Below are 53,392 nucleotides of genomic sequence, written 5' to 3'. Positions count from 1 at the left end.
TATTTGTTATTCAGGCGACGTTTGGATTCTGCACGACGCGATCGCCGACGCGGTTTCCAAGATCCGCGCCGGGTGCGAATAGGAGCGGAGGAGACGATGGACAGCGTAAAATTCAGGGTGGCGCTTTCCGGTGATTTCCGCAAGCCGGACGGCTCGCCGACCTACCCAGATTTCGATCTGGTGCCACTGCGCAATGCGACGGGCGTCGAGATGGTGTTCCTGGAGTCAAACAGTCCGCTTCGCGCCGACCAACTTGAGGATTTCGATGCGCTGATCCTCCTCGCCCATCGCTTCGATGCCACGAGTGTCCCCAGGAGCGGACGCCTGGCCGTCGTTGCCCGCTTCGGGGTCGGCTACGACACTGTCGACGTTGAGGCCTGCACCGCAGCCGGCATTGCCTTGGTCATCACGCCCGATGGCGTGCGACGCCCCGTCGCCGTATCCGTCATCACCTTCATGCTGGCACTGACCGGCAAACTGCTGACAAAGGACGCGCTCACCCGCAAAGGGTCTGTTGGTTTCGAGAAGCGCTCCGATCACATGGGGGTCGGCCTCGTCGGGCGTTCGCTTGGGTCACTGGGCATCGGCAACATCGGTGCCGAGGTCTTCCGCTTGGCGAAGCCCTTTGACATGCAATTCATTGCCCATGACCCGTTTGCCGACAAGAGGGTTGCTGCCGACCTGGGCGTCGAGCTGGTCGGGCTGGAGGATCTGTTTCGCCGCGCCGACGTGCTGTCGGTCAGTTGCCCCCTGTCGCCTCAGACCCACCACATAGTCAACGCTGAGCGGATCGCCCTGATGAAGCCGACAGCTTACCTGATCAACACCGCGCGCGGCCCGATCGTCGACCAGAAAGCGCTGACGCAAGCGCTGCAGGAGCGCCGCATCGCCGGCGCCGGTCTCGACGTGCTGGAACAAGAGCCTCCCGACGCAGACGATGCGATCCTCAAACTCGACAATGTGATCCTGGCGCCGCACGCACTTTGCTGGACCGACCAGTGCTTTGCCGGCAACGGTGCCGCCGACGTCAAAGCGGTAATGGAGGTGCAGCGCGGTCGGGAGCCGCGCGGCGTGGTCAATCGCGAGGTTCTTTCGAGCGAGCTGTGGAAGACCAGGCTGTCGGGGCTCGCCGCCCGCTTCGGAACCTAGGAGGACACTGATTTTTGGGCGCGCCGCCGCGGCCCCTTTGCGGCGACCTTACGGGAGGAAATGCTTGACCGCAGCGCCGGCGGACGAGTGAAGCAAATGGAAATGGGAGGACCAAGCACTATGAACGATCGTGAAAAACGTGACTTTCAGGCAGGTCTCGAAGCAGAGGTCGACGCCTTCATGAGCGGCGAAACCACCCGCCGAACTTTCATCACCCGCTTCGGTCAGATGACCGGCATGTTGGCCGTGTCCGGCCCGATGCTGGGGATGATGACGGATTGGGCGATGGCGCAGCAGACGCTGGAACTGGCGGACGCCACCTCGCCGCTCGGCCAAGCGCAGGCCGCAGCCCTAAAAGCATCGAAGGAAGGGCCGGCGGACGGTTCCGCCTTTCGCGCGGCGGAGGCGGCCAAGGCGCATTCGGGCGTCACCCTCAACATGACCTACGAGGCTGGCCTGCAGGCACTCGATCCGCGCAATTTCAGTGGGCCGATGTGGGAGCAGCTTACCGGGATGAAGTCGAATGTCGTCGAACTGTCGAACCCTGACCAGTACTCCAAGGCAGTCGCCGAGCACATCGCCGGCTCGGGTGCCTATGACGTTCTCGACATCTCGCCGGCCTGGACACCGTCGCTTGCCGATGGCGGCGTCATTGCCCCTCTAGACGACTACATCGCCAAATACATGAACCCGGCAGACCTCGAGGACTATCATCCCCTGTACAAGGCGCTGCCGACCTACAAGGGAAAGATCTGGGGGTTCTTCGACGACGGCGACATGTTCGCTCTCTACTACCGCAAGGACATCTTCGAGGATCCGAAAATGGTGGAGGCTTACCAGGCGAAGTTCAACGCCAAGCTTGGACCGCCGAAGACCTGGGAAGAATATGCCCAGATCGCCCAGTTCATTACCGACCAGATGGCGCCAAAGGTTTATGGCGCGGGACATTTCCGCAAGGCGGGCAGCCCTGGCAATCAGTTCGACTTTCTGCAGCAGTACCGCGCCAACGGCGGAAAACTGTTCGGAGACGACATGAAGGCCGGCTTGGTGTCGGATGCCGGCGTCAAGACGCTGACAAACATGCTCGCCGCAAACAAGGCCTCGATCCCCGGCAACAACGAGCTCGACGCCGTTTCCTTGTGGGCGGCTTTCCTGACCGGCAAAGTCGCGATGATCTATTCCTGGCCTCCTAGCGGCCGTATGGCGGCGAACTATTCGCAGTCCGCCACGGCAATCAACTTCATTCCGCAGTCGCAGATCGCTGGCAAGGTCGGCTATGCCGTCGTTCCGGGAAATCCGGAACATGCGACCGGCTACAACAAGGCACTGTCCGCGGATTCGCCCAACCCAGAGGCGGCGTATCTGTTCATGCAATGGGTATGCTCGCCACCCGTCTCGCTGGCACGTTGCATGCTGCCCTATGCGCTACGCGACCCATACCGCATCTCGCACTTCAAGTCCGAGCTCTACGGCGCGCTCTTCCCCAGTGCCAAGGAGTACCTTGCCAACCTCAACAACTCGGCAAATGTCGGTCTGCTCGATCCGATCATGCCAGGCGCGCAGGACTACTTCTTGAGCATCGACCGCATGTGCACCGCGGTGTGGGCTGGGGCGGATGCGAAGGCGTCGCTTGAAACGGCCGCCGCCGAGTGGAACGAGACGACCGACCGACTGGGTGTGGATTCGCAGAAAGGCTTCTACACCGAGTTCTTGAAACTGCCTGGCGCCACTGCCGACAACACGGTGGAAAAACTTGGCCTGGCGGTCACCCTCTGAGGGGAGGCATGCTGTCTGGAGCAATTGGTGTTGCGGGCGCTTGGCTCGCAACACCTCCCCGCTAAGCGGCGATTTTTGGATACGCCTATGCAGCCCACCGCCACGATCCGTCGCTTGAAGGCCGCCGGCGCACCGCCCCGGCTGTCTGCCTTTGCCCAATGGGCAGACCGTCACTTCAAGTGGCTGCTGGTGGCGCCCGCGGTGCTGCTGATATTGGCGCTCTCGATCTATCCGCTTCTGTTCTCGCTGGTGGTATCTTTCATCAACTACGACTTCCAGGTGCCGGGCCACGCCTTTGTCGGATTGAAGAACTTTGAGCGGGTCGTGTTCGATCCAGTAGCACGTTGGTCGCTGTTGCTGACAGCATGGCTGTCGGGCATCAGCGTCGCTATCGAATTCGTGCTCGGTCTCCTGGTGGCGCTGACAATGGTGCGCAGCTTTCCGGGCCGCGGTGTGATCATGTCGATCCTGATCGTGCCGCTGTTCATCAGCCCGGTCATCGTCGGCCAGGCCTGGACGCTGCTTTTACAGCGGCCTTTCGGACCGACCAACTATATCCTGACGCAACTATTGGGGCAGGAGGTTACGATAGGATGGATGACGGAGCGCCCGTGGCTCTATATCTCGCTGATCATCGCCGATGTCTGGCAGTGGACGCCGTTCATGTTCGTCATCCTGCTCGCTGGGCTGACCGCAATCCCACCCAATCTCTATGAGGCGGCAGAACTTGACGGCGTCAACGCCTGGCAGGCTTTTTGGGCGATCACGCTCCCGCATCTCGGGCCGATGATGCTGCTGGCCCTGACCTTCCGTCTGCTCGACGCAATCCGTATGTTCGATACCATTTTCATCATGACAGGCGGTGGCCCGGGAACACAAACTTACACGGCCTCCTATTATCTCTATACCGTCGGCTTCACGCAGTTTCATCTATCGCAAGCAACAGCAGGAAGTTGGCTGTTCCTGATCTTTACGGCGCTCATCGTGACGTTGCTGGTGCGTCGGCTCTTGAAGGTAGAACCGGTCTAATGGCCGCCGTCGCGCCCGCCCGCCGCAGGAAACGCCGGTCGTTGCCGATCGGCCGAATTCTGCTGCTGGGGTTCTTCCTGGTGTTTGTGCTGTGGCCGCTCTACTGGATGTTCAACACCTCCATCAAGCCCAGCGACGACTACCTCACCGTACCGCCTGTCTGGTTCCCTGCCGCACCGACGCTTGTCCACTACGAAGCTGCGCTGTTCACCTATCGCGGTCTCGACGGGCTTATCAACAGCCTGATTATTTCGCTTTCGGCGACGGTGCTTTCGGCACTGATCGGCACGCTGATGGCTTATAGTCTGGCGCGCTACAACACGGGCGGCCGGCATCTGTCCTTCTGGGTCCTGTCGCAGCGCTTCCTGCCACCGATAGGCATCGTCCTGCCGGTATTCCTTATCTATCGTGGCGTCGGGCTGTACGACACCCATATCGGGCTGATCCTAGCTTACACGGTCTTCACGCTACCGGTGTCGGTTTGGATGATGTTTGCCTATTTCCGCGGCATGCCGAAGTCGATGGAGGAGGCGGCCCTCGTCGATGGCTGCACGAGATGGGAGGCGTTCTGGCGCGTTGCCGTGCCGCTCGCAGCACCAGGCATCGTCGCGGCGGCTGTCTTCGCCTTCATTGCCTGCTGGACGGAGTTCTTCTTCGCTCTGATTTTGACCAGCCGAACTGCCTTTACGCTGCCAACGGTCTTCCGAGCCTTCATCGGCTTCCAGGGCGCACAATATGGTGAAGCCGCAGCCCTTGCCATTGTCTCCCTTGTGCCATCGATCGCCCTTGGAGTGCTTGCTCAACGACATCTCGTGCGCGGGCTGACGCTCGGCGCCGTTCGCGGATAGGAAGGGAAGGCATGGCCGAAGTCAGAATCACCGGCTTGCACAAGCGCTACGGCGCCTTCCATGCGGTGCGCGGCATTGACCTCCACATCCCCGACGGCGAGTTCACTGTCCTGGTTGGACCCTCCGGATGCGGCAAGAGCACTCTGCTGAGGACCATCGCAGGACTGGAGGAGAGCTCACAAGGCACGATCGAGATTGGCGGCGAAGTGGTCAATGATTTCCGGCCGCGCGATCGCGACGTGGCAATGGTGTTTCAAGATTATGCGCTCTATCCGCATATGAGCGTGGCCAAGAACATTGGCTTCGGCCTCAAGGCTCGCAAGATGCCGAAGCCAGAGGTCGAGGTGCGCGTGGCCGAGGCGGCACGCATGCTTGGCATCACTCCCTTGCTGGGGCGTTTTCCGCGTCAGCTGTCCGGTGGCCAGCGCCAGCGCGTCGCCATCGGCCGCGCCATAGTCCGCAATCCCCGCATCTTTTTGTTCGACGAGCCACTGTCCAATCTCGACGCACAGCTTCGCGACGAAATGCGCGGCGAAATCAAACGCCTTCACCAGGACATTGCCACAACGATGATCTACGTCACCCATGACCAGATCGAAGCGATGACGTTGGCTGACCGCATCGTGCTGATGCGCGACGGGTTGATAGAGCAGCAGGGCGCGCCACTCGAGTTGTTCGAGCAGCCGGCCTCAACCTTCGTCGCTGGGTTCCTGGGTTCGCCGCGGATGAGCTTCCTGCCAGGCATCCTTGCCTTGGACGGACGCGCCGCCGCCATCCGGCTCGCGGACGCGCTGCTGCCCTTAGCGCCGGGCAGGGGGCTGAAGGGCGTCGCAGACGGACAGCAGGTGCTGCTCGGGTTGAGGCCAGAACATCTCACTCGGGCGCACACTGCCACGCCGGAGCAGGGCACGTTTCGCTATGAGGCAACGATCGACCTGCTGCAGCCGACCGGCTCGCGCAGCTACGCGACGTTCCGACTGGCCGGCGCGCCGGTGATGGCTGAGCTGCAGGCGCACGATGTCAGCCGTCCGGGCGAGAAGCTTGCGATCGACATCAACATGAACCGGGCCTCGATCTTCGACGCCACGACGGAGCGAGCAATTTGACCTCGACAGCTTCTCTGGCAGTCCGCTTATGTGGCACCGAACAGCACGAGGCACCGCTGCGCACACTGCGCGCCGGCCCCTTGTCGGTCGCGTTCGACAATGGGGCGTTGCGTTACATCCGCATCGGGACGATCGAGATCTTGCGCGGAATCTCGTTTCTTGTACGGGACGAAAACTGGGGAACATGTACCCCCGTTCTCGATGATCTGCGGATCGACGAGAGGCCGGATGCGTTCGCCATTGAATACCGTGCAACATGTGCCGCAACATCCGGCCGCCTGGTTTACCGGGCACGCGTTTCGGGCAGTAGCGATGGTGCGCTGTCGTTTGTGACAGAAGCAGAGCCTGAGACCGACCTTTTGACCAACCGGACCGGCTTTGTCGTGCTGCATCCCATAGCAGATTTGGCCGGCAAGCCGGTGCGGGTCCTGCATCAAGATGGTCTCGAAAGGCTTTCGCATTTTCCGGACTTTATTGATCCGGAATGTCCGTTCACCGACGTGCGCGCGTTGTCACATGAGATCGCGCCTGGGATCTGGGCCACCTGCACCATGGATGGTGATGCCTTTGAGATGGAGGATCAACGCAATTGGTCTGACGCATCCTATAAAACCTATGTTCGTCCCTTGCGTCGCCCGTGGCCCTACAGACTGCCCAAGGGCCAGAAATTCACCCAGGCCGTCCGGCTGCATATGTCGGGGACGCTTCTTGCGCCGATGTCTGAAAATCCTGACCCGCCGATCAAAGTGACGATTGGCGGACCGGCCGGCCGAGTGCCTCGCATTGACAAAAGGAAACTTGTTGGGGCAGCACCCGTCCCCAAATGGCCTGCCTCTCCAGGAGCCCGCTGCCGAAAGGTGGCGGGCTTTTTCGCGCGTATAACCAGTCACTTTTCGGAGGGGTGAAAAGGCTCCAAACCTGCCCGCTGGCCTCGCCGATTGTTCTATGTCCGGGCTGCGGTCTCCGCATACAAGCTTTTGCGGGTCCGTTGCAGCAAGTGGTGCATGTCCGCCAAAAGTTGCGTGGCGTCCGCCGTCGGACTGCCTTCGTGATCCAGCAAACCCACGATGATATCTTGCTTGGAAACGATATTTTCGGTGTGAGCAAGCTGGCTCATCAAATACGCGAGCCGGATCTGTGCCGGTGTTGACATCGGCTTTCTCCCTGGTCGGGCGAAAGCCTGATGATCGCTCCCAAACGCCTCATGCCTGTTTGTTCTTGCTTTTGAAGCGACCGATTGAGTTTGCGCCCATTGGGAGAGCATGGCAACCCGCATCTCGTCCGACGTGCCGGCTCACCTCTGATGGAACATCATGTAATGCTAATAGTTATGGCTTGGCAGGGACCGCCCTCCCGGCACGTCCTCTTTTGGACACGCCCGCTGCCGCCGTGAATGGGGCAGCGGGTTCTACTCTACCAGCGACAATAGCGGCTTGTGCTTTGGCTGTTCGTGCCAAATGACTTGGCGAAGGTCACGCATGTCGACCTGCTGACCGCAACTCGGACAGGTATAGAAGTTGTCGTCCTCGTCGGCAGGCTCGCCGCCGTGCTGCTTGCCGGGGATAGGTGGTCCAAGGTCCGATAGATTGGTCATTTACTACCCAGAGCTTTTGCTTCTCGCTCCAGCGTCTCCCGATCATGGCCGTGTTTTTCGATGAGTTCCCGCACTTCGGGGATCGTAAGCTGAAACCTGCTGGCGAGATAACCGACCTCATATTCTTCGTCGCCTGATACCCGGTCCCGGTCGCGGAAATCACGCTTGCTCTTGTCGTCGGCCATTGGTGTTCCTCCTAGGGGTTGTTGATCCGCAACGCGCACCGGTCCGCATTGTTCATCCTTTCTGGAACTATTTTAGCTAAAGCTGATTGAATCGCCGGTGTGGGTCGGTTCATGCATTTGAAGTTCATCAAGCCGATGGAGCCGGAGCTTGTCGATAACCCGCCAGAGGGTGACGACTGGATTCACGAAATAAAGTTCGACGGGTACCGCACGCAGATCATCAAGGACGAAGACGGCATCCGAGTGCTGACCAGGAGAGGGTACGACTGGACTGCACGGTACAAGGTTCTTGCCGACCAAGCTGCGGCGATCGAAGCCGACGACTTCATCATTGAGGGTGAAGCCATCGTGGTTGATGAGGCTGGACGCTCCGATTTCCATTCGCTGCAGTCGGCGGTCAGCAGCCGCGAGACCTATCAGGACTATTATCTCGTCGCCTTCGATTTGCTGCACCTAAAGGGACACGACCTGCGCAGCATGCCGCTCGATGACCGGCGCGAGATCCTGCAGGGAATGATCGAGGGCGGCGGCCGCATTCAATTCAGCGAGGCCATGCCCGGCACGGGCGACGCGGTCTACTACCTTGCCGACCAGACCGGACAGGAAGGTATCGTCTCAAAGCGCCGGGACAGTCTCTATCGCAGCGGCCCGACGATGAACTGGCGCAAGATCAAGTGCTATGATGAAAAGGAGATGGACATCATCGGCGTCCAGCGTGACCCGGGGCAAGCGGCAAGGGTGCTAATGGCGGACAACGGCCGCTATCTCGGCACCGCCAATGTCAATTTCAAATTCGACAAACGCAAGCGCCTCTGGGAGCGCGTGCAGGGAAAGGTGGGCGGCCCTGTGCCGAAAGGCCTGAAGAGGGACAAGGCGGAATGGCTGAAGCCGGGTCTTGTCGGCCGCGTGAAGTTCCTGAAAGGTGAGGAGCAACTACGCCACGCGAAGCTGCTCGATTACCGTGAGGAGGAATAATGGCGGTTGCCAAGAAAGACCAGGAGCGCATCACCTATGCCTGGATGTATGGCGCCCAAGCGCGCAAGGACGGTAAGGAGCGCTCAGTACCGGAGTATTGGGGAGAACAGGCCGACGCTTGGCTGCAGGGTTTTGATGACCTTCCTTTGGCCGACGCCGGCAAGGTCAAGCCTGTCAGTGATCAGATGGAAGCGGAAGTTGATGAGGCCGGCGTCAGCGAGCGTTAGAGCGGCTTGCCGGCGCGCAACATGGCCCGCGCAATTGCGAGTTGCGTCTCCAACTTGGCGTTCTCCTTCTGGGTCATGTTGTCGGCGGCGATGAGCCGCTTCAGCGACCTCAGAACCTCGCCGCGTGTCCAACCGACCTCAATCATGCAGTCGACAATGGCCTGAAAGCCGGGCTCCATTGCCTCTTGGCAGTCGATGGCCCGGTCCTGATATTCGTCCTGTCTTTTGGGCGGATTGATCATGAGCTGCGTTCTCAGTTGGCGGGGCCTTTGGGCTTCGTCTCGGATGTAGATCCGTCGAGAAGATCGAGAAACGAATGGATCGCCTTCACCATCATCCGCGCGCCGTTTTCGCTCAGAGTGAAGGAACGCTTCCCCTCGGCGGTCAACAGCCCGACCAGGCAGACCTTGGGATTGTCGCGGTCATCGATGTCGATTGTGACACCCGATACCGCTGGCAGCATCACGTCCTTTGGCTTCTTCGGCATAACTACGACAGCCTTGACTCGTTCTCACTCCGTTCCCATTTTGGGCGGGCCTCGATCCTTGTCAATGAGACGACCCTAAAATGTGTGGACGCGTTTTCGTAAAATCGACAATCCCGGACATGGTGCGGCGCTTCGAGTTCGCGCACCCTGGCGACATCGAGCGCTTGGGCAATGGGTTTCCGATCTGGAACGGTGCGCCCAGCCTGACCTATCCAATCATTATCCGCGAAGAGCTTTCCACGAGCATGGCCGGTTTCGTTTCTGCGAAGTGGGGACTTGTTCCCGGCTGGGCGCGCGATGGCGGCGGCCGTCCGCCGCCTGTCAATGCGCGCTGCGAGACCATTGCCAGCAACGGCCTGTTCCGGAAGGCATATGCCGCGCGCCGGTGCCTGGTGCCTGTCGACGGCTATTTCGAATGGCAAAAGCTCGACCCTTCGGGCAAGAAAAAACAGCCTTACGCTATCGCGATGAAGGATGACGATCCTTTTGCCATGGCTGGAATCTGGGAAGAATATGCCGACAAGGCGACCGGCGAGTTGATCCGGACCTTCGCTGTCGTCACCTGCGAGCCAAATACGTTGATGGCGACGATCCATGACCGTATGCCGGTTATTCTGGCGCCGGCTGATTACATGCGCTGGCTCGGGCCGGAAACAGATCCTCGCGACCTCATGAGGCCCTATCCATCCGACCTAATGAAGATGTGGCCGATCGACAGCAAAGTCGGGAAACCAAGCAACAACACGCCCGACATCATCGACGAGATCGGTTTGGGGCCGACGGATTTGTTCGACGTCTAGAGATACTGATCGCCGTCGCCGCGGTGCTCATAGCAGAACCAATGTGATTCCCTGCGCGGCCGGGCAAATCCCCAGCCGGCGACCTTGCCACAGCCGTCACGCTCGCACGTATGGCCAAGCACCTTCACGCGGTCGCGCTGTGCCGGCGTCATGCCTTCGGCTAGTCTCGCTGCTTCGTCGCTCATGGCAGAAAGATTCCACAGTCATACTTGACGGGCAAGGAAAATGTTCCTTTTCTGTTCTCATGGCACACGAACCGATCGACACGCTCGGCAAAGCTACCCGGCACAATATGCTCGTGAAAGCGGAATGCAGCTGCGGCAATGTCCGCTACTGCCGATCGGCCGACCTGATGATGGTCTACGGCGGCGGCGTCGATCCGCAGACGCTGAAGTTCGATTGCAGCCGGTGCAAACCTCAGATCAAGATCACGCTGCTGGAGGTGCATCCAGAGCATTTGCCAAAGCGCCTGGTGATCCACAAGCCCATGAGGATAGATGGCAAGATCCACTGGCACACCGAACGCTTCCGGGGGTGACAAAGACACTCGCCGATACCTTGGCGGCCCGCGAAACCGTCTATGTGAATTGCGGTCACGCCATGTGCTGCAAATCAACAAGGCTCGACATCCGGGCGCTGATAGAGAGGCTTGGTCCTGGCCACGGCTCGATGCATTGGGATCTTGTCGGACTCTTCGCATGCTCGGATTGCAAGGCAGCAGGGCGCGACCGACGACCGGTGTTCTTCACATGCATTCCTGACTATGCAGGCCAGCAGCGGGAGCGAAATCGCGACTGGAAACCGACATTCGATCGGGACAAGCCGGCTTGAAGGAACATTAGCCACTTCTAACTATTTATGCTCGCGGCAAGCGATGCTCACCCCATCACTGCCGAAGATCGGGACCTTCACCGGCCTCCCGATCGGCCCGCGCCTCCCGCAAGTGGCGCGGGCTTCCGCCTAGCAAGGCGAGGGCGCCTGGCCGCAGTTGCAGCAGGGTGCCACGTTATGGGCTGTGCAGGGCTCATGGAGGTGGCTTGTCGCCGCTTCGCCGACGTGCGCGCGCGGGGTGTGTTCGCGGTCACGGCTTCTGCATCCTTACCCCGACTCCGCCGCCATTCTCTGGGATTAACTCCACGCCAGCTGTCTCGAATGCGCGCTGAAGCACGTCAAGCGTGGCATTTTGTGGCGTTGATCGACCGGCCTCGAAATTGCGGATTGTCGCGTTGCCAATCTTCGCTGCCTCGGCGGTATCCTGCTGGGACCAATTGAGAAGGGCACGAGCAGCGCGGCATTGAGCGGGGGTCATCATTCTTCTCCAATAGTCCATATGAGCGATAAACGCCAGCCATATCGAATAACGCTTGCGCCTTGGTTAATAGCGTTTATAGTTACCAATAGCGAAAATCGCTAACACCCGATGGAGGAAATCATGCCGAACTCACATTCGGGCAGGCGCCGAAGGCAAGCCCATTTATCCCCGCAATCCACACCGCTTCGACTTTGTACGTAAGGTGCTGATGTTCTGGCATGCGCGTGCGGGTCGAGAGCCCGTTGTCTCGAATTCTGTACCGGAGAGTTTCATGAACCAGCATGTCGATCGTCGCGCCCTTCTCGCGTCATCAGCAATCGCCACGGCTGCTATAGCTGTCGCCGGCCAAGAGGCCAGGGCAGGGCACGCATCGGCCCCTATGGTGTCTCGTGAGCTGCAAGGCCTCATCGAGGCAAAGCACGCTGCCTACGCTCGCTTCATTGCCGCGATCGATGCGACCAACGGCCTGGAAGATGCATATCTGCCGAAGACCGCCGAACTCTACGTCCCCTTGTCCATTGGCGGCGGCCAGTCGCGCAGTCTTCGCTACAGCGAACTGGAGAGCATCGAGGCCGATCTGAGGGATGACATCAAGCGCCGGTACGCCGAGCAGCAACAGAAGCTGACGACGCTCGCCAAGGTGGCGCCGGATCTCGGCAAGCAGTCGACCGTTGCACTTCGCAAGGCCGAACAGGCCGATCTGCGAACGTTGAAGAGGCTGATCAAGGAAGAGCGCGCACGGCGGAGCGCTGTGGGGCTTGAACAGGCGATCAACGAACGCAACGAGTCTTGCGACGCCGAACGCTATGCGATCAATGCCGTATGCGCCTACCGTTGCACCACAATGGAAGAACACCGGTTCAAGGCCGAGTTCTTGAAGGAATTCGCCACCGGCAAATTCGGAGACCTCCAGCCCGAGGACGTTGATGCGCTGCTCTGGTCGTTCCTGCCGGAAGAGGCATTGGAAGACGCGGTCAAGGCCTCGGAAAGCGGCGCAGCCTGATACGCGCTGTCGTATTAGCCCGCTGCCTCACGGTGGCGGGCTGCTTTTTTCTCGGCCAGAGCCCATCATTGGCGAATCACATTTTGGGCGAGGCATTGCGAAATGGTTCAGTGCTGCGTGGATATTGCATCACAGTCACCGTGCCGGGTCTGCGAGACGGCTGTGCCTCTTCTAAGCGCCGAATGTCCAAAGTGCTCGACGCCCACTTATCGCCTCACGTTCACAGACTTCTTCGGGGAGCTGGAGGCTATGCGCATTACTGATGCGCGTCTCGGTGGGCTCGTCGTGGGTCGACATGGAACAAACGACGATATTCCGATGTACGTTCATGTTGGGGGAGGCGTCTTTGAATTGAGCGGTTTGATGCACGGCGGTGAGTTCATAGTTTCGCACGAAGCAGCTACAAAACACCAAGAGGCAATCGAGAAAATCAATGCTGAGAAAGGTGCGGCGGGAGAAATGCCCCTGCGCTACTCCAGCAAGACATCAGTCATCAACACAAACCTAATGCCACCGGGGGGCGGCCTTTGGATCAACCATGGCCAGTTCATCGTTAATTGGTTTGCCACCGCGAAGCACCTTGAAACGCTCGAACAGCTGAACGCAGATGGCAATCCCGATAGCTTCCTGTCGATCGGCCTGCCCTTGTAACGTGAATACGCACGTCAGCTATGGGACGGGTTCATCGTTTGCGAACGCTAGGAACTGAGTTAGGAACTAATATCGGACAGATCAGAAAGCACAGTTGAATCAATACGATAGCCGATTTTATGGCGGAGGAAGTGGGATTCGAACCCACGGTGAGCTTGCACCCACGCCGGTTTTCAAGACCGGTGCCTTAAACCGCTCGGCCATTCCTCCATCGTGATTTTCCAACCACTTGGTTACGCGGGCCAACCCGTTTGGCCTGTTGGCACCGGATTGGCACCGAAGGCGCTCCCGGCTGGTTCACGCCTCATTCCTGTAAAGCGGCATTGAGGGCTGCGTCAACCACCGCTGCGTCGCTTCTGCTGTCCTGGGCAGACTCTGAGCTTGTCGGGATCGAGCACCGGGACCATCGCGGTCCAATGGTGCATGAAGAAGAAGCCCGCCGCGGGCGTTGCCCGAGATTGTGAGGCGCTGCAGTGCTTCCATGCAGCGCCCCAGGCAAGGGCGCAGTCCAGCTATCGCCAGAACCATCCTTGCAACCGGGCGGGGCGGGTTAATCCCTATAGGTCAACCTCTTGGGAGAGCTGCGGCATTTCCCCAAAAAATTCAGTTCGCCAAGGGAACAGCTGCTCGTGAGGAAGGCCGAAGCTGCAAATCGGCTCCGGCCTGCGTGTTCCTCAGTCTTTGCAGCTTTCGTCCGCCTTTGCCGCCGCGGCCTTATCACCATGCTGCTGCGCCTCAATGTCCTGCTGCGAGGTTGCAAGATTCTTGTCGCCGCCGCCTTCGGCGCCCGCCAACGGCATCGTGGCGCCATCCTTGGCGGCTGGCTTGCCCGTGCTGTCCGACGCTTTTGGGGTCTCTAAAGGCGCATGAGTTCCATCTTTCGAAATACCGGCGGTCTGTTCGGAATCCGTCCCTGCGTTGGAAGCCGACTTGTCCGGGCATGCGGCGATCGCAGACCCGGCAGAAAGTGACATTGCGATCGCGATTGTCAATGAAGCCATTTTCATCATGCTCGTCCTTCTGTTCGAGTGCCCTGCGGAAGAAACTAGCGGCGCATTTCTTTGTTCCGACGGTCGGTCCGCTGCCCGTCAAAGCTTGGTCAACGGCAGGCATGGGCGGCAGGAGCGAAGCCAGGCTCTTTGTGGCAGAGGGCATCACATCTCTCGCGTGGAAGCACGAAAACCGTTACTTTTCAGAAGGCTTTCACGGTGGAGACGCCACAATCTTGCCCGGTTGCAGCCACAATCGGTTAATACCGTGATAAGCAATTCCTGCGCACAAAGGATCGGGGTTCAAAGGCGTCGTTGTATTGGTCGGGTGAGTGTTTCGGCTTCTTCGACGGTTGGACACGACGTCTAGGTCAAGACTGAAGGGGACATCAGGAAAATGCAGGCTGTGACGCAACCGCGTCTTCGTCGCGCTGCTGCAGTCGCGTTGTTCGCCATGTCGGCCGCCTTGCTGGCGGCTTGTGCGTCGCAGCCCGAGCCGAAAGCGATGGTCTACAAGAAGACCCGCTCCAAAGAATATTTCGCCGAATCCGAATATGGCGTGAAGGCAAGCCCGCGTGTGATCTCCCAGAATGGGCGCATCCAACGTGGCGGCGGCAGGGATCAGCTCGGCAAACCCTATCAGGTCCGCGGCAAGTGGTATTACCCCCGGGAAGACAAGCGCTACGCCAAGGTCGGCCTGGCCTCCTGGTATGGCGACGCCTTCCATGGCCGGCTTACCGCCAATGGCGAAGTCTACGACATGACCCATCTAACGGCGGCGCACCCGACCATGCCGCTGCCGAGCTATGCCCGCGTCACCAATCTCAAGACCGGCAGTTCGGTCATCGTTCGCGTCAACGATCGCGGCCCATATCACGAAGGCCGCATCATCGATGTCTCGGAGCGCGCTGCCCAGATGCTTGACTATGCCAACACCGGCACCGCTCAGGTGAAGGTCGAATATGTCGGCCGCGCGCCGCTCGACGGCGATGACGACCAGTATCTGATGGCTTCCTACCATCCCGGCAACAGGGCGCCAGACCCGTCGGATGGACTGCCGACCGGCGTCATGGTCGCCATGAACGGGCCGTCGCCAAGCCTGCCTGCGGGCGCCGCCGCCGTGCCGTTTCCGGGCCAGTTGACCGATTCCGGCGCTGTCCAGCCGGTCATGTCGACGCAGTCCTCGGCCTATGGCGATCTGGCGCTTCCGGATTTCGGCCCGATCGTGCCGGAGCGCCCGCAGATCAATCTGCCGCCGCAATCACCGTTTGCCGTGGCCTCGCTGTCCTATGCCGACGAGCGGGTCGAACGCGCCTCAAATGCCTTCGCCGCAATGGGTGGCGACGGCATGTCGCCGGCCGACGTGCTCCAATCGTGGAAGCGGCAGCCGCCACCGGCCGGTCCGTCCACCGACTACGTTGCTGCCGGTTCGTTCGAGGATGCCGGAGAAGCCAAGCGTATTGCCGCTCAGCTTGCCGCCTTCGGCAAGATCGAGATCCAGCGTTCGGAACTCGACGGCGAGGATTGGTATTCGGTCAATCTCTATCCCGATGGCCATCACAACCTGGATGATTTGCTGCAGGCTGCCTGGTCGCATGGCGCGCCCGATGCGCTGGCTGTGCGCAACTGAGCACAAGCCAGGCTGGATTTCAGCGACGCGGTTGATCCGCCGTGCAAAAAGCCCGATACTTTTTGCGGGCTTGCCGGCGGTGCCGGCCAACGGGTCGAACATCATGCAATTGCGCTTGCTCCCGCTCGCCGGGCTTCTGGTTTTTGGCCTGCTGCTGTTTTTCCAGGCTCCGGCCGGTGCGCAGCTGTTCGAGACCAAGGCCGCACAGGCCTTCATGATCGACGCCGAGACCGGGACGGTGCTGTTTTCCAAGGATGCCGACAAGCCGATACCGCCGGCCTCGATGGCCAAGCTGATGACCATGGAAGTGGTTTTCAACGCCATCAAGTCCGGTCGCCTGAAGCTCGACGATACGTTCGTTGTCAGCGAAAACGCCTGGCGCAAGGGTGGCGCGCCTTCGGGAACATCGACAATGTTCGCCAAGCTCAAGTCGTCGATCCGGCTCGAAGACCTGATTCAGGGCGTGACCGTGCAGGCGGCCAATGACGGCTGCATCGTCATCGCCGAAGGCATGTCGGGATCCGAGGACAATTTTGCCGCGCAGATGACCGAACGGGCCCGCCAGATCGGCCTCAAGACGTCGACTTTCGTCAATTCGACCGGCCTGCCGGCGGATGGCCAACAGACGACCATGCGCGAGCTGGCGCAGCTCGCCCTGCACCTGTGGCGCGATTATCCGGATCTCTATCGCTATTACAGCCAGAAGGATTTCACCTGGAACAAGATCTCACAGAGGAACCGCAATCCGCTGCTGGCGATGGACATCGGCGCCGACGGCCTGGCGGTCGGTGCGAGCGAGGCAGCCGGTTTCGGCATCGTCGGTTCGCTCAGCCACAATGGTACCCGCGTGATCGCGGCGATGAGCGGGCTGGCCTCGGACAAGGAGCGCGCCGAGGAAGCGCGAAAGCTGCTCGACTGGGGTGTCCGCTCGTTCGAGAAGACTGAAATTTTCGCCAAGGACGAGGTGGTTGGAGAAGCCCAGGTTTTCGGCGGAGCGAAATCCGGGGTGACGCTGAAGGCCAAGGGTCCGATCGACATTTTCCTGCCGATCACCAACCGCGACAAGCTGACGGCCAGGATCGTCTACAACGGCCCGGTTGCTGCACCGGTGGAGGAGGGGCAGCCGGTGGGTGCGCTGCGCGTCTGGATCGGCGATACGCTCAGCCAGGAGACACCGCTTTTCGCCGCCGAATCGATCGGCGTCGGCACGCTGCCGCAGCGCGCACTCGATGCCGTCAAGGAACTGGCGGTCGGCTGGCTGCGATAACGCATATCACTCAAAACCAGCCATGGTTTTGGGGGCGACTGCACAAGGGCAAAAATTGACGGCATGGACGTTTGGCCGAACGCGGACTATCTAGAGCGCTACAATCCCATTCAGCCATGGACAAGAAGGCCTCTCGGTTGGCACGCGGTTTTTTCATCACCTTCGAAGGCGGCGAGGGGGCAGGCAAGTCGACGCAGATCGAGCGGCTGGCCAGGAAGATGCGCGCCAAGAAATACGATGTGCTGCTTACCCGCGAACCCGGCGGCTCGCCGGGCGCCGAAGCCGTCAGGCATGTGCTGCTTTCGGGCGCGGCCGAACCGTTCGGACCGAAGATGGAAGCGCTGCTTTTCGCCGCCGCGCGATCCGATCATGTCGAGCAGCTCATCCGGCCGGCGGTCGAGCGTGGTTCCATCGTGCTTTGCGACCGCTTCCTCGATTCCTCGCGCGTCTACCAGGGCGTCACCGGCGGCATCGATTCGGCGTTCATGGATGCGCTGGAGCAGGTCGCCATCAACGGCATGATGCCGGACATGACGCTGATCTTCGACATCGATCCGGCGGAAGGCCTGAGGCGCGCAACGCTGCGGCGCGGCACCGAGGCAGTCGCCGACCGCTTCGAAAAGGAGACGCTGGCGATCCATCAGGCCCGCCGCGAGGCGTTTCTGGCGATCGCCAAGGCCGAGCCGGAGCGCTGCATCGTCGTCGACGCAGCCGCCGAGCCCGACGCGGTCGAGAACGTCGTCACCGCGGCGGTGTTCGCGGCACTGGCGGCGAGAACGCCGGCACGCGACAGGCAGGCAACGCCGGCATGATCTTCGAACGCATCGCACCCGAGCAGCACGACACGCTCGACGGCGTGCCGGAGCCCTGCGAAACGCCCGTTCTGGTCGGGCATAGCCAAGCTGCAGGCGTGCTCACCGCCGCTTATCGTGCGGGCAAGCTGCCGCATGCGCTGATCTTCTCCGGGCCAGTCGGCATCGGCAAGGCGACGCTCGCCTTCCACCTTGCGCATCATCTGCTGAAGCACCCGGATTTTGCGCAGGCGCCGGAAAGCCTTGCCACTGCCGATCCGGCTTCGTCGCTGTTTCGCCAGATCGCCACCGGGGCGCATCCTTCCGTGCTGCATCTGACCCGGCCGCTGAACGACAAGACCAAGAGTTTCAAGACAGTCGTCACCGTCGATGAGATACGCAAGGTCAGCCGCTTCCTGTCGCTGACCTCGCACGACGGCAGCTATCGGGTCGTCATCGTCGACCCCGCCGATGACATGAACACCAATGCGGCCAATGCGTTGCTGAAAAATCTTGAAGAGCCGCCGGCACGGACTCTGTTCATCCTGATTGTCCACGCGCCGGGCAGCCTGCTACCGACGATCCGGTCGCGCTGTCAGGTGGTGCGATTGAACCCGCTCGACGCCAACGACCTGATGACGGTGCTGGAAACGACCGAGCCCGCGCCGCCTGACGATCCGGCGGCTCGCGCGGCACTGGTCGGGCGGGCAGGGGGCAGCGCCCGGAACGCGATCCTGTTGACGCAGTATGGCGGGCTGGAGATCGCCTCCACGCTCGACGCTCTGGTCACCGGCAGAAAGAGCGATGTCGGCGGCGCGTTTCGCCTCGCCGAAGCCGTGGCTGGCCGCGATCAGGCGATCCAGTTCGATATCTTCAACCGCCGGGCGCTGGACCTGTTGTCGGACGCGGCAAGTCAGGCAGCACTGGCGGGCGATCTCGCACGGGCCAAAAAATTGTCCGACACTTGGCATGAGGCGCTGGACGCTATATCTGAGACCGATACCTACAATCTCGACAAGAAGCAGCACGCCCTGATCATGATCGACCGCCTGAATTCTGCAATGCGAATGTGACGGTTTTCCCGATGCATGCCGTTGCCCCCAAAACCGGGGCCACTTTTGGGCGGCATGCATTGGCATCGGGATGGCAAATGCTGCCTCGATACTATATCCACCGCCACGCCTTTCCATTCAGACATTCATGACGGTTCCTTCATGTCACGCGACAAGTTCTACATCACCACCCCGATCTTTTATCCGAACGGCAAGCCGCATATCGGCCACGCCTATACGGTCATTGCAACCGACGCCCTGGCACGCTTCCAGCGCCTGGACGGCAAGGACGTATTCTTCCTGACCGGCACCGACGAACACGGCCTGAAGATGCAGCAAACGGCCGAGAAGGAAGGCATAACGCCGCTGGCGCTGGCCGACCGCAATTCGGCGATTTTCCGCGCGATGACCGAGGCGATGGGCGGCTCGAATGACGACTACATCCGCACGACGGAACCGCGCCACTACGAATCCTGTCAGGCGATCTGGAAGGCGATGGCCGCCAATGGCGACATCTATCTCGACCGCTATAGCGGCTGGTACTCGGTGCGCCAGGAAGCCTATTTCGACGAGAGCGAGACGACGCTCGGCGAGGATGGCGTGCGTCGCGAACCGCTCGGCTCGCCCGTCGAATGGAACGAGGAAGAAAGCTACTTCTTCAGGCTTTCCGCCTATCAGGACAAATTGCTGGCGCTTTATGAGAGCCAGCCCGACTTTGTCGGTCCGACCGAGCGCCGCAACGAGGTGCTCAGCTTCGTCAAGTCCGGGCTCAAGGATCTGTCGATCTCGCGCACGACCTTCAAATGGGGCGTGCCGGTGCCAGGCGACGACAAACATGTGATGTATGTCTGGGTCGACGCCTTGACCAACTACATCACCGCCGCCGGCTATCCCGACACAAAGGCCGAGCAATGGCGCTATTGGCCGGCTACGCACATCATCGGCAAGGACATTGTCCGCTTCCATGCGGTCTATTGGCCGGCCTTTCTGATGTCGGCGGGCATCGAGTTGCCGAGCCGCGTTTTCGCGCATGGCTTCCTGTTCAACCGCGGCGAGAAGATGTCGAAATCGGTTGGCAACGTCGTGGATCCATTCGCGATGGTCGAGCACTACGGTCTCGACCAGGTGCGCTACTTCTTCCTGCGCGAGGTGCCCTTCGGCAACGACGGCAGCTACAGCCATGACGCGATCGTCAACCGCACCAATGCCGACCTTGCCAATGGTCTCGGCAACCTGGCGCAGCGCTCGCTGTCGATGATCGCCAAGAACTGCGGCGGCGTGGTGCCACAGCGCGGCGACCTGACGGATGCCGACAGCGCGATCCTGGACCAGGCCGTCGCCGCTCTCGACACCGCGCGCAAAGCGATGGCCGAGCAGGGCATCCATCTGGCGCTGGCGTCGATCTTCGGGGTGGTGGCGGAAGCCGATCGCTACTTCGCCGGCGAGGCACCATGGGCGTTGAAGAAGACCAACCCGGTGCGCATGGAAACGGTGCTGTGGACGACCGCCGAAGTCGTGCGCCGCGTGGCGGTGCTGTGTCAGCCCTTCACTCCGGGATCAGCCGCGAAACTGCTCGATCTGCTGGCGGTGCCGGCGGACAGCCGCGACTTCGTGCATGTCCACGCGGACCATGCGCTGGTGCCGGGCACCGCGTTACCCCTGCCGGAAGGGGTTTTTCCACGTTACGTCGAACAGTGGGACGCGAACGTCTGATGCTCGTCGACAGCCACTGCCATCTGGATTTTCCAGATTTCGCCGAGGAGCGGGCTTCCATTGTCGCCCGCGCCAAGGCAGCCGGTATAGGTCGCATGGTGACGATCTCAACCCGCGTGAAGCGATTTCAGCAAATCCTTGAAATCGCAGAAACTTTCGATGAAGTATATTGTTCGGTCGGTACCCATCCGCACAATGCTGGGGAAGAGCTGGATGTGACGTCGGCCGATCTGGTACGGCTGGCTGCCCACCCGAAAGTGGTGGCGATCGGCGAGGCCGGTCTCGACTATTTCTACGACAAGGCGCCACGCGATGCGCAGGCACAAGGCTTTCGCAATCACATCGCCGCCGCCCGTGAAACGGGGCTGCCGCTGGTCATCCACTCGCGCGACGCCGATGCAGATATGGCTGATATTCTTGAGGCCGAAACGGGGAAGGGCGCCTTCCCCTTCATCCTGCATTGCTTTTCTTCCGGGCGTCGGCTTGCCGAAATTGGCGTCGCTCTCGGCGGCTACGTGTCGTTCTCAGGTATCCTCACCTTCAAGAATTCGGCTGAGTTGCGCGCCATTGCCGCCGATGTGCCGCATGACCGGCTGCTGGTCGAAACCGACGCGCCCTATCTGGCGCCCGTGCCATTTCGCGGCAAACGCAACGAGCCCGCCTATGTCGCCCATACCGCCAAGGTGCTGGCCGAAACCATCGGCGTCAGCGAAGCTGAAATCGCCGATTTGACGACGGATAATTTCTTCCGGCTGTTCGGCAAGATGCCGCGGCCTGTAGAGCAAAGTGCCTGAACGATGACCGACCGGCTGCGCCTCACCATTCTCGGCTGCGGCTCGTCGCCAGGTACGCCGCGCATCACCGGCGACTGGGGCAATTGCGACCCCGACAACCCCAAGAACCGGCGCACGCGTGCCGCCGCACTCGTCGAGCGGATCGCGGCGAACGGCAGCCGCACGACTGTCGTCATCGACACAGGGCCGGATTTTCGTCAGCAGATGCTGCTGGCCGGCGTTAAACGTGTCGATGCGGTCGTCTATACCCACCCGCATGCCGACCACATCCATGGCATCGACGATCTGCGCGGTTTCGTTCTCGATCAGCGCCAGCTGATCGACGTCCATGCCGACAGGGCGACGATGCTTCGGCTGCGGGAAGCGTTCGGATACTGTTTCGAGACGCCGCAAGGCAGTTCCTATCCGCCGATCGTCAGGCCGCATCTCATCGACCACACCAGGCCGGTGGTCATCGAAGGAGAGGGGGGTACCCTCACCCTCGAGCCGCTGCCGCAGATCCACGGCGACATCGTATCGCTCGGTTTCCGCATTGGCGGTCTCGCCTATTGCCCCGACATCAGCGACTTTCCGGAACCCACCGCCGAACGGCTGCGCGACCTCGACGTGCTGATCATCGACGCGCTGCAGTACCGGACGCATCCTAGTCACCTGTCCCTTGGCGAAGCGCTTGAATGGATCGAGCGGCTGGCGCCGATACATGCGGTGCTGACACATATGCACGTGCCGCTCGACTACGCCACGGTGATGGCCGAGACACCCGCCAACGTCGAGCCGGCCTATGATGGGATGGCGATTGAAATCCCTTACGAATCAGCGTGATGCGAATAGACTTTCATCCAGGCTTTCGGTTCATTGGTGCGAATATCAGCAGCGTTCCGATCCGTTCGTAGCCCATCCGGGGATAAAGCAGAGCCCCGGCGTGGGTTGCAGCCAGCACCGAGCACCTCGACCCGCGCGCCCGATCGTCGTGCAACATTTTCGACGTCAAAGCCTGGCCAATGCCGCGACGCCGGTGCGAAGGCTCGACATACATGCTCGAACACCACGTGGCTTCCACGGCATCCAAGCTGCGCACGCGCCCAACGATATCGGCGCCATCGACTGCCACATACTGGCGCAACGGCGCGCTGTCGCCGAGCAAATGATCCGGGATCGGCTGTCTGCGGATGATCTTTCCCAACTGCGCCGCCCGTTCGGCTGTCTGCACGCGTTCGACCGAAGCAACCGCAACCGCTGGCGGGCTCGGAATCCGGCGCAACCGGTGGACGAAAAAGCCTTCGGTCCGAAGCAGCCGGTAGCCGAGAGCTTTGTAGGCGGTTCGTGTCGGCCCGTCCGGATCCTCGTTCGCGATCACAACGGAAATGGCAAAGCCCGGCCGTGCATGCTGCCGCACGACGGCATCGGCTTCTTGAGCGGCGACGTCATGGACGACCCATTCTTCGCCGCGGTAGTCGCGAAGATTCTTGCGCTCGGCATCGCGCATCAGCCACAAGCGTCCAACGCGGCTGGCCTCGTAAGGAAAGGTGCGGCTTCTGTCGGCGCTGAAGCCATGCACGAACACTTCGATCGCCGCTTCGATCTCGCTGTTTGCCATCTTCATTTCGACAGCCTAGCGTTGGCCATCTGCTCAAAGCAATACGGCACAATCGGCTCAAGCCTATGAGAATCAGCGGCAATTTCCAGTTCTTGACCGATGCATTAGTTCCATAATCTATCTTATGCGACTTTTGGATGCGGCGGCAATAGCAATAGAGTGTATGCGTCACCGGTCTCATGGTCTTAGTCTCAGTATCTGCCCGAATGTACAAAGGCGTCCAAATATCGATTGGTGGTTCCAACGCGCGGCTGTCGGCGGCGTGCTCGACCCCATGTCAGTTGGGGCGATCAGGCTCCCTATTCCAGAATAACGGTGGCTTCCACCTCGAAAAGCATGGGGTCGATTGCAAGCTTGGGAACGGGAACCAGTGTCTGCGCCGGCAGCGCCTCGCCGAACATGTCCTTGACGTTCCTGGTCAACACATCGAGCTTGGACATGTCGTGGTCGACCACGAAGACCGTGAGCTTCGCCACCTGATCCGGCCTGGCGCCGATGCCCTCGAGCGCAGCATGCAAATTTGCGTAGGCCTGCTTAACCTGGACGGCGAAATCGGGTGACAAGGCTCCTGTGCTGTCTTGGCCGCCCTGCCCGGAAATGTAGGCAATCCGAGCTCCGCGCGGTGCGATCACGGCGGTGCTGTAGCCATTCGGCGACGGGTCGCAGAGCGTCTGCGGATTGATGATGGTCAGCTTGAACTCGTTCGCCGGCGACGCAGTGGGAACTGCAATGGTCATGATGATTAGCCCTCTGATAAGCAGATGCTTGATTGCGCGTGACATGATTTCTCCTGGCTCTGCTGACTGCGAATAACGCACTCGCCGCCGGCATGAACTTTAACCCGATCTCATACGATGAATCGTGCGATGTACGAGTCATCGTATGGTACATCGTACTAGTCAAGCGATCAGCGTCGACATTCCTGACGGTGCCTGCCAAAATCGACGTTCGGCCAGCAAGGAAGACAGATGGCAGCCAAACCCCGCAGTGCCAGCAAACGATCGCAACGGACAAAGCTTCAACCCATCCAGGAGGCGAGCAGCGAGCCGCCGCTGTCTCGAGAGCGTATCGTGGCGATCGCGGTGGAATTGCTGGACGCCCAGGGCATAGACGGATTGACAATGCGTCGGCTGGCCGATCGCCTCGGCTCGGGTGTGATGAGCCTGTACTGGCACGTCGACAACAAGGAGGATGTCTTTGATCTGGCGCTGGATTCGGTGCTCGAATATCGCGGATCGCCTGAAACGGGTGAGTCTCCGGACTGGCGCGGAGACGTCGTTTATATGCTCGAAGACTGGCGCGCCAGAATGTTGCGCCATCCTTGGTCGGCATCGCTGTTGCCGCGACGGGCGCTTGGCCCGAACATTCTCAGCCGCCTGGAAATGCTGAGCAAGACCTTGTCCAGAGCCGGTGTAGCGGACGCGGATCTCAACGCCGCGATATGGTCGCTCTGGAACTATGTGATGGGCGCCACCCTCACCCGGGCAAGCTTCGACCTCTCGGAAGAAGACAGGGCAGCCGCACAGCAGCGTCTTACACACCTCAGCGAACACTACCCGACAATCGAACGCTCTCGTCTGCTGTTGGACAACGATTGGGATGGCGCCTTCCGAAAAGGCCTCGACTTCCTGCTCGATGGGCTGTCGCCAAGATAGAATTCCGGCGGCTACGCCCGGAGTAGACCGGATGGCGCTGCTTTGCCAGTTTGACGCAATAGCTTCCCAATCCACATCATCACGTTTGGCTCGCCGCCAAGGCGGCGCAGGCAGCGGGCAAGCCCCGGTGCTCGATCCCATCGCGGCGGTGGCTGGCGCGGCTGCATTGCAGCTGAATTGGTGCAGCTGGCGATGTCGTCGTTACGCGTTGCCAAACGCTGGCCGGAATCCTCTCGGCAAGTCGATCTTTTGCGCAAACCTTTTTGCCTGACATGCGTTGTTTCCTCTCCAAGCCAAGGAGACGATCATGCAGATGAAGTCAGAAATAGCCGGTGAAGCGGCCAAGCAGCGCCATATCCAACGTGGCGTCGATGCCAAGGACAAATCGAAAGGCGGTGGGAAGCAGCAAGGCGCCATGCAGGCTGGCGCCCGTGAATATCCCGAGCCCCCCTTCCCCGAGCAACATCAGCCCAAACCGGGGCACGAATGGGCGCTAGAGCCGGAGCCGCTGTACGATGCGCCGTACTATCTCGGATCGAAAAAACTCGACCAAAAGGTAGCACTCATCACGGGCGGCGATTCCGGCATCGGCCGCTCGGTGGCGGTGTTGTTCGCCCGCGAGGGCGCCGACGTCGCGATCGTCTATCTGGCCGAGGACAAGGATGCTGAAGAGACCAAATCAGCGGTGGAAAAGGAGGGACGACGCTGCATCCTGGTCAAGGCCGATGTCAGCGAACGCAGCCACTGCCACAAGGCGGTCATGGAGACCGTTGAAAAATTCGGTCGCATCGACGTGCTGGTCAACAACGCTGCGTTCCAGATCCATTCCAGCGATTTCGGCGAGCTGACCGAAGAACATTTCGACACGACGCTGAAGACCAATCTTTACGGCTATTTTCATATGGCGCAGGAAGCGGTGCCGCACATGAAGCCAGGTTCGGCGATCATCAACACCGGTTCGGTAACCGGTATCGACGGTTCAAAACAACTGGTCGACTATTCGATGACCAAGGGCGGCATCCATGCCTTCACGCGGGCCCTGTCGGGCAATCTCATCGGCAAGGGCATAAGGGTGAATGCGGTCGCACCGGGTCCGGTGTGGACGCCGCTCAATCCGTCGGACAAGGAAGCCGACGACGTCTCGAAATTCGGCGCGGACACGCCAATGAAACGACCCGCGCAACCGGAAGAACTCGCGCCGGCCTATGTGTTCCTCGCTTCGCCGCATTGCTCGAGCTACATCACCGGCGAAATCTTGCCGGTCGTCGGAGGGTACTGAGGATGGCCGGAATGAAATCCATGAGCAAGGAGTAGGATGGATGGGCCGTCTGCTTTTCATGGTGGCGCTCACTTGTGTAGCGTACCGCATCTACACGGAAATCGCAGGATCTGCTCGGCATGCGCCGCAGGATGACGATGAGGCGCTGCGCAAGCAATCAACGGCCTTGGGCGTCGACCCGTCTCGCTGACGGAGTGGAAACCTGCCAGCAATCCGGCCGGCCGAGTTACCAGCCGGCCGGATTGCAGCCCTATTCGGCTGCCTGCAGGTTGATCTTGCTTTCCGCCATTTCGGTGAGCTTGCGATCGGTCGCCTGTTCTTCCCTCAGGTTCTTGGCCAGCACATTGGCGCAGTCGGTGCGGCCGAGTTGCTTGGCCCAGGCGATGAGCGTCCCGTAGCGGGTCATCTCATAGTGTTCGACGGCCTGCGCCGAAGCAATCAGCGCCGCGTCGAGAACCTCCTTGTCATCGACGTCACCGCTCACATCGTCGGCCTCCTCGAGAATACCGTCGATTGCCGGACAGTTGACCTCCTTGGCCTTGACGCCATGCAACTCAAACACCTGTTCGACGCGCTCGATATGGCCTCTCGTCTGGTCGAGGTGTTTTTCAAATCCGGCTTTCAATTGCGGGTCGGTTGCCTTGTCGATCATCTTCGGCAGCGCCTTCTCGATCTGCTTTTCGGCGTAATAGATGTCGCGCAGCGTGTGCACGAAGAGATCGTCGAGTGTCTTGATGTCCTTCGAAAAGAAGCCCATGGCCTTACCTTTCATTGCGCTTGGTGTGGATTTCGGCGACGGGGTTTGCACGCCGCCAGCAAAGACCGGGACGGTTCCCGGCTTGTCTGGTCAACGTACCGGCACCGAAGGAGTTCCTGATTTCCGAGGGCGAACCGCCCCTCCTCCACCTACGATCCGGTCGGTGGGGAGCCTTTGTCTCGATCACACGTTCTAGCCACAGGGCAACCGGAACGAGAAGGGTCGGCGGAATGTATTTCATTGCATTGGCGGCAGACTATGACGGCACGCTGGCTCATGATGGGATCGTCGCCAAGAAGACGCTCGCCGCGCTTGAGCGGTTCAAGAAAAGCGGCCGCAAGCTGGTTCTCGTCACCGGGCGTGAACTGCCCGATCTCAAGCGCGTCTTTCCCGAGCTTAGCCTCTTCGACAAGGTCGTCGCTGAGAATGGCGCGATGATCTACACGCCGGCCAGCGAGGAAGAGCGGGTGATCGCCCCATCGCCCGAGCCCAAATTCATCGCCAGATTGAAGCGGCAGGGCGTCAAGCCGCTTTCGGTCGGGCGATCGATCGTCGCGACCTGGGAACCCCATCAGGTGACCGTGCTCGATATCATCAAGAAGATGGGTCTCGAACTGGAAATCATCTTCAACAAGGGCGCGGTGATGATCCTGCCGAGCGGCATCAACAAAGCCACCGGGCTCGCTGCGGCCCTTCAGGACCTTCGACTTTCGCCGCACAACGTCGTCGGCGTCGGCGACGCCGAGAACGACCACGCGTTCCTGCAAGCCTGTGGCTGCAGCGCCGCCGTCGACAATGCAATTCCGGCGGTCAAGGATACAGCCAACCTGGTCATGCGTGGCGCCCGCGGCAAGGGCGTGGAGCAATTGATCGCAAAGCTGATAAAGCGTGATCACGCGATAGTGCCGAAGCGCCATGACGGCATCGTTCTTGGGTCGTCTGGCGGCGATGATGTCTACCTGTCGCCGAGCGACACGATCCTCATTGCCGGGAGTTCCGGCATTGGTAAATCCACCTTGGCCACCGCGCTGACGGAACGCTTCGTCGAAAGTGGTTTTCAGTTCTGCGTCTTCGATCCCGAAGGCGACTATGACGGCCTCGAAGGCGCCGTTCGCCTGGGAGACGGCTCAAGCGCGCCGACAAAGGCGCAGGTGCTGGATCTGATCGCCAAGGCCGACAGCAACATTGTCGTCAACGGATTGGCCCTGCGCGTCGACGAGAGGCCGGATTTCTTTGCCGACCTGCTGCCTGGCCTGAGCAGTTTCCGCCGGCGCACCGCGAGACCGCACTGGCTCGTCATCGATGAAGCGCACCATCTTCTGCCCAAGCGGCGCGACGATACGCGGGCGGTCCTTTCATTGGAATTGCCGGGCACAATCTTGATCACCGTTCACCCCGAGGCGATCTCGACAGACGCCTTGCGCCTTGTGACAGCCATCATTGCGCTTGGCCCCAAGGCGAAGGACGTGGTGAAGGTCTTCTGCAAGGAGACTGGCATTGAGCCGCCAAAGGACATCCCCAGCCCCAAGGGCGCGCGCGTGCTGTTCTGGCGGCCGCAGGCGGGCAAGAAAGTCAAGACGGTCAAGGTGGTGGAACCACGTCAGTCACTCAAGCGGCACAGCCGGAAATATGCCGAAGGCCAGCTCGACGAAGCCGGCAGCTTCTATTTCCATGGCCCTGACAATGCGATGAACCTCAGGGCTCACAATCTGATGATCTTCGCTCAGATCGCCGAGGGCATAGACGACAAGACTTGGGAGTTTCACTTGCGCACCGGCGACTATTCCAAATGGTTTCGACATCAGATCAGGGACAAGGACCTGGCGCGCGAAACCACCGAGGCGGAAGAGGACAAGACCCTGTCGGCGCAGGAGAGCCGCAAGCGGGTGCTTGACGCTGTGCGCCGACGCTACACGGCTCCGGCCACAGCCCCGGAGTGACACTCGAGAGCCAAGGCAACTAAGCTATCGCTGCACGCGAAAACTTTTTCAGTCAGGCAACGCCGCCATCGTGACAATTTCAACGACGATGTCGGCTTGGGCAAGCGCTGCAACCCCGATCACCTCGGAGGGCGGCGGGTTGTTATAGCTGCAGTGCTTCGGGCAATGCTCGGCAAAGAACTCGTCCAGTACGTCGAGACGAAAATGGGGTGAACTTAGAACGCCGCCATCGGGAAATGGCCCCTTGATGAAGAAGGTCAGCCGGATGAGATAGTCGAGCGCGCTGCCGAGTTCTTCCAAATCTGATTTGATGTTCGCCAAAATTGCGCGCCACTGTGCCGCCGCATCGCCAGGGAAGCCCCCTCCTCTCTTTCCGGCAGGATCGTAATTCTCGGCGGTTGCGGTATTTCCGCAGAGGTAGACAAATCCCTTTGCTCCGGTGACGACCGTGCCTTTTCCCCACGGCATCAACCTGCCGTTTTTGAATTTCCTATGGGTTACGAGTTCCATGCTCCGTCCAGAGCTCTTGATCGTCAGCCTATCAAATTATCTATTCTGATCGGCAGATCGCGAATGCGCTTGCCGGTGGCATGATAGACGGCACTCGCCACGGCAGCAGCCGTTCCGACATTGCCGAGTTCGCCTAAGCCCTTGACGCCGGCAGGATTGATCTGGTGGTCGATTTCGGGGACCAGGATTACGTCGACCTGTTTGATGTCGGCGTTGACCGGCACGAGATAGTCCTGCAGGTCGCGATTCACGTAGCGCGCGTGTCGCTGATCAATTTCCGTGGCCTCGTGCAACGCTTGGCCAACGCCCCAGATCATGCCACCCATCAGCTGGCTGCGCGCGGTGCGCGTGTTCATGATGCGCCCGGCAGCGAAGGCTCCGACCATGCGCGGCACCCGGATTTCGCGTGTATAGCTGTTGATGCGCACTTCGACGAACTCGGCGCCAAACGCATATTTGACCGAATCTTCGTCGTTCTCTCCACCATGAAACTCCGATTGTCCGGCATAGAGTTTCCTCAGGGCTTCAGGCGAAGAACCCTTCGGCGCAAACTCGGCATATTCTTCGATGGCGCCGACTTGCATGGCCTTGAAGACATCGGCCAGCTTGGCGGACTTGCCGGTCTCGGTGACGACCTCTTCGTCCTTCAAATCCAGCTTCGCATTGGCCGAACCTGCCAGCGGAGCCCCCTTGCCCGCAGCGGCGGCAAACAGTTTTTCGCGTATCGCGTCGCAGGCTTTCATGACCGCGGAGCAGACGCTGGCGGTCGAGATCGATCCGCCCGACACGGGAGCCGGCGGCAAGGCACTGTCGCCCATCTCCACGCTAATCTTGTCCATGCCGACCCCCAGCCTTTCGGCCGCCATTTGGCCGGCGATGGTGCGAACGCCGGTGCCAATTTCATGGGAGCCGCACTGGACCCGAACCTCGCCATCCGCGGTGAGACGAACCCGGGCCGCGCAAGGTGCGGCGGCAGTCGGATAGATTGCCGTCGCACAGCCCATTCCGACCAGCCAATCGCCGTCGCGCATCGAGCCGACCCTGGGATCGCGCTTCGACCAGCCAAAGGCCTCGGACGCCTGGTCGTAGCACTTGATGAGTGAGCGGCTGGAAAATGGCTTGCCTCCGATCGGCTCCTTCTCCGGTTCATTGATGCGACGAAACTCGACAGGATCCATACCGAGGGCCACGGCCATTTCGTCCATGGCGTTTTCCAGCGCGTAGACATAAGGCGTCTCCGGCGGCGATCGCATGTAGCCAGGCGTGTTGCGGTCGGCATGAACCAGCGAAACATGCGTCAGAACGGAGCCGTAATCGTACATGCGCGCGGTGGCGGACGTGCCGCCGACGACATAAGGGTCCGGGCGTGACGTCACCTCCCAGGCCTCATGTCCGAACGCCGTGATGCGGCCGTCCTTGCCGGCGCCCATGCGGATCCGATGCCGCGTTTCGGCGCGATAGGTCTGCGTACCGAAGGCTTGCATGCGATTGACGACGCAGCGAACCGGCCGGCCGATGCGCCGCGCCGCGACGGCAACGATAGCAGTGCGTGCCGTCATCGGCCCCTTGGAGCCGAAGGCGCCGCCGATATAGGGACTGACGATCCGCACATTGGCCGGATCGAGCTTCAGTTGGCGTGCCAGTTCCACCTTCCAGCCCGTAACGTTTTGACTGGGTTCGTGTATCGTCAACTGGTCGCCCTGCCATATGGCGGTGGTCGAAAACAGCTCGATCGGATTATGATGCTGGGTCGGCGTCGAATATTTTTCGTCGATCTTCACCGTCGCATCCGCCCAAGCGGCGTCGAAGTCACCGGCCTTCGCATCCTCCTTGAACATCGGGCTTTTGCCGGCAGCCGGTTCCATCTTCACGCCCTTGGAATCAAAGCTGGCGCTGGGCCGTTCGTCCTCATAGTCGGCGCGGACCAACATCGCTGCCTCCTCCGCCGCCTCGAAGGTTTCAGCGACCACCAGAGCGATGATCTGACCATCGTGAAAAACCGTCTTGTCGTGCAAGGGCCCAATCGAACTTGCACCGGTGTTGCCGAATTTCGGCATGTCGGTCTTGTCCAGATCGCCATAGGTGACGATGTCCAGCACACCGGGTACGGCATTGGCGTCTTTCGTGTGAAGTTCGGAAACCTTGCCCCGGGCAATGCTGCTGGTGGCAAGGGCACCGTAGGCGACGTTGGCCGTAACGATGTCGGCGGGATAGCCGGCCTGTCCGGTAACTTTTAGCCGGGCGTCAATGCGAACAACGGGATCGCCCTGGTTTTCCCTTGGAGCGGGTGCAGCTTGGTTCATGGCTCAGCCCTTCATATCCCGGGTTTCGAGCAGCGCCCGCACCAGCGTGCGCTTGCCGAGCGGTATCTTGAATGCGTTATGCTCGCGCGGTCTGGCATCGGCGAAAGCAGCCTCGGCGGCCTCCTGCGCCGTGGCTTCGTCAAGCACTTTGCCCTGTAGCGCGTCCTCTGCTTCGCGCGCACGCCACGGCACCGTCGCCACTCCGCCAAGCGCAATGCGCGCACTCCTTACCGTCTCGCCATCCATGTCGAGCGCGACAGCCGCGGACGCCAGCGCAAACGCGTAGGATTCGCGATCGCGTATCTTCAGATAGCGCGACCGGCTGCTCCACTGTGCCAGCGGCACTTCGATGGCGGTAATGAGCTCGTCGGCGGCCAGATCCGTCTCGATGTCGGGCGTTTCGCCCGGCCGTTTATGCAGCTTGACAAAAGTGAGCGTGCGCCTTCCCCGCGGACCTTCGACATCGACGGTGGCGTCCAGCGCAACCAGCGCCTGCGCGAAATCGCCGTGATACGTGGCAATACAGGCATCGCTCGTACCCAGCACGGCATGCTGGCGATTGGACCCTTCCATCGCAGCGCAGCCGGAGCCCGGTTCGCGTTTGTTGCACGGCCAAGATATCTCTCGAAAATACTCGCAGCGCGTACGTTGCAGCACATTGCCGCCCAGGCTCGCCATGTTGCGAAGCTGACCGCTGGCAGCGAATTTCAAGCTGTCGGCGAGGACCGGGCAACGGCGCCTGACATCATTGTTGTCGGCTGCTTCACCCATACGGACCAGCGCACCAAACCGGATCTTATCATCGTCTATCCTGATCTGCCGCAAGGCCGGCTCGGCAAGAGTGTTGAGGTCGAGCAGTCGCTCCGGCCGCGCGACACCGAGCTTCATGTAGTCGGCCAGATTGGTGCCGCCGGCGATGAACTGCGTGTCGGCGCCGGTTGGCGGAACATGCACGGCATCGGGACGGGACGCCATGGCGATCGCCGTGGAGACGCTGGTTGGTCTTTCATATACGAACGGGCGCATCCTAAGCCCTCCTGGTCTCGTCGCGTGCCTGAACGATCGCCGAAACGATGTTGGGATAGGCCGCGCAGCGACATAGATTGCCGCTCATATATTCGCGAATATCATCTTCCGATCCAGCATGGCCTTCGTTGATGCAACCGATGGCGGACATGATCTGACCCGGTGTGCAATAGCCGCATTGAAAGGCATCGTGGTCGACGAAGGCCTGCTGGACCGGATGCAGTTCCCCGTCCGCCGAAGCCAGGCCTTCCACCGTTGTGATCTCCCGGCCCTGGTTCATGACGGCAAAGCTCAAGCACGACAGTACCCGCTTTCCGTCGATCAGCACCGTGCAGGCACCACACTGACCGTGATCGCAACCTTTCTTGGTGCCGGTCAGGCCGACATGGTCGCGCAGCGCGTCAAGCAGGCTGGTTCGATTGTCGAGCGCGAGGTTGTAGGTCTGCTTGTTGATACGCATCGAAACCGCCGACAAATCGCGCGGTTCGGCCGGTTTTGCGGACGCGGGCTGGGCAGCTCTCGTTGGGGAATTCACAAGCGGCATCACCGCCGCCGCCGAAACAGAGGCCGTCATGAACATGCGTCTGCTCAAGCCGCTGGAAATTTTGGCATCGGACATGGCTGGCTCCGGGCTGGCTGGGTCTCAAGCGGCCCAAACCACTCGCGGAGGGCAAAGTTCCCTCCTCACGAGCCTGTGATCCTTTTTCTGCTGGCCGGATCGATGCAATCGGAACCTCCCCGGTCAAGCGATGGTTGTGTGCCAAGAGCCGGAAGGAGGCGATCATGAGCGATGGTCGGCATGGCAAGGACGGCGACAATGGACCTGTATTCTCTGCGGAGCAGGCGAGACAAGGCGAGATCATCCTGCGAACGCGCACCCGTCGGGTCATCTTCATAGCCGGCTTGGTCGGTGTCGTGATCCTGGCCCTCGTCGTGAGGTTGGCAATCGGCTGAACCAATTCCCCTCGCCTGCTGCTGCGCTCTCCCCGGCCCGAAAAGCGTTAGCCTGCGCGCGGCGGTGTTTGGCCATGCCGGGCGATGGCATTGGCTACGCGAACTTCTGTTGGAACCAGCGCGTCAAATCGACGTTCAGCCCTTATTCAATAGGAGCAGGCCATGCCACGAGGCGACAAATCGAAATACATGACAAGCAGGAGCGTAAGGCCGACCACATTGCCGAAGGCTACGAGAAGCGCCGGGTTTCGGACAAGGAAGCAGAGCGGCGTGCATGGGCTACCGTCAACAAGGACGATGGCGGTGGCAAGAAGGAAGGCGGTTCGGGCCGCGGCAAACACACGGGCCATCTCGCGGCGCACAAAGGCGGTAAAAGCGGCGGCAAGGCATCGGCATCACGGTCTGCCGCAAGCCGATCCGAATCGGCAAAGAAAGCTGCAGCGACCCGCAAGCGCAATGCGGAACACCGCGCCCATTGATCTTGGCGACGGCCTTGGGCCGAACGATGGAAGCACAGGGATGAAATCTCAGCTCGTCAATGAGATCGGCGGACAACGGACATTCGTCGTGGTGCTCGACCCAGGCGAAGAAGCGTTCGCGGCACTGACCGCCTTCGCGGTCGACCAGGAGATCGGCAGTGCGTCCTTGACCGCCATAGGGGCTTTCGAAAAAGCCACCGTGGGCTGGTTTGATCCGACCGCGAAGACCTACCGCAAAATCCCCATCGGCGAACAGTGCGAGGTTCTGAGCGCGATCGGCGATGTTGCACTGGGTGATGATGACAAGCCCAGCCTGCACGTCCATGCGGTGCTTGGATTGAGCGACGGCACCACCCGGGGTGGACATCTGCTTGACGGCATCGTTCGACCAACGCTCGAAATCACCCTGGTGGAAGCGCCCGGTCATCTGCGCCGCAGCAAGCGTCCGGACCTCGGTGTCGCGCTGATCGATCTGGCCGACTGATCTACAGCCCTCTGTCTCGTTCTCACGCTTTTTTGCTCCGCTCAGCAGGCGCTGTGTCCGGCGCAGCTTCCCACCCGAACACGCTGCGCCCGCCAAGCAGATGCGATTGGTCGAATTCTCCCGCGACAATTTCCTTCAGGCTGGGGCCGGTCACGTATCGCTCGACTTGCCGCGACTGATCGTCGAGCCGCCTCAAGGCGCCGATTTCTTCATCGCGACCGAGCTTTGCCTTCTGCACGGCCGACTTCAGAACCCCGATCGTCTCGTCATAGACCTTCAGCGGTACCGGAAATGGATGCCTGTCCTTGCCGCCATGCGCCAGCGAGAAGCGGCCGGGATCGGAAAAACGGCAAGGAGCGCCATGCACCACCTCGGCAACGAGGGCCAGCGCGCGCACTGTGCGTGCGCCGACGCCGGGGACCAGAAGGAGCTCGGCGAAATCGGTGGGACCGCGGTCCGCGGCGGCTGCGATATTGCCGTGTAGGCGATGCATGACGACATCGCTTTCGCGAACGTCATGGTGGGCCGGCATGACCAAATGCGGCAGCAGCGGTTGTTCCGGTTCCTGCCGGCGCGTCGGCTCCGCGCCACGCTCCAATGCCGCCAGCTCGCCCAGGATGCGATCCGGTCCGAGATTCTGCAAAAGGTCAAGTTGCCCTTGGCGGGACGCCTCGGCACGCCGGTCGGTCAGGTTGACGATCTCGCCTTGATTGGCCCCTTCGATAGCGGCATGCGGCTGGTCGACAAAACTCTTCAGGCCCTCGGAGAGCCAATGGTAGCGGCGCGCCACCTTGCTGTCGCCGTTCATGCCTTGCTGCACCACAACCCAGTGACCGTCATCGGCGACGATAAAGCCATGCAGATAGAGACCGAAACCGTCCTGGACGGCGGCGCTGTCGACCTTGGCGACCAGCCGGCTGGCGGTTGCCAGGCCCGCTCCGTCGAAGCCGACGCGTTGGCCGATGGCTTCCAGCTCATGCGGGGTTTTGCGCGAATGCGCGCCGCGACCACCGCAGACATGGATGCCGAGCTCGCCGGAAAGCGGCGTGAGGCCACGCTTCAAAGCGCCCACGACGCTGGTCGTGATTCCTGACGAGTGCCAGTCCATGCCCATGACAGCACCAAAGGACTGGAACCAGAATGGATGCGCCAGCCGCCGCAGCAGCTCGTCTCGACCATAGTGATGAATGATCGCCTCGCACATCACGGCGCCAAGACGCGTCATGCGGTCGCCGAGCCATTTTGGCACGCGCCCGCCATGGAGTGGAAGATCAGCACTTCCCGATCGTTGCGTCACGTCCTGCTACCTGTTCTGGTGTCCGTCATTCTCTTAACAGATAGGCAGCCCAACCGCGCAAGGAAGCATGGACGCTCCCACCCGGGCCGGGTTAGCGGACGTCAAGTCCAGTTCGAGAGAACCGTTTCCATCTCAACCGTCTCGACCTGCTGCGCGAAACGTTGGTGGTAAACCGTCAGCAGTGCGTCATGGGTTGCGTCGGAAGAACTGCACAGCGCGTCCGTGACGAGAACCACGCGATAGCCGAAATCGATGGCCCCGAGCACCGTGGCCAGAACGCAAACATCCGTTTCGCCGCCGGTGATGACCAGCGTATCGATGCCGCGCTCCACCAGGAGCGCTCTGAGACGCCCTTCGAACCAGGGCGAGTAGATGTGCTTGTCGACGATCGCCGCTGGCGGACAGTAGCCGGCTAAAGACGGCAACAGTTCGGTCATTTCGGGCCCGATCGTCTCGATCGTCAGGGAAGCCCAGCGCTCATAATAGCGCTTCCATGTGCCGACGCCCTGCCCCGGCTTCCCGGCGGGCAGGAAGCGTGTAAAGACCGTCTGTGGCGCGCGTCTTTCGACCAGCCTCTCGATCTGCGGGAGAACCCGGGTGATCCAGGGTGTTGCCCATTCGGACGGCTCTGCAAACAGCCGCTGCATATCCACGCAGATATGCATGCATCGATCGCCGAGAGGACCGTATGCCAGCCCCGGCATCGACATCAGCGCTTCTCCGACCGACGATGCATTTTCCCTGTTTCCTCCCGTTGTCGGCAAAGACACGCAACGCCGCGCGCAAGCACTGGTTCCTGAGATAGCCACAGGAACCGACGTAAATGGCTGGCGTTTCCGCTGAGATGAATGGAGGTGCTCGCATGAGACCGCGCGAGAGGCGTTGGAGCGGCAAGTCAGCCGGGGCGCCAAAATGGAACTGAGCGGAGGATGTCTCTGCGGCACGATCCGCTTCCGCGTTGGAAGCGAACCGTGCATTACTGCCATTGTGATATGTGCCGGCGAGCGACCGGCAGTGCGTTCGCGGTTCTGGCCTGGGTGCCTTCCCAAAGCGTGAACTGGACCAATGCGACGCCGACCTATCGCAGGTCTTCGCCGATTGCCTGCAGGGGGTTCTGCTCCGCCTGCGGATCGCCCCTCAGCCTTGCCTATGACGCATCGCCCGGAGAGATCGCGCTGCATATCGGAACGTTCGACGATCCGGCTCGGCTGGAACCGCGCTACAATTATGGATCGAGGCAGCGACTTGGCTGGGTTTGCTGCGGAATAGACCTGCCGCACCACGATACTGAGGAGCGATGGTGAAACCATGTCTGAAGGACAAGCCAGATGAGCATGTTTTACCGGGCGGCCAAGATTGCCGAAGAGGTCCACGCAGCACAGCGCGACAAGACCGGGCGACCGTATATCGAGCACTGCCGCCGTATCGTTGACGCGGTCGAACCAAGGACCAGAAGGTCGTCGCCTATCTCCATGACGTCCTCGAAAAGGGCGAAGGCTGGGACCGGACCAAGTTGGAAAAGGCCGGTTTTGGCCCGACGATCGCTTCGGCCGTCGACGCCATGTCGCGCAGGTCCGGTGAGGATTACTTCGCGTTTGTGCGACGAGCGGCATCGAATCCATTGGCGCTGCCGGTGAAGCGCGCGGATCTGGCGGACAATATCTGGCAGGCACGACAGGTCGGGGCATCGACTGTCAAATATGAGGAGGCACTATGCATCCTTGATGACGAGTTTCCGCGCCGTCAGCACCAGCCTTGAATTCAGATCGCCCCGCTGCGAACGGGCAATCTACTCCGGGACGTGGGGCGTGTGCCGTCTGTCCTCCGCGGGCTCGGCATCGATGCGCGCCTTTTCCGGATCGAATGCACCATGACGTGCAATGGGCCGCGCCGCGGTTTCAGGCGTCTCGTATGCCCACATGACATCGTCAGCCGAGCTGCCCACCGCATGGACGCGCCAGTAGCTTGCGGTGCCTTTCAAAGGGGAGCGGCTGGTGGTGTTCGTCTTTTCGAAAAGGTCGAAATAGATGTCTTCGAAAGGGATGTAGAACACGGGCTCATGTCCTTCTTCCTGAAGCACTTTCGCCCGTTCCGTGGCAGCGACTATGGCGTCGGAAAATCGTACCGTCACCGTGCCGGCAAACGGTTCTATGGCCAGTTGGCCAGCATGGTGTGTTGAGATTGCGCCTGAAGCTTGCATTCAAATTCTCCCTGGCTGCCGATTGATTGCGAGACCGCATTTCGGTTCGTCATGCATGGAGACGAAATGCACGGCGATGCGTCAGGTTCCGGCCTGTACTATGAGGTCGAATGACGACCCCACTTCAGCGCTTGCCATGGCTATCGAGAAACGCAGCCAACAATCGCGAAACCTGATCAGAAGCCTCACGCGTCGGGAAGTGTCCGATGCCATCCAGCACCACCCGCCTGTAGAACGCGGTGAAATGCTTTTCGAGCCCCTCTGAGGACTGGGCAAACACAACGCGGTCGTCGCCACCATGAAGCGTCAGGATTGGCACCGTGATGATCTTGACCGCTGCTTGCCGGCGGGCGAGTTCGGCATAGCGTGGATCGGGCTCGGCCTCTTCCCATCTGACCCGATAGGAATGCAACGTCACATCCGCCCAGTCAGGATTTTCGAACGAACTCGCGACACCATCGAAAATAGCGTCGTCGAACCAGCCTAATGGGCCCCAGCTATCCCACTGGTATCTGGCGAATTTTTTGCCATTGTTTCGTACGAACTCAGCGCCCCGGGCCGTCGCCATGAACCATTGATACCAAAATGCTTTCGCTTGTCCGGGCGCCGGCGTTGCTGGTTTGCCTGGTTGCCAGCCGAGCGACAGCGCAGCACAGCACTTGATGCGGTCCGGGAAAACCGACGCGAGCAGATAGGATATCCGGGCGCCCCAATCGTGTCCGACAACCGCAAAGCGGCTGAGGCCAAGCGCATCGGCAAAATCCAGCACATCCTGCGCCATCGCGGCAATCTCGCCCGAGCGCATGGTTTCTTCTGACAGGAACGATGTCGGCCCAAAGCCTCGCAGCCAAGGCGAAAACGTCCGAAAGCCAGCTTCATGAAGGGCTGGCGAAATGCGAGCGTATGTCGTCGCGTCGTCGGGCCAGCCATGCAGCAGGATAACCGGGGCGCCGTCTCGCGGTCCACCATCGAGATAGGCGACGCGCAGCAGAGGTGTGTCGCAATGTGAGACCGAGTTCATTTGCCCTGAGGCACAGTGGCTGGCTGATCACCACCAGTCGTGGACTCTAGTCTGGCGGCCTGGTCAATCTGTGGGTTCTTGTTGATGGTGCCGGTGTTGGCTTTCATCGGCTCGATATTGTTGTCGCAGGCGCCGAGCGCAAGGACGGCGGCCAGGACCAGGAGTAAAAAGAACCTCTTCATCGAAACCTCCTCTGGTTGCTGTCCGGCAAACGAGGTTCCACCAATTTGGTTGCCTGATCGTACTCTCCAAGACGCCATGGATTTGACGATCAACGCTTCGAGCTATTGGAATCGGCTGCAACTGTCGGATCAGGCAAAACCGGGCCACGTTCAGTCTCCGAACCCTCAGCCTCGATCTCCTGCACGGCCTGGTCCCAGTGCTCCTGCTCGCGGCCAGCCGGCCGGCCCTCCTGCTCCCAGATTTCATGGGCTCGCAGTTTGATCTTTTCTTCCTTGCTGTCCATGGCTAGATCCTCCAATTCGTCAGTCTCAATTCCGGGCCATATTTTTTGTTCCTCCCCATATTTTTTGTTCCTCCTCTGTCGGGAACAGCGCTGCCGGAGTTGCGATTTCGGGGAAGGCGCTTGTGGATTGCGTGGGATGAGCCGCTTGGTAATTTTCGTACCGATATTTTTTCGTGACACACCGATGCCCGCAGCTTTATGAATCTGGCTATCGGCCAGCGCCGAGCACGTCCCTCTCCGATCCTCTTGCCCGGCGCTCAACGCCTGATCGCCCGTCGCATCGACATGACGGGCCTGTTGCTTCGAGAGAAGGTGACGCCCATGCGGGAATTGCCGAAAGACATCGACGCCGATGTGGTCATCGAAATCAGCAAGCTGCTGGACGACAGCCCGCTTTTCGTCCCGGTGCGGGTTCATGAACTTGCGGCCAAGGTGAGGCAGAGGGTGAAGACCGGCCTGCCGGATTTTTCGATCGAAGAACTGATCGTGGAGATGGCCTCCGTACGTCAACTGGCCATGGCCTTTGATCTGCCTGGATCGGAGAACGTCGTGCAAATCCCGGTGCGGTATCGCCGCTAGCACTGCGGCATCACACGCTCCATCCGGAGGTCAGAACAAGCGATGCCTCAAACATCTGCGCACCGATCTCATCGCGTACTTTGACGGTTACCTTGACGAAATCGCAGTCGGGCATTTCGTCTTGGGCAACATCCTGCAAAATACGAATTGCTTCCGCTCTGGCTTGTTCCCGGGATTCGAACAGCTGCCCGTCATCGTCGGGTACCGCGCCGTCACCGTTTTGAAGATCGAAATAGTACCGCTTCATTTTCGAGCCACGCTGGAAACATCGGGCGGGTCAGTGATTTCGCTTCATTGGGGTTCCTGCCCGCTCGGCGGCCGTGCTGGTGAAGACGTGGTCGTTCAACGCACCGCAGCGCGAAGCGCCGATAGGAAAAGCACAAGCAACGCCAAGGCATTGAGGCCAGCGGCGATGGCATGTGAATACTCCCATTGGCGCCGCAGCAGCTCCCAGTTTTCAGGCAGGACAGTCCAGTTCCGGGTCGCCTGATTGATTGGGTAGGTCAGCGTCCAGAAGGCAAATTGCGTGGCGCCGATGCTGAGAAAGGCGACGACAACCAAGCCGAAAGATGCACTCGCTCGGTAGAGCAGGATCGCCAGGGCGGCCGTAGAGAGCAATGCTCCCAGCACCACGATTCCGAACAGGCTCCATCCATCATAGGCGCGCTGCGCAGCCAGATAGTTTGGCCCGTCGAGCTTCATCTTGTTGAACATCGCGAAGAGATGCGCGGCGGCCGGAACGAAAGCCAGTGCCACGAAAATGAAGCTGACCACCCTCAGACTATAAATTGCCATATCCGGCCTCCTCTCAGGAGAGAGCTAGGGCAATCGGCAAGGTTGAAAAGGTCATTATAACGACGGCTTCCGCCCGCGATCATGTGGTCTCGAGTGAGGTCGTTTTTTTAGACCTCACTCAACTATCTCGGAACATTTTTTTTGGGTTCTGGTTCTACGCACTGAAGGGACGAACCTTACCCAGGGAGATTTCCCCATGAAACATGTTCTCATTACCAGCATGCTGGCGATCGGGCTCGGCTGTGGAACGGCAATGGCTCAGACACAACAGCCCGAAAGCCAATCTGGCGCAGACGCCAATTGCGCTTCCGGGCAGGCTGACTGCCAGGGCGGTTCCAAGATGGGCGAGCAGGCCCAGGGCAAAGCCAAGCTGAAGACCGACGAGCAGGCTCAGGGCAAGGCCGGCACCTCCACCGACCAACAGGCTCAGGACAAGACCAAGCTGAAGACCGACGAGCAGGCGCAGGGCAAGGCCGGCACCTCCACCGACCAACAGGCTCAGGACAAGACCAAGCTGAAGACCGACGAGCAGGCGCAGGGCAAGGCCGGCACCACCGACCAGCAGGCTCAGGACAAGACCAAGCTGAAGCAGGCGCAGGACAAGACCAAGCTGAAGACCGACGAGCAGGCGCAGGGCAAGGCCGGCACCACCACCGACCAGCAGGCTCAGGACAAGACCAAGATGCAGACCGACGAGCAGGCTCAGGGCAAGGCTGGCACCACCACCGACCAGCAGGCTCAGGACAAGACCAAGATGCAGACCGACGAGCAGGCTCAGGGCAAGGCCTCGAGACAGGATACGACGTCGACCGGTTCCATCAACAACGTGACGGTGGAGCAGAAAACCGAGGTCACTCAGATCATCCGGGAGACGAAGGTCGAGCCTGTTTCCAATGTCGATTTTGACATCACCGTCGGCGTCGAAGTCCCACGGCAGAAGGTCAGGCTGCATCGTTTGCCGGCTCGTATCGTCAAGATCGTTCCCGCTTACGAAAGTTACGAGTATTTCGTGCTTGCGGACGGCCGGATCGTCATCGTTGATCCGGATACGTTCAAGATCGTCCTGATTTTGACCTAACATCTCCAACGAGTGGTCCGCCCTCTAGAGGGCGGACCGTCATTGCTGGACTGCTATGGATTCAAAGCAACCCAGAAGGACCGCAAGCGGCAGGTGATACATTCTGCCACCCGCATCGCGGACTCGGCTAGAGACGCCCGAGCACGACCAGGATAATGACTACAAGCAGCAGCAGACCGAGGCCGCCGCCGCCATAGTAACCGGTGCCGTAGAAAGGCCCGCCGCCAAGACCACTAAAACCGCCAAGCAATGCAATGACCAGAATAATGATAAGAATCGTGCCGAGACCCATGACTTGCTCTCCTGTTTGCGGCTTCGCGCCGTATAGACGGAGCGGCGGTCGCCGGCTGATGAGAATATGAACTCGCTACAAGCCTTCCTGTTCCCGACTGAGACCTCATCGACGCTGCCAAGGTAGTGTTTAGGTGAACAAAGGTCACCCCGAGACGCCCGAGTAGTCCCGCTCTTTCAGCAATCCAGCGAGATGGGCGGCGTTTGAAGCTGCCATTTCGATCGCACCCGAGACTTTTTCCGGAGTTGCCGGCAGGTCGACGTAGTTAACCTCCTGCATGGCCTCGCCAACCCAATAGACCCCGCCATTGGCCGGGATGGTGAAGCCAACATCGTTCAGTGCCTGAAAGCATTCCGCGTGGCAGTGATGCGCACCGTCCTCATTGCCGACGATGGCTACCAAGGCCACCTTTCCTGCTGCCGGCATGCGCCCTCTGTCATCGGTCTCATCGAGAAACGCATCCATCCGCTCCAGGACGCGCTTGGCCACACTCGAGGGCTGGCCAAGCCAGATCGGGAGCCCGAGCACGAAAATGTCGGCCGCCAGTATTTTCTTCCTGAGTTTCGGCCAATCGTCGCCCTCGCCCATGTCGGAGAGCACGCCGGGCTTGATATCGTGGCTGAGCGCACGCACGATCTCGCCCTTCACCTCGTATTGCATCAGCGCCGCCAGGACATCGGCGAGCAACCGATCGGTGGAGGATTTTTCCCTGTCGTTCGAAGCTTTGAGCGAGCAATTGAGTGCGAAGGCCGTAAGCGGCATCTGGATCTCCCTGCATTGTCCTAATTGCAAATCGCCGCCGCGACGACTTCGCGACAGCCCATTCGCCCGTTGCGGGACCGCCCGGCATTTTAACGTCAGGATTAAATGCTTGTTCCGCCAAGCGGACCAACAGGCCGGTGGCGAGAGTGGCCCCCTCCTCCCGCCGGGTGACGGTCCAGCCGGCTGAGCGAGCAGGCTGGGTTCTTTGAGCACTGGCCACTGCTGGAGAACGGGCGGCGGTGAGCAGCGACGCCGGCGGAAACCGGTCGGGCAACCTATTCGTTCGCTCATCGTTTTCTCCTGAGTTCCCGAGAATGGATAGACGATGCTCGTCCGGACCCTCGAAGCAGGCAATATGCGGCTGGCGGTATCCATGGCCGGCGATCCGGGCCGACCGGCCTTGATCCTTCTGCACGGCTGGCCCCATTCCCGGAAAATCTATGAGGGTGTGATCGATGAACTCGGCGCACGATGCTTTACGCTGGCTTTCGATCTTCCGGATCGGTGAATCGCGTGGCACGCCGCCGTCGGCGGAAAATAAGGTTCTTATGCTCATGCGGAGTTGGCGCGCAATGTCCGCAAGGTGATCGAGTATCGATGCAGGTCAACTGGCGGAATGCTATGCTCCCATTCCGTGCGTGATGGTCCGGTCATGAGATACGCCGACCTTGGTTCGACGACGATGGTGCGGCGATCCCACTTGGTGCCATTCTTCCGCCGGAGCCGGAAGCTGCAAGGCGCCAGCAACGAAACACCCGCAACGTCTTCGAAATGAGGCTTGTCTCGATGCCAGCCAATGCCGGCGCCAGGCCGATACTCATTGATCAACACCTGCGCGAAAGCCTCGGCGGGCCTGCCTGCCAGCACCGCGATCTTGTCGCGCAGGGCCAGTAGGAAGTCAGGGATCGGCGGCGCTTCGACGACCTGACGCCTGTCATAGTCGTAGCGCAGGCCAAAACCGACCACGCGCCGGTTTGCCAGATGGCCATGGAAATCGAACGCCTCGAAAGGCAGGCCTTCGAGGCGCCGGGCGAGTTCCGCTTCTTCTTGCGCCGCGATCAACTCGGGCTGGTAGAGGAAACCGTCCGGCAGGTCGTCGGCAGCACCAAAGAGATCGTGCTGAAGCCTGGATGAGCCGGGTGTTTTCGATGTGGGTGTCGACATCCCAGCTAGATGGTGAAGGCCAGCCCGCCTGGCAATATCGGAACCTGGCCAGCAAATCTGCACCCTACCCGCGGACATCACCGCGCCGACCGGACAAAGCCTGTCAATTCGGAGTTATCGGGTGCTGTATTCAACCTAGGATTCCGCAGGCAGGCCTTGAATGCGATCGAGGGAGGTTGCGTGTATGTACGTACGGTTCTTACCAAACCGTGAGCCCTCGTTGCCAGTTGCTTGTCAGCAACTAAATTGGCAACGCGGCATCCCCAAAACATGCCGCAGTGGCCGGCGCGGGTTTGGGCAACGGTGTCTCACCGGCATCATCGCGTCGGCCACTCGAAATGTCCTCCTGGCGGTTCAGTGGCGGAGAAGCCTCTGTCGCCCTCCAGCGCTCAAACGAGAGGCCGCTGCTGCCTCGCAGGATGCTTCGAGCCCAGATCTCCGATCAGCCGGCGGTACTGGGTTTCGGGTGGACCGTAAGAATCTCGCGCCAACTTCACGAGACCGTCTCGATCGCGGATCGTGATCTCTCCGCGGCGCGCTCGGATATAACCATAACTCTCGATCATCTGAAGGCCAACGGTAACCCCCGGACGCCTGACACCAAGCATGATGGACAGAAATTCATGGGTTATCATAAGTCTGTCGCCGACAGTGCGGTCGCTGCACATCAAAAGCCATCTCGCCAGCCGGACTTCCAGGCTCTGCCGTGCGTTGATCGATGCCGTGTAGCTTGTCTGAACGTGGAAATATTGGACATAGCGCAACAGGAACGACCGCAACGTAGGGCTGTTCTCCAGGGCTTCGACGAATGGGGCGGCCTCTACCCGGAGGGCCTCGCATGTCGACTGGACGTAGCAATCAAAGTTGGCCTGGTCGTCCCCCATGATCAGGGCCGAACCGGTCATTCCTTCGAACCCGATGATTCCGACTTCCGCTTCGGTCGCCGCCGAAGTCCTGGCCACCACCGATGCCAGTCCGCTTTCCAGAAAATAGACGGCTTCGATCTTCTGCCCCGCAGTCTCCAGTGGCGCGCGCAACTCCAGAAAAACGCTCGCGAGATGTGGCCTCAGCCGCGCGAAATCGTCCGCACTCATGCGGCGAAGCAATTCGCTCTTGGCTTGCAGGATCTGGTAATCCACGAGACTCTTTTCCCTTGGGCAAGAGCACTGGGATCTCTTAGCCGGTTGCGCCCGTCGAACGAGCGGACGGTAATGAACCATAGACTTCGTCTCGCGCAGCACTAGACGGGCCGGCGTGTTGGTATGAAACCAACAGTTACTGCTGAAGACTCGAAGGCCTTGTTGGCTGACCATCTTTCGCCAGCAAACGAGCCTCCCGCAGGATAGAGGCGCGATCGAACCCGAGGAGCGATATGATTTCACCTATCTGCTGTTCAATGGCGCCTGTATCCCGCGCCAGCGCGGTTATCGCGTCCAGTGGCAGACCGGGGTGCTCGGGCTCCTCGCCATGCAAGGCCATGCCTCGTGATGGGCAAGAGCGATGGTCACTCCCAAGCGTCAGCGCCCAACTGTGCTGCTGACGATTTTCCTTTGTACGCTTCCGTACGGAGCTTTGCGAGTCAATTCGGGCCGAGGCTGATTTTGAGGGTTCTTGCATCCTTGTGTCGTCCGTCCGTCGCCCCCGAAATTGTTCGGAACGATTGCTCGGCTGAGAGGTTCAGATATTCCACCCAACAGGAGTCTCGAACGATGGATCACACCAATCACGTACGCCTCACAAGCACCGAACTGACGCCCGACCTTCTCGAAGACGCCACGATTTACGACGCGGACGACAACAAGGTCGGCAGCGTTTCGCATGTCCACGGCTCTGGAGCCGCCAGTCAGGTCGTCATCGATGTCGGCGGCTTCCTCGGCATAGGCGCCAAGCCAGTGGCCGTTCCCGCGAGCCAGTTGGAATTCATGCGCGATGAAGACGGCGACGTTCACGCGGTGACGAACTGGACCAAGGATCAGCTCAAGAGCATGCCCGAGCATCACGATGCATGATTTCAACGACTTCACCTTGAATGGGAGCGGCCGTTCGGCCGCTCTCTGAACGTTCCTTGGGCGCGACAGGATGGACAGACGATGCGGCGCGAGACCGGAGCCTGCTTCTGCGGACGGATCGCGGCAGCCATGGATGGAGAGCCTTTCTGGATATGCTACGATCACGACGACGATTGCCGCCGGGCCATCGGAAGTCCGCTGACGATCTGGGTCGGTTACCGGCCGAAGCAATTTCAGCTTCTTAGGGGAACACCGAAGGTCTTTTCCAAAACGCCAGGCGTCACCCGCACGTTCTGCCCAGACTGTGGAAGCTCGATAGGCTATCGCGACGAAGGTCTGCCGGACGAGTTCTATGTGACGATCGGCTTCCTCGACAAACCTGAAGGTTTTCGGCCGCAAGCCCATGCCTATTGGGACCTGAGGCTACCGTGCATCGAGTTTGATGACAGCCTGCCACGCATCGACCGATATTCGAGGAAGCGCGACCCGACGTTCGGCAACCCGCGCGACCGGTAGTCGCGGTGCGAGCCGCGAGGGCATCGGCGGAACCTGACTACCGCTAGCGGGTTATTCGGGCAGACCCGTCGGGTGCCACTATGCCATCGACCGTGATCCAAAACACACAATACGATCCCGCCACCAAGATCCTCTCGGTCTGGTTTGTGCCGAGCGGCAGACGTTACGATTATGAGGGTGTTGCGCCGGCAACTTATGCCGCTTTCACCAAAGCCTCCTCAAAAGGCCGCTTCTTCAATGAATTCATCCGAGATCGCCATCGATACCGCCGCGTGGCGTGACAAGTTCAGCCATGAGCAGGCGATGCACGGAACCTGACCGGGACCGTCTCGTTGACGTCTCGTCGAAGCAAACCAGGCAACGACAGTTCATCTGGATATGCTCGGGCGTTCGCACCGGCAAAGATCGATCGGAACAGGCTTCAAGGGAGTTCAAGAGCCATGACGGCCAAGAAGCAGAAGACCGAAAGCAAGGACAAGAAGGCGCTGCGCTTGGCAGAGACCACCGACGTCTCACCCAAGCAGGCCAAGGAGCTCATGCGAAAGCATGGCAAGGACAGCCCCAAGGTCGAGAAAGAAGCCAGAAACTTCAAGGCGGAAGGATAGGATCCGCATTGAAGCCCGACCCGTATGACCCTGCAAGCGATCGGCCGCCAGGCAATTCGGTATTAAGGGGGTGCCCCGGCCTTTTCGGCCGCGAGCGCAAAGGGGAAGCGCAGCACCAGGTTGCGGTTCTCGTCAAAAATCTCGAAGGCCAATCCGGTACGCAGCGGCTTGCCATGCAGCAGCTCTTCGGCCAGGATTTCCTTCGCCGACGCCATCGCGTTTTCCTCGGCGCTCGCGAGATCAGGAAATTCCTGGCCCTCCGGATCCTCCTGCAAGCTTCCGCTCTCATCTCGAAGGTCGAAAAAGTATCTGGACATGCCGACTGAACTCCTGCTCATCGCGATGGTGGCCTCGGAAGCGCCAGCCTCAGATTTCAGTGCCTGATATACCCGGATTGTCGAAGAGCACGGCGAGGCCATGCTCTATGGCGCAGGCCGCAATCAGATCATCGAAGGCCTTTCCCGAAAGCGGGCAACTTGGCATCACCTCTCGGATTGCGGTTCCGGCGTTGGCTGTAGAGATCACATCGTGGCGCTTCTTGCGTGTCTCGACATATTGCTCGACCAGGATTTTCAGGCGCCTCACCGCAACGTCGTCCGTAAACATGGATTCCTCAGCCAAAGCCTGAAGTAAGGCTGTCGGCCTGATCATCGTGCCGACGGTCTCGGGGTTAGCCGGGATTGCTCGCACAATATTTCCATGGGCAGTTGGTTCCCCCGACCGCTCGCTTGGTAATTTTCGTACAGGGATACCCTTGCCCCGCGCTTTCATCGGGCCGAACCGACAGCCGATTCCGAAATGGCGAGCCTTCAGGCTTGCATCACCTTGCGGCTGTGACGCGCAACGACACTTTCCTCATCGGTCGCAATCACGCGCACCTCCACCTTGCTCTCCGACCGACTGATGATTTCGGCGTGGGTGTCGTTGGCGTGTTCTTCAAGCACCACGCCAAGCCAGGTCAATTTTTCGCATATGGCGTTGCGGATAGACGCGGATCGTTCGCCGATGCCGGCGGTGAACACGAGGCATTCAAGACCACCCATCGTGTTTGCAAGCGCCGCGGCCTCTCTCGCGGCGCGAAAGGCGAAAAGCGCCATCGCCTCATGAGCGCGAGGATCATTGCTCGCTTCCAGCGTCCTCATGTCGCCCGAAATACCGGATACGCCGAGCAGTCCCGACTTCTCGTAGAGCATTGTCTGCAGTTCCTCAGCCGCGATGCCTCTTTCCAGCAGGAAGTACAACAGCACGCCGGGATCGATGGCGCCGCACCGCGTGCCCATGACGAGGCCATCCAGCGCCGAAAACCCCATCGTCGTATCGATGCTCTTGCCCTGCTGCAAAGCGCAAAGGCTGGCACCATTGCCGAGATGGGCGACGATGGTGCGTTTCGCCGCAAGAGTTGGCGATATCACGCTGAGCCGCCCGGCGATGTATTCATAGGAGAGACCGTGAAACCCGTAGCGGCGCAAGCCTTGCCCTTCATACTGGCGCGGAAGGGCGAAGCGCCGCACGAGCGGATCGATCGTCTGGTGGAAAGCGGTGTCGAAACAGCCAACCTGTGGCAAGTCCGGTTGCAAGGCAGCTATCGCGCGGACCGGCGCGAGACTGCGAGGCTGATGCAGCGGAGCAAGCGGCGTCAACCTGTCGATGGCGTCGATGATGTCTGGGGTCAGACGGACAGGTTCGATGAATTCGCTTCCGCCATGCACGACGCGATGGCCGGCGCAGAGCAGGTTTCTTTCGCCAATTTCGCCCTGCACCCAATTCAGCATCTCGCCTATGGCCGCATCACGCGGCTTGTCGGCGGCGAGCTGCCGCTCGCACTGCACCGTTCCGTCGGCCGCCTTTGCGCGGAGCGTGGGTGTGTCGCCCAAGTCCAACGTGCCGCGTGAAACGAGCTGCAGATCCTGCGACGAGGCAATATCGTAAAGCGCGAACTTTATGCTGGACGAACCGGCATTCAGCGCCAGGATCGACCGGCGGGTCATCGGCGCGCCTTTGCCGCGCTTTTGCCGGGCCAGCTCCATTCCTGGATTTCGGGCATGTCTTCGCCGTGCTCGCCGACATAGGCCCTGTGCTTCACCAGCCGGTCGTGGAGTTCGCCCGCAAGCCCTTCGGCCCTTTCGGCCAGTCCCGGCACGCGTTCGATGGCGGCGAGCGCGAGGTGGTAGCGATCGAGTTCATTGAGCACCACCATGTCGAACGGCGTCGTCGTGGTGCCCTCCTCGCGGAAGCCATGCACATGCATGTTGTCATGGTTGGCGCGACGGTAGGTCAGGCGATGAATGAGATAGGGATAGCCGTGATAGGCGAAGATGACAGGCCGTGTCTTCGTGAACAACGCGTCGAAGTCTCCATCGGCGAGGCCGTGCGGGTGCTCGGTGTTCGACTGCAGCGTCATCAGGTCGACAACATTGACGACACGTATTTTCAGGTCGGGGATCGCAGAGCGCAGAATGTCGGTCGCGGCCAACGTTTCCAGGGTCGGCACGTCGCCGGCGCAGGCCATGACCACGTCGGGCTCTTCGCCCTGAGCAACCGTACCGGCCCATTCCCAGATGCCCGCCCCCGCCTTGCAATGCGCTTCGGCTTCTTCAATGGACAGCCATTGCGGTGCCGGCTGCTTGCCGGCGGTAATGACATTGATGCGATTATAGGTTCTCAGGCAATGATCGGTGATCCACAGCAGAGTGTTGGCATCCGGCGGAAAATAGAGCCTTACCGTATCGGCCTTCTTGTTGGCGACCAGATCGGCAAAGCCCGGATCCTGATGGCTGAAACCATTGTGGTCCTGCCGCCAGACATGGGAGGTCAAAAGGTAATTGAGCGAGGCGATCGGCTTGCGCCAGGCAAGCTCGCCGGAGGTCTTCAGCCATTTGGCATGCTGGTTGACCATCGAATCGACAATGTGGATGAAGGCTTCATAGCAGGAGAACAGGCCGTGCCGGCCGGTGAGCAGATAGCCTTCGAGCCACCCTTGGCAAAGATGCTCACTGAGCACTTCCATGACACGTCCGTCACGGGAAAGATGGACGTCGTAGGGTTCGATGCGCTGCATCCAGATCCGATCGGTAACTTCGAACACCTCATCGAGGCGGTTGGATGACGTCTCGTCCGGCCCCATCAGGCGAAAATTCCGCGCCTCGGCATTGAGGCGGAACACCTCGCGAAGATAGCTTCCGCAAATCCGCGTCGCTTCAGCGATGACGCCACCTGGACGCGGCACTTCCAGCCCCAGGCTTTTCCAGTCTGGAAGCACAAGATCGCGCTTCAGCAGTCCGCCATTCGCGTACGGGCTTGCACCCATGCGCTTTGTCCCTGTTGGGGCAAGTGCCGCTAGCTCTGGCAACAGGTGTCCGCTTTCATCGAACAGCTCTTCCGGTTTGTAGCTTCGCATCCAGTTTTCGAGGATCGTGCGGTGGTCCTCATTTCCGCGTGCGTTCGACACCGGCACTTGATGCGAGCGCCAGAAACCCTCAACCTTCTCGCCATCGACCTCCTTGGGACCTGTCCACCCCTTGGGGCTGCGCAGCACGATCATCGGCCATTGCGGGCGTTGACCATGCCATCCCGGAGCCCGTGCCTGCTCCTGAATGGACCGGATGCGATCGAGCACCGTGTCGAGCGTCGCGGCCATCGACTGGTGCATGGAAAGCGGCTCGTGGCCTTCGACGAAGAACGGTTCGTAGCCATAGCCGGCGAAAAGCTTTCGCAATTCCTGGTCGTCCATGCGGCCGAGGATCGTTGGGCTGGCGATCTTGTAGCCGTTGAGATGCAGGATCGGCAGGACGGCGCCGTCCGACATCGGGTTCAGGAACTTGTTGGAATGCCATGCCGCCGCGAGCGGACCGGTCTCGGCTTCGCCGTCACCAACGACGCAGGCAACCACCAGGTCCGGATTGTCGAAGGCCGCACCGAAGGCATGGACCAAGGCATATCCCAGTTCACCGCCCTCATGGATTGAGCCGGGCGTCTCGGGCGCGGCATGGCTTGGCACGCCGCCGGGGAAGGAAAACTGCCGGAACAGTTTCCTGAGGCCGTCTTCGCCCTGCCCGATATCGGGATAGATCTCGCTATAGGTGCCCTCGAGCCAGGTGTTGGCAACCATTGCGGGACCGCCATGGCCCGGGCCGCAGATAAACAGAACATCAAGGTCGCTTTCGCGGATAACGCGGTTCATATGCAGGTAGAGAAAATTCAGCCCCGGCGTCGTGCCCCAATGTCCAAGCAGCCGCGGCTTGACATGTTCGGCCTTCAACGGTTCGCGCAACAGCGGATTGTCGAGCAGGTAGATCTGGCCGACCGAGATATAATTCGCGGCGCGCCAGTAACGGTCCAAGAGGTCGATCCGTTCGTGGCCGATAGCCTGCGGCGTCGCGGCTGCCTTGTCGTTCATCGACATCTCCAGCTTCGGTTCGCTGGTGATAACTGGGGCATTTTTGCGCTTGAGCAACCCCCGACTGCCGCCGTCCGGGGCGGCGTCGCGACCCGCGCAGCCAAGAGACCGGACGCTATCCCGGCGGGCACACGGCTCTGTCCGCAGATAGTCGGGAACCTTGAAGTCTTCTGGCGGTTAGAAACTGGAATCGCGAAGGCAGGCTCAAGGCAGGTACCGCGAAGGATCGCCTCGAAGCGTTGCACCAAAGGGGAGCTAAAAGATGCTCGATCTTCCTCGTGCCCGTGATCGAATGGTCAAAATCCATGTCGGCCGGCGCGGCATCCATGACCGTGAGATTCTGCAGGCTATGCGCGAAGTTCCACGCGAGGCCTTCGTCGAACCCGGCTTCGAGGAATTTGCTTATGAAGACACGCCGCTGCCGATCGCCGACGGCCAGACCATATCGCAACCCTACATCGTCGCGTTCATGATCGAGATGGCGGATGTCAAACCGGGTGACCATGTGCTCGAAATTGGCACCGGCTCGGGGTACGCGGCCGCGGTGATGAGCCGGATCGTCGAACAGGTCTACACGATAGAGCGTCATCCCGGTTTGGCCGAAACCGCGAAGCGGCGGTTTGAAAAACTCGGCTACCAAAACATCGAGGTTCGGACGGGCGATGGCACCAAGGGCTGGCCGCAGGCGGCGCCGTTCGATGCCATCGTGGTGACAGCCAGCGGTCCCGGCGCACCGCTCGCCCTTCAGGAGCAACTCGATGTCGGCGGCAGGCTCGTCATTCCGGTCGGCGACGACCCGGATTTGCAACGTCTGCTCAAAGTCACCCGGACAGGCGCCGCAACCTATAGCGAGGAGGATTTCGGTGGTGTGCGCTTCGTCCCTCTGATCGGCGAGCAGGGTTGGTCGGAAAACGGCACGGTCACCGACGTCGGTCGTCCGCTTCGACATCCCCATCCGATCAGCCTGCCTGATATGATCGCGGCCGCGGCCGAACCCCTGCCCGATTTCGACGATCCGGCCTTCGGCGCATTGTTCGATCGGTTCGCCGACCGGCGCATTGTTCTGCTTGGCGAGGCAAGCCATGGCACGTCCGAATTCTACAGGGCGCGCGCGGCAATCACCCGCAGGCTCATCGAACGCCACGGCTTCACCATCGTCGCGGTCGAAGCGGACTGGCCCGACGCGGCGGCGATCGACCGCTACGTTCGCCATCGTCGGCCGCGAACCGGCACTGATGCGCCATTCCAGCGATTTCCGACGTGGATGTGGCGCAACACCGATGTCGCCACCTTCACCGACTGGATGCGCCGTCACAACGAGAAGCTAGAGCCTTCGGAGCAAGCAGGGTTCTACGGCCTCGACATCTACAATATGAGCGGTTCCATCGGCGCGGTCCTCGACTATCTCGACCGGGTCGATCCCCAGGCAGCCAAGATCGCGCGCGAACGCTATGGCTGCCTGACGCCCTGGCAACACGAACCGTCCACCTACGGCCGCGCGGTGCTCACCGCCGGCTATCAAAAATGCGAAAAAGCGGTGCTGGAACAATGCCGGGACTTGCTCGCCAAACAGCTCGAATATGCAAAAAGGGACGGCACCGACTTTCTCGATGCCAGTCAGAATGCCCGGCTGATCGCGTCCGCCGAACACTATTACCGGATCATGTACTATGGCGGCGCGGAGTCCTGGAACCTGCGCGACACGCACATGTTCGAAACGTTGGAACATTTGCTGCATGCCGGCGGCCCCAAAGCCAAGGCCGTGGTGTGGGCGCACAATTCCCATATCGGCGATGCCCGCTTTACCGAGATGGGCGTCGTCAGGGACGAACTGAACATCGGCCAACTCT

At 60.5% G+C, this 53,392-nt stretch carries 64 protein-coding genes, 1 tRNA gene and 2 pseudogenes (2 of these 67 only partly in view); 36 read left to right on the top strand and 31 right to left on the bottom strand.

Going from position 1 to position 53,392, the window contains the following annotated elements; all coding sequences use genetic code 11:
- The 7 genes from EOA19_RS19335 to EOA19_RS19305 form a co-directional block, all read left to right on the top strand.
- Positions 1-82, top strand: the 3' end of a protein-coding gene (locus EOA19_RS19335) for an aldolase/citrate lyase family protein (RefSeq protein WP_128304508.1). The gene continues 695 nt to the left of window position 1, outside the view; only the last 82 of its 777 coding nucleotides appear in the window; its start codon lies off the left edge, out of view; it ends in the stop codon at positions 80-82.
- 14 nt (positions 83-96) lie between these two features.
- The gene (locus tag EOA19_RS19330) at positions 97-1,149 is read left to right on the top strand and encodes an NAD(P)-dependent oxidoreductase (RefSeq protein ID WP_128304507.1); all 1,053 of its coding nucleotides are present in this window, start codon (positions 97-99) and stop codon (positions 1,147-1,149) included.
- A gap of 120 nt (positions 1,150-1,269) precedes the next feature.
- Positions 1,270-2,925: an extracellular solute-binding protein gene (locus tag EOA19_RS19325; protein WP_128304506.1), complete on the top strand. Its 1,656-nt coding sequence runs from the start codon at positions 1,270-1,272 to the stop codon at positions 2,923-2,925.
- A 27-nt stretch (positions 2,926-2,952) separates the two neighbouring features.
- Positions 2,953-3,954, top strand: coding sequence for a sugar ABC transporter permease (locus EOA19_RS19320; RefSeq protein WP_245273236.1), 1,002 nt, complete (start codon positions 2,953-2,955; stop codon positions 3,952-3,954).
- Entirely contained in the window at positions 3,954-4,802 is an 849-nt protein-coding gene (locus tag EOA19_RS19315; RefSeq protein ID WP_031213481.1) for a carbohydrate ABC transporter permease, read from the top strand. The genes EOA19_RS19320 and EOA19_RS19315 overlap by 1 nt, the downstream gene beginning before the upstream one ends.
- 11 nt (positions 4,803-4,813) lie before the next feature.
- On the top strand, positions 4,814-5,908 hold the full coding sequence (ugpC, locus tag EOA19_RS19310) for a sn-glycerol-3-phosphate ABC transporter ATP-binding protein UgpC (protein ID WP_128304505.1): 1,095 nt from the start codon (positions 4,814-4,816) through the stop codon (positions 5,906-5,908).
- Positions 5,905-6,813: a hypothetical protein gene (locus tag EOA19_RS19305; protein ID WP_206638057.1), complete on the top strand. Its 909-nt coding sequence runs from the start codon at positions 5,905-5,907 to the stop codon at positions 6,811-6,813. Before ugpC ends, EOA19_RS19305 begins: the two co-directional genes overlap by 4 nt.
- Before the next feature lie 38 nt (positions 6,814-6,851).
- Here the strand turns inward: EOA19_RS19305 and EOA19_RS19300 are convergent, their stop codons facing one another.
- The gene (locus EOA19_RS19300; protein WP_128304504.1) at positions 6,852-7,061 is read right to left on the bottom strand and encodes a hypothetical protein; all 210 of its coding nucleotides are present in this window, start codon (positions 7,059-7,061) and stop codon (positions 6,852-6,854) included.
- Between the two features lie 437 nt (positions 7,062-7,498).
- Positions 7,499-7,687 (bottom strand): DUF3606 domain-containing protein, encoded by a 189-nt coding sequence (locus EOA19_RS19290; protein WP_128304502.1) that lies wholly within the window; start codon positions 7,685-7,687, stop codon positions 7,499-7,501.
- A 111-nt stretch (positions 7,688-7,798) separates the two neighbouring features.
- On the opposite strand from EOA19_RS19290, the gene EOA19_RS19285 reads away from it, so the two are divergent.
- Both EOA19_RS19285 and EOA19_RS19280 read left to right on the top strand, forming a co-directional pair.
- Positions 7,799-8,662 carry an RNA ligase family protein gene (locus EOA19_RS19285; protein ID WP_128304501.1) on the top strand — a complete coding sequence of 288 codons (864 nt, stop codon included), beginning with the start codon at positions 7,799-7,801 and terminating at the stop codon, positions 8,660-8,662.
- Positions 8,662-8,889, top strand: coding sequence for a hypothetical protein (locus tag EOA19_RS19280; RefSeq protein WP_128304500.1), 228 nt, complete (start codon positions 8,662-8,664; stop codon positions 8,887-8,889). Before EOA19_RS19285 ends, EOA19_RS19280 begins: the two co-directional genes overlap by 1 nt.
- Here EOA19_RS19280 and EOA19_RS19275 read toward each other — a convergent pair.
- Together EOA19_RS19275 and EOA19_RS19270 are read right to left on the bottom strand one after the other, a co-directional pair.
- Positions 8,886-9,131, bottom strand: coding sequence for a hypothetical protein (locus tag EOA19_RS19275; protein WP_128304499.1), 246 nt, complete (start codon positions 9,129-9,131; stop codon positions 8,886-8,888). The genes EOA19_RS19280 and EOA19_RS19275 overlap by 4 nt on opposite strands.
- A gap of 11 nt (positions 9,132-9,142) precedes the next feature.
- Positions 9,143-9,376: a hypothetical protein gene (locus tag EOA19_RS19270; RefSeq protein WP_128304498.1), complete on the bottom strand. Its 234-nt coding sequence runs from the start codon at positions 9,374-9,376 to the stop codon at positions 9,143-9,145.
- 80 nt (positions 9,377-9,456) lie between these two features.
- Here EOA19_RS19270 and EOA19_RS19265 point away from each other — a divergent pair, with 80 nt between their 5' ends.
- Complete coding sequence (locus EOA19_RS19265; protein ID WP_128304497.1) at positions 9,457-10,176, top strand: SOS response-associated peptidase; 720 nt, start codon at positions 9,457-9,459, stop codon at positions 10,174-10,176.
- Here the strand turns inward: EOA19_RS19265 and EOA19_RS19260 are convergent.
- Positions 10,173-10,361 (bottom strand): hypothetical protein, encoded by a 189-nt coding sequence (locus EOA19_RS19260; RefSeq protein WP_128304496.1) that lies wholly within the window; start codon positions 10,359-10,361, stop codon positions 10,173-10,175. The two genes, EOA19_RS19265 and EOA19_RS19260, sit on opposite strands and share 4 nt — an antisense overlap.
- A 59-nt stretch (positions 10,362-10,420) precedes the next feature.
- Between EOA19_RS19260 and EOA19_RS19255 the strand changes: the two genes are divergently transcribed.
- On the top strand, positions 10,421-10,714 hold the full coding sequence (locus EOA19_RS19255; RefSeq protein WP_128304495.1) for a hypothetical protein: 294 nt from the start codon (positions 10,421-10,423) through the stop codon (positions 10,712-10,714).
- 543 nt (positions 10,715-11,257) lie between these two features.
- Here the strand turns inward: EOA19_RS19255 and EOA19_RS19250 are convergent.
- The gene (locus EOA19_RS19250) at positions 11,258-11,485 is read right to left on the bottom strand and encodes a helix-turn-helix transcriptional regulator (protein WP_128304517.1); all 228 of its coding nucleotides are present in this window, start codon (positions 11,483-11,485) and stop codon (positions 11,258-11,260) included.
- A 274-nt stretch (positions 11,486-11,759) separates the two neighbouring features.
- Between EOA19_RS19250 and EOA19_RS19245 the strand changes: the two genes are divergently transcribed.
- Together EOA19_RS19245 and EOA19_RS19240 are read left to right on the top strand one after the other, a co-directional pair.
- Entirely contained in the window at positions 11,760-12,491 is a 732-nt protein-coding gene (locus EOA19_RS19245) for a hypothetical protein (RefSeq protein WP_128304494.1), read from the top strand.
- Between the two features lie 249 nt (positions 12,492-12,740).
- Positions 12,741-13,142, top strand: coding sequence for a hypothetical protein (locus EOA19_RS19240; protein WP_128304493.1), 402 nt, complete (start codon positions 12,741-12,743; stop codon positions 13,140-13,142).
- 120 nt (positions 13,143-13,262) lie between these two features.
- Here the strand turns inward: EOA19_RS19240 and EOA19_RS19235 are convergent.
- Positions 13,263-13,352, bottom strand: a tRNA-Ser gene (locus tag EOA19_RS19235).
- Between the two features lie 464 nt (positions 13,353-13,816).
- A complete protein-coding gene (locus tag EOA19_RS19230) occupies positions 13,817-14,152 on the bottom strand; it encodes a hypothetical protein (RefSeq protein WP_128304492.1) in 336 nt (111 codons plus the stop codon).
- Positions 14,153-14,528: 376 nt separating this feature from the next.
- On the opposite strand from EOA19_RS19230, the gene EOA19_RS19225 reads away from it, so the two are divergent.
- The 7 genes from EOA19_RS19225 to EOA19_RS19195 all read left to right on the top strand — a co-directional run bounded on the left by EOA19_RS19225 (position 14,529) and on the right by EOA19_RS19195 (position 22,200).
- On the top strand, positions 14,529-15,761 hold the full coding sequence (locus tag EOA19_RS19225; RefSeq protein WP_128304491.1) for a septal ring lytic transglycosylase RlpA family protein: 1,233 nt from the start codon (positions 14,529-14,531) through the stop codon (positions 15,759-15,761).
- A 103-nt stretch (positions 15,762-15,864) separates the two neighbouring features.
- Positions 15,865-17,028: a D-alanyl-D-alanine carboxypeptidase family protein gene (locus tag EOA19_RS19220; protein ID WP_164892962.1), complete on the top strand. Its 1,164-nt coding sequence runs from the start codon at positions 15,865-15,867 to the stop codon at positions 17,026-17,028.
- Positions 17,029-17,165: 137 nt separating this feature from the next.
- Positions 17,166-17,840 carry a dTMP kinase gene (tmk, locus tag EOA19_RS19215; protein WP_023811951.1) on the top strand — a complete coding sequence of 225 codons (675 nt, stop codon included), beginning with the start codon at positions 17,166-17,168 and terminating at the stop codon, positions 17,838-17,840.
- Positions 17,837-18,892: a DNA polymerase III subunit delta' gene (locus EOA19_RS19210; protein WP_128304489.1), complete on the top strand. Its 1,056-nt coding sequence runs from the start codon at positions 17,837-17,839 to the stop codon at positions 18,890-18,892. The genes tmk and EOA19_RS19210 overlap by 4 nt, the downstream gene beginning before the upstream one ends.
- Before the next feature lie 141 nt (positions 18,893-19,033).
- Positions 19,034-20,584 carry a methionine--tRNA ligase gene (metG, locus tag EOA19_RS19205; RefSeq protein WP_128304488.1) on the top strand — a complete coding sequence of 517 codons (1,551 nt, stop codon included), beginning with the start codon at positions 19,034-19,036 and terminating at the stop codon, positions 20,582-20,584.
- Positions 20,584-21,378 (top strand): TatD family hydrolase, encoded by a 795-nt coding sequence (locus EOA19_RS19200; RefSeq protein ID WP_128304487.1) that lies wholly within the window; start codon positions 20,584-20,586, stop codon positions 21,376-21,378. The genes metG and EOA19_RS19200 overlap by 1 nt, the downstream gene beginning before the upstream one ends.
- Before the next feature lie 3 nt (positions 21,379-21,381).
- Positions 21,382-22,200 (top strand): MBL fold metallo-hydrolase, encoded by an 819-nt coding sequence (locus tag EOA19_RS19195; RefSeq protein WP_023811955.1) that lies wholly within the window; start codon positions 21,382-21,384, stop codon positions 22,198-22,200.
- 13 nt (positions 22,201-22,213) lie between these two features.
- Here EOA19_RS19195 and EOA19_RS19190 read toward each other — a convergent pair whose 3' ends face one another.
- Together EOA19_RS19190 and EOA19_RS19185 are read right to left on the bottom strand one after the other, a co-directional pair.
- A complete protein-coding gene (locus tag EOA19_RS19190; RefSeq protein WP_128304486.1) occupies positions 22,214-22,981 on the bottom strand; it encodes a GNAT family N-acetyltransferase in 768 nt (255 codons plus the stop codon).
- 293 nt (positions 22,982-23,274) lie between these two features.
- Positions 23,275-23,757 carry a RidA family protein gene (locus EOA19_RS19185; protein ID WP_164892961.1) on the bottom strand — a complete coding sequence of 161 codons (483 nt, stop codon included), beginning with the start codon at positions 23,755-23,757 and terminating at the stop codon, positions 23,275-23,277.
- A gap of 186 nt (positions 23,758-23,943) precedes the next feature.
- On the opposite strand from EOA19_RS19185, the gene EOA19_RS19180 reads away from it, so the two are divergent.
- From EOA19_RS19180 to EOA19_RS19170, 3 genes are all read left to right on the top strand, one after another.
- Positions 23,944-24,630 carry a TetR/AcrR family transcriptional regulator C-terminal domain-containing protein gene (locus EOA19_RS19180; protein ID WP_128304485.1) on the top strand — a complete coding sequence of 229 codons (687 nt, stop codon included), beginning with the start codon at positions 23,944-23,946 and terminating at the stop codon, positions 24,628-24,630.
- Positions 24,631-24,937: 307 nt separating this feature from the next.
- Positions 24,938-25,909 (top strand): SDR family oxidoreductase, encoded by a 972-nt coding sequence (locus tag EOA19_RS19175; RefSeq protein ID WP_023811959.1) that lies wholly within the window; start codon positions 24,938-24,940, stop codon positions 25,907-25,909.
- A 40-nt stretch (positions 25,910-25,949) separates the two neighbouring features.
- On the top strand, positions 25,950-26,099 hold the full coding sequence (locus tag EOA19_RS19170; RefSeq protein ID WP_023811960.1) for a hypothetical protein: 150 nt from the start codon (positions 25,950-25,952) through the stop codon (positions 26,097-26,099).
- 60 nt (positions 26,100-26,159) lie between these two features.
- Here the strand turns inward: EOA19_RS19170 and EOA19_RS19165 are convergent, their stop codons facing one another.
- Positions 26,160-26,666 carry a ferritin-like domain-containing protein gene (locus EOA19_RS19165; RefSeq protein WP_023811961.1) on the bottom strand — a complete coding sequence of 169 codons (507 nt, stop codon included), beginning with the start codon at positions 26,664-26,666 and terminating at the stop codon, positions 26,160-26,162.
- 230 nt (positions 26,667-26,896) lie between these two features.
- Here EOA19_RS19165 and EOA19_RS19160 point away from each other — a divergent pair, with 230 nt between their 5' ends.
- Positions 26,897-28,606 carry an HAD-IIB family hydrolase gene (locus EOA19_RS19160; RefSeq protein WP_128304484.1) on the top strand — a complete coding sequence of 570 codons (1,710 nt, stop codon included), beginning with the start codon at positions 26,897-26,899 and terminating at the stop codon, positions 28,604-28,606.
- 48 nt (positions 28,607-28,654) lie between these two features.
- Here EOA19_RS19160 and EOA19_RS19155 read toward each other — a convergent pair whose 3' ends face one another.
- Genes EOA19_RS19155 through EOA19_RS19140 form a run of 4 tightly spaced genes read right to left on the bottom strand, consistent with a single transcriptional unit; the run spans position 28,655 to position 33,019 of the window.
- On the bottom strand, positions 28,655-29,116 hold the full coding sequence (locus EOA19_RS19155) for a RidA family protein (RefSeq protein ID WP_128304483.1): 462 nt from the start codon (positions 29,114-29,116) through the stop codon (positions 28,655-28,657).
- Positions 29,117-29,139: 23 nt separating this feature from the next.
- A complete protein-coding gene (locus EOA19_RS19150; RefSeq protein ID WP_128304482.1) occupies positions 29,140-31,419 on the bottom strand; it encodes a xanthine dehydrogenase family protein molybdopterin-binding subunit in 2,280 nt (759 codons plus the stop codon).
- A gap of 3 nt (positions 31,420-31,422) precedes the next feature.
- Complete coding sequence (locus tag EOA19_RS19145; RefSeq protein ID WP_128304481.1) at positions 31,423-32,445, bottom strand: xanthine dehydrogenase family protein subunit M; 1,023 nt, start codon at positions 32,443-32,445, stop codon at positions 31,423-31,425.
- A 1-nt stretch (position 32,446) separates the two neighbouring features.
- Positions 32,447-33,019, bottom strand: coding sequence for a (2Fe-2S)-binding protein (locus tag EOA19_RS19140; RefSeq protein WP_245486221.1), 573 nt, complete (start codon positions 33,017-33,019; stop codon positions 32,447-32,449).
- A gap of 209 nt (positions 33,020-33,228) precedes the next feature.
- On the opposite strand from EOA19_RS19140, the gene EOA19_RS19135 reads away from it, so the two are divergent.
- The 3 genes and pseudogenes from EOA19_RS19135 (at position 33,229) to EOA19_RS19125 (ending at position 34,362) form a co-directional block, all read left to right on the top strand.
- The gene (locus EOA19_RS19135; RefSeq protein ID WP_023811966.1) at positions 33,229-33,399 is read left to right on the top strand and encodes a hypothetical protein; all 171 of its coding nucleotides are present in this window, start codon (positions 33,229-33,231) and stop codon (positions 33,397-33,399) included.
- A 162-nt stretch (positions 33,400-33,561) separates the two neighbouring features.
- A pseudogene (locus EOA19_RS19130) lies at positions 33,562-33,878 on the top strand (plasmid stabilization protein).
- 40 nt (positions 33,879-33,918) lie between these two features.
- Positions 33,919-34,362 (top strand): PPC domain-containing DNA-binding protein, encoded by a 444-nt coding sequence (locus EOA19_RS19125; RefSeq protein WP_023811968.1) that lies wholly within the window; start codon positions 33,919-33,921, stop codon positions 34,360-34,362.
- A 22-nt stretch (positions 34,363-34,384) separates the two neighbouring features.
- Here EOA19_RS19125 and EOA19_RS19120 read toward each other — a convergent pair whose 3' ends face one another.
- Both EOA19_RS19120 and EOA19_RS19115 read right to left on the bottom strand, forming a co-directional pair.
- On the bottom strand, positions 34,385-35,659 hold the full coding sequence (locus EOA19_RS19120; protein WP_128304479.1) for a DUF763 domain-containing protein: 1,275 nt from the start codon (positions 35,657-35,659) through the stop codon (positions 34,385-34,387).
- 101 nt (positions 35,660-35,760) lie between these two features.
- Positions 35,761-36,369, bottom strand: coding sequence for a cysteine hydrolase (locus EOA19_RS19115; protein ID WP_127294539.1), 609 nt, complete (start codon positions 36,367-36,369; stop codon positions 35,761-35,763).
- A gap of 219 nt (positions 36,370-36,588) precedes the next feature.
- Here EOA19_RS19115 and EOA19_RS19110 point away from each other — a divergent pair, with 219 nt between their 5' ends.
- Complete coding sequence (locus tag EOA19_RS19110) at positions 36,589-36,963, top strand: GFA family protein (RefSeq protein ID WP_348629845.1); 375 nt, start codon at positions 36,589-36,591, stop codon at positions 36,961-36,963.
- Positions 36,964-36,987: 24 nt separating this feature from the next.
- Positions 36,988-37,418, top strand: a pseudogene (locus tag EOA19_RS19105) (HD domain-containing protein).
- 30 nt (positions 37,419-37,448) lie between these two features.
- On the opposite strand, the gene EOA19_RS19100 reads toward EOA19_RS19105, so the two are convergent.
- The 4 genes from EOA19_RS19100 to EOA19_RS19085 all read right to left on the bottom strand — a co-directional run bounded on the left by EOA19_RS19100 (position 37,449) and on the right by EOA19_RS19085 (position 39,346).
- A complete protein-coding gene (locus EOA19_RS19100; RefSeq protein WP_023811973.1) occupies positions 37,449-37,859 on the bottom strand; it encodes a DUF427 domain-containing protein in 411 nt (136 codons plus the stop codon).
- Positions 37,860-37,983: 124 nt separating this feature from the next.
- Positions 37,984-38,880 carry an alpha/beta hydrolase gene (locus tag EOA19_RS19095; RefSeq protein ID WP_128304478.1) on the bottom strand — a complete coding sequence of 299 codons (897 nt, stop codon included), beginning with the start codon at positions 38,878-38,880 and terminating at the stop codon, positions 37,984-37,986.
- Positions 38,877-39,062: a hypothetical protein gene (locus tag EOA19_RS19090; RefSeq protein WP_128304477.1), complete on the bottom strand. Its 186-nt coding sequence runs from the start codon at positions 39,060-39,062 to the stop codon at positions 38,877-38,879. The genes EOA19_RS19095 and EOA19_RS19090 overlap by 4 nt, the downstream gene beginning before the upstream one ends.
- A gap of 89 nt (positions 39,063-39,151) precedes the next feature.
- Entirely contained in the window at positions 39,152-39,346 is a 195-nt protein-coding gene (locus tag EOA19_RS19085; RefSeq protein WP_128304476.1) for a DUF2934 domain-containing protein, read from the bottom strand.
- 198 nt (positions 39,347-39,544) lie between these two features.
- Between EOA19_RS19085 and EOA19_RS19080 the strand changes: the two genes are divergently transcribed.
- Positions 39,545-39,925: a hypothetical protein gene (locus tag EOA19_RS19080; protein ID WP_245486215.1), complete on the top strand. Its 381-nt coding sequence runs from the start codon at positions 39,545-39,547 to the stop codon at positions 39,923-39,925.
- Between the two features lie 10 nt (positions 39,926-39,935).
- Here EOA19_RS19080 and EOA19_RS19075 read toward each other — a convergent pair whose 3' ends face one another.
- Entirely contained in the window at positions 39,936-40,172 is a 237-nt protein-coding gene (locus EOA19_RS19075; protein ID WP_023811979.1) for a hypothetical protein, read from the bottom strand.
- 95 nt (positions 40,173-40,267) lie between these two features.
- The gene (locus EOA19_RS19070) at positions 40,268-40,720 is read right to left on the bottom strand and encodes a hypothetical protein (protein ID WP_128304475.1); all 453 of its coding nucleotides are present in this window, start codon (positions 40,718-40,720) and stop codon (positions 40,268-40,270) included.
- Positions 40,721-40,916: 196 nt separating this feature from the next.
- Here EOA19_RS19070 and EOA19_RS19065 point away from each other — a divergent pair, with 196 nt between their 5' ends.
- Positions 40,917-41,798 carry a DUF1236 domain-containing protein gene (locus EOA19_RS19065; protein WP_128304474.1) on the top strand — a complete coding sequence of 294 codons (882 nt, stop codon included), beginning with the start codon at positions 40,917-40,919 and terminating at the stop codon, positions 41,796-41,798.
- 127 nt (positions 41,799-41,925) lie between these two features.
- On the opposite strand, the gene EOA19_RS19060 is transcribed toward EOA19_RS19065, so the two are convergent.
- The 4 genes from EOA19_RS19060 to EOA19_RS19040 all read right to left on the bottom strand — a co-directional run bounded on the left by EOA19_RS19060 (position 41,926) and on the right by EOA19_RS19040 (position 45,155).
- A complete protein-coding gene (locus EOA19_RS19060) occupies positions 41,926-42,090 on the bottom strand; it encodes a DUF3309 family protein (protein WP_023811982.1) in 165 nt (54 codons plus the stop codon).
- A 144-nt stretch (positions 42,091-42,234) separates the two neighbouring features.
- Positions 42,235-42,852, bottom strand: coding sequence for an NAD(P)H-dependent oxidoreductase (locus tag EOA19_RS19055; RefSeq protein WP_128304473.1), 618 nt, complete (start codon positions 42,850-42,852; stop codon positions 42,235-42,237).
- A gap of 552 nt (positions 42,853-43,404) precedes the next feature.
- Positions 43,405-44,016, bottom strand: a complete 612-nt coding sequence (locus EOA19_RS19045; RefSeq protein WP_128304472.1) for an alpha-ketoglutarate-dependent dioxygenase AlkB — start codon at positions 44,014-44,016, stop codon at positions 43,405-43,407.
- A 389-nt stretch (positions 44,017-44,405) separates the two neighbouring features.
- Positions 44,406-45,155, bottom strand: coding sequence for a Crp/Fnr family transcriptional regulator (locus tag EOA19_RS19040; RefSeq protein WP_128304471.1), 750 nt, complete (start codon positions 45,153-45,155; stop codon positions 44,406-44,408).
- A gap of 570 nt (positions 45,156-45,725) precedes the next feature.
- Between EOA19_RS19040 and EOA19_RS19030 the strand changes: the two genes are divergently transcribed.
- From EOA19_RS19030 to EOA19_RS19015, 4 genes are all read left to right on the top strand, one after another.
- The gene (locus EOA19_RS19030) at positions 45,726-46,025 is read left to right on the top strand and encodes a PRC-barrel domain-containing protein (protein ID WP_128304469.1); all 300 of its coding nucleotides are present in this window, start codon (positions 45,726-45,728) and stop codon (positions 46,023-46,025) included.
- Between the two features lie 81 nt (positions 46,026-46,106).
- Positions 46,107-46,541, top strand: a complete 435-nt coding sequence (locus EOA19_RS19025) for a GFA family protein (RefSeq protein WP_128304468.1) — start codon at positions 46,107-46,109, stop codon at positions 46,539-46,541.
- A gap of 80 nt (positions 46,542-46,621) precedes the next feature.
- The gene (locus tag EOA19_RS19020; RefSeq protein WP_023811991.1) at positions 46,622-46,822 is read left to right on the top strand and encodes a KTSC domain-containing protein; all 201 of its coding nucleotides are present in this window, start codon (positions 46,622-46,624) and stop codon (positions 46,820-46,822) included.
- Between the two features lie 159 nt (positions 46,823-46,981).
- Complete coding sequence (locus tag EOA19_RS19015; protein ID WP_023811992.1) at positions 46,982-47,146, top strand: hypothetical protein; 165 nt, start codon at positions 46,982-46,984, stop codon at positions 47,144-47,146.
- A 62-nt stretch (positions 47,147-47,208) separates the two neighbouring features.
- On the opposite strand, the gene EOA19_RS19010 is transcribed toward EOA19_RS19015, so the two are convergent.
- From EOA19_RS19010 to EOA19_RS18995, 4 genes are all read right to left on the bottom strand, one after another.
- Positions 47,209-47,421: a hypothetical protein gene (locus EOA19_RS19010; protein WP_031213488.1), complete on the bottom strand. Its 213-nt coding sequence runs from the start codon at positions 47,419-47,421 to the stop codon at positions 47,209-47,211.
- A 91-nt stretch (positions 47,422-47,512) separates the two neighbouring features.
- Complete coding sequence (locus EOA19_RS19005) at positions 47,513-47,752, bottom strand: hypothetical protein (protein WP_031213489.1); 240 nt, start codon at positions 47,750-47,752, stop codon at positions 47,513-47,515.
- 203 nt (positions 47,753-47,955) lie between these two features.
- Positions 47,956-49,134, bottom strand: coding sequence for an acetate/propionate family kinase (locus EOA19_RS19000; RefSeq protein WP_128304467.1), 1,179 nt, complete (start codon positions 49,132-49,134; stop codon positions 47,956-47,958).
- The gene (locus EOA19_RS18995) at positions 49,131-51,542 is read right to left on the bottom strand and encodes a phosphoketolase family protein (RefSeq protein WP_128304466.1); all 2,412 of its coding nucleotides are present in this window, start codon (positions 51,540-51,542) and stop codon (positions 49,131-49,133) included. Before EOA19_RS18995 ends, EOA19_RS19000 begins: the two co-directional genes overlap by 4 nt.
- A 262-nt stretch (positions 51,543-51,804) precedes the next feature.
- Between EOA19_RS18995 and EOA19_RS18990 the strand changes: the two genes are divergently transcribed.
- A protein-coding gene (locus tag EOA19_RS18990; RefSeq protein ID WP_128304465.1) for a protein-L-isoaspartate(D-aspartate) O-methyltransferase crosses the window boundary here: on the top strand, positions 51,805-53,392 show its 5' portion. 404 nt of this gene lie beyond the right edge of the window; the window shows 1,588 of its 1,992 coding nt (coding positions 1-1,588); its start codon is at positions 51,805-51,807; its stop codon lies beyond the right edge, outside the window.

This window comes from Mesorhizobium sp. M7A.F.Ca.US.010.02.1.1, assembly GCF_004023085.1.
In the GTDB taxonomy this organism is placed as follows: domain Bacteria; phylum Pseudomonadota; class Alphaproteobacteria; order Rhizobiales; family Rhizobiaceae; genus Mesorhizobium.
Note: the sequence above shows the minus strand (reverse complement) of the source record. Positions and strands in the feature narration are given on the sequence as shown.

Bases quoted from the DNA above. Each gene is read 5' to 3' on its own strand.
- EOA19_RS19330 (WP_128304507.1), top strand. From the start codon at position 97: ATGGACAGCGTAAAATTCAGGGTGGCGCTTTCCGGTGATTTCCGCAAG.
- EOA19_RS19325 (WP_128304506.1), top strand. From the start codon at position 1,270: ATGAACGATCGTGAAAAACGTGACTTTCAGGCAGGTCTCGAAGCAGAG.
- EOA19_RS19315 (WP_031213481.1), top strand. From the start codon at position 3,954: ATGGCCGCCGTCGCGCCCGCCCGCCGCAGGAAACGCCGGTCGTTGCCG.
- ugpC (WP_128304505.1), top strand. From the start codon at position 4,814: ATGGCCGAAGTCAGAATCACCGGCTTGCACAAGCGCTACGGCGCCTTC.
- EOA19_RS19300 (WP_128304504.1), bottom strand. From the start codon at position 7,061: ATGTCAACACCGGCACAGATCCGGCTCGCGTATTTGATGAGCCAGCTT.
- EOA19_RS19290 (WP_128304502.1), bottom strand. From the start codon at position 7,687: ATGGCCGACGACAAGAGCAAGCGTGATTTCCGCGACCGGGACCGGGTA.
- EOA19_RS19285 (WP_128304501.1), top strand. From the start codon at position 7,799: ATGCATTTGAAGTTCATCAAGCCGATGGAGCCGGAGCTTGTCGATAAC.
- EOA19_RS19280 (WP_128304500.1), top strand. From the start codon at position 8,662: ATGGCGGTTGCCAAGAAAGACCAGGAGCGCATCACCTATGCCTGGATG.
- EOA19_RS19275 (WP_128304499.1), bottom strand. From the start codon at position 9,131: ATGATCAATCCGCCCAAAAGACAGGACGAATATCAGGACCGGGCCATC.
- EOA19_RS19270 (WP_128304498.1), bottom strand. From the start codon at position 9,376: ATGCCGAAGAAGCCAAAGGACGTGATGCTGCCAGCGGTATCGGGTGTC.
- EOA19_RS19265 (WP_128304497.1), top strand. From the start codon at position 9,457: ATGTGTGGACGCGTTTTCGTAAAATCGACAATCCCGGACATGGTGCGG.
- EOA19_RS19260 (WP_128304496.1), bottom strand. From the start codon at position 10,361: ATGAGCGACGAAGCAGCGAGACTAGCCGAAGGCATGACGCCGGCACAG.
- EOA19_RS19255 (WP_128304495.1), top strand. From the start codon at position 10,421: ATGGCACACGAACCGATCGACACGCTCGGCAAAGCTACCCGGCACAAT.
- EOA19_RS19250 (WP_128304517.1), bottom strand. From the start codon at position 11,485: ATGACCCCCGCTCAATGCCGCGCTGCTCGTGCCCTTCTCAATTGGTCC.
- EOA19_RS19245 (WP_128304494.1), top strand. From the start codon at position 11,760: ATGAACCAGCATGTCGATCGTCGCGCCCTTCTCGCGTCATCAGCAATC.
- EOA19_RS19240 (WP_128304493.1), top strand. From the start codon at position 12,741: ATGCGCATTACTGATGCGCGTCTCGGTGGGCTCGTCGTGGGTCGACAT.
- EOA19_RS19230 (WP_128304492.1), bottom strand. From the start codon at position 14,152: ATGATGAAAATGGCTTCATTGACAATCGCGATCGCAATGTCACTTTCT.
- EOA19_RS19225 (WP_128304491.1), top strand. From the start codon at position 14,529: ATGCAGGCTGTGACGCAACCGCGTCTTCGTCGCGCTGCTGCAGTCGCG.
- EOA19_RS19220 (WP_164892962.1), top strand. From the start codon at position 15,865: ATGCAATTGCGCTTGCTCCCGCTCGCCGGGCTTCTGGTTTTTGGCCTG.
- EOA19_RS19210 (WP_128304489.1), top strand. From the start codon at position 17,837: ATGATCTTCGAACGCATCGCACCCGAGCAGCACGACACGCTCGACGGC.
- metG (WP_128304488.1), top strand. From the start codon at position 19,034: ATGTCACGCGACAAGTTCTACATCACCACCCCGATCTTTTATCCGAAC.
- EOA19_RS19200 (WP_128304487.1), top strand. From the start codon at position 20,584: ATGCTCGTCGACAGCCACTGCCATCTGGATTTTCCAGATTTCGCCGAG.
- EOA19_RS19195 (WP_023811955.1), top strand. From the start codon at position 21,382: ATGACCGACCGGCTGCGCCTCACCATTCTCGGCTGCGGCTCGTCGCCA.
- EOA19_RS19190 (WP_128304486.1), bottom strand. From the start codon at position 22,981: ATGAAGATGGCAAACAGCGAGATCGAAGCGGCGATCGAAGTGTTCGTG.
- EOA19_RS19185 (WP_164892961.1), bottom strand. From the start codon at position 23,757: ATGTCACGCGCAATCAAGCATCTGCTTATCAGAGGGCTAATCATCATG.
- EOA19_RS19180 (WP_128304485.1), top strand. From the start codon at position 23,944: ATGGCAGCCAAACCCCGCAGTGCCAGCAAACGATCGCAACGGACAAAG.
- EOA19_RS19175 (WP_023811959.1), top strand. From the start codon at position 24,938: ATGCAGATGAAGTCAGAAATAGCCGGTGAAGCGGCCAAGCAGCGCCAT.
- EOA19_RS19170 (WP_023811960.1), top strand. From the start codon at position 25,950: ATGGGCCGTCTGCTTTTCATGGTGGCGCTCACTTGTGTAGCGTACCGC.
- EOA19_RS19165 (WP_023811961.1), bottom strand. From the start codon at position 26,666: ATGGGCTTCTTTTCGAAGGACATCAAGACACTCGACGATCTCTTCGTG.
- EOA19_RS19160 (WP_128304484.1), top strand. From the start codon at position 26,897: ATGTATTTCATTGCATTGGCGGCAGACTATGACGGCACGCTGGCTCAT.
- EOA19_RS19155 (WP_128304483.1), bottom strand. From the start codon at position 29,116: ATGGAACTCGTAACCCATAGGAAATTCAAAAACGGCAGGTTGATGCCG.
- EOA19_RS19150 (WP_128304482.1), bottom strand. From the start codon at position 31,419: ATGAACCAAGCTGCACCCGCTCCAAGGGAAAACCAGGGCGATCCCGTT.
- EOA19_RS19145 (WP_128304481.1), bottom strand. From the start codon at position 32,445: ATGCGCCCGTTCGTATATGAAAGACCAACCAGCGTCTCCACGGCGATC.
- EOA19_RS19140 (WP_245486221.1), bottom strand. From the start codon at position 33,019: ATGACGGCCTCTGTTTCGGCGGCGGCGGTGATGCCGCTTGTGAATTCC.
- EOA19_RS19135 (WP_023811966.1), top strand. From the start codon at position 33,229: ATGAGCGATGGTCGGCATGGCAAGGACGGCGACAATGGACCTGTATTC.
- EOA19_RS19125 (WP_023811968.1), top strand. From the start codon at position 33,919: ATGAAATCTCAGCTCGTCAATGAGATCGGCGGACAACGGACATTCGTC.
- EOA19_RS19115 (WP_127294539.1), bottom strand. From the start codon at position 36,369: ATGTCGATGCCGGGGCTGGCATACGGTCCTCTCGGCGATCGATGCATG.
- EOA19_RS19110 (WP_348629845.1), top strand. From the start codon at position 36,589: ATGTCTCTGCGGCACGATCCGCTTCCGCGTTGGAAGCGAACCGTGCAT.
- EOA19_RS19100 (WP_023811973.1), bottom strand. From the start codon at position 37,859: ATGCAAGCTTCAGGCGCAATCTCAACACACCATGCTGGCCAACTGGCC.
- EOA19_RS19095 (WP_128304478.1), bottom strand. From the start codon at position 38,880: ATGAACTCGGTCTCACATTGCGACACACCTCTGCTGCGCGTCGCCTAT.
- EOA19_RS19090 (WP_128304477.1), bottom strand. From the start codon at position 39,062: ATGAAGAGGTTCTTTTTACTCCTGGTCCTGGCCGCCGTCCTTGCGCTC.
- EOA19_RS19085 (WP_128304476.1), bottom strand. From the start codon at position 39,346: ATGGACAGCAAGGAAGAAAAGATCAAACTGCGAGCCCATGAAATCTGG.
- EOA19_RS19080 (WP_245486215.1), top strand. From the start codon at position 39,545: ATGAATCTGGCTATCGGCCAGCGCCGAGCACGTCCCTCTCCGATCCTC.
- EOA19_RS19075 (WP_023811979.1), bottom strand. From the start codon at position 40,172: ATGAAGCGGTACTATTTCGATCTTCAAAACGGTGACGGCGCGGTACCC.
- EOA19_RS19070 (WP_128304475.1), bottom strand. From the start codon at position 40,720: ATGGCAATTTATAGTCTGAGGGTGGTCAGCTTCATTTTCGTGGCACTG.
- EOA19_RS19065 (WP_128304474.1), top strand. From the start codon at position 40,917: ATGAAACATGTTCTCATTACCAGCATGCTGGCGATCGGGCTCGGCTGT.
- EOA19_RS19060 (WP_023811982.1), bottom strand. From the start codon at position 42,090: ATGGGTCTCGGCACGATTCTTATCATTATTCTGGTCATTGCATTGCTT.
- EOA19_RS19055 (WP_128304473.1), bottom strand. From the start codon at position 42,852: ATGCCGCTTACGGCCTTCGCACTCAATTGCTCGCTCAAAGCTTCGAAC.
- EOA19_RS19045 (WP_128304472.1), bottom strand. From the start codon at position 44,016: ATGTCGACACCCACATCGAAAACACCCGGCTCATCCAGGCTTCAGCAC.
- EOA19_RS19030 (WP_128304469.1), top strand. From the start codon at position 45,726: ATGGATCACACCAATCACGTACGCCTCACAAGCACCGAACTGACGCCC.
- EOA19_RS19025 (WP_128304468.1), top strand. From the start codon at position 46,107: ATGCGGCGCGAGACCGGAGCCTGCTTCTGCGGACGGATCGCGGCAGCC.
- EOA19_RS19020 (WP_023811991.1), top strand. From the start codon at position 46,622: ATGCCATCGACCGTGATCCAAAACACACAATACGATCCCGCCACCAAG.
- EOA19_RS19015 (WP_023811992.1), top strand. From the start codon at position 46,982: ATGACGGCCAAGAAGCAGAAGACCGAAAGCAAGGACAAGAAGGCGCTG.
- EOA19_RS19005 (WP_031213489.1), bottom strand. From the start codon at position 47,752: ATGTTTACGGACGACGTTGCGGTGAGGCGCCTGAAAATCCTGGTCGAG.
- EOA19_RS19000 (WP_128304467.1), bottom strand. From the start codon at position 49,134: ATGACCCGCCGGTCGATCCTGGCGCTGAATGCCGGTTCGTCCAGCATA.
- EOA19_RS18995 (WP_128304466.1), bottom strand. From the start codon at position 51,542: ATGAACGACAAGGCAGCCGCGACGCCGCAGGCTATCGGCCACGAACGG.